This window comes from Guptibacillus hwajinpoensis, assembly GCF_020524165.1.
GTDB lineage: Bacteria > Bacillota > Bacilli > Bacillales > Guptibacillaceae > Guptibacillus > Guptibacillus hwajinpoensis_D.
On record NZ_JAIVKU010000007.1, the window covers coordinates 1 to 57,039 of the forward strand.

Consider the following 57,039-nt stretch of genomic DNA (forward strand, 5'->3'; position numbering starts at 1 on the left):
TCGTCCTGAGCCAGGATCAAACTCTCCGATAGAAAGCTTAATCTAGCTTTTAAAACAATGTTTGTTTCCGTAGAAACAACTACTTACATGGCGTTTCGTTCAGTTTTCAAAGAGCAATTCGTTTCTTTCAATGTCGTTTTCAGCGACTTTATTAATGTACCACATTAACTCGTTCGGCGTCAACAACTTTTTAAAAGTTTTTTTCGTTAGCGTCGCAATCTCTCGCGGCGACAAGTAATAATATACCACGGAGAAAAAATAGGGTCAACCCTTTTCTTGATATTTTTTCTCCGCTTATAACATTCATTCGATTGCACTGTATTCTCTAATAAAGATACCAGACCCTTTTGTCTCGCTTCTATGCACTTCAACTAGACCTTTTTCAATCATATATTCTAGCAGTGCACCAAGATCTATTCCGTATTCTTTAAGCTGCTCTTCTTCCATTAGTTCCTGATAAGTCCAAGCCTTACGATGCTCGTTCATAACCTTTCGGATATGAACAGTTGCGTTTTTTGATTTTGATGATAATGAAAAGTCATTTGCAAGGAGAAGTAATTCCAGTCGTTTATCAAGTGGGTCTTCCCCAGATAAAAGTTCAGTATAAAGCTTGAAGATTTCAGGTTCTATATGTTTCACCTGATTCCAAACTGTAATCTCTGGATGAAACCCATGCTCAATTACAGATAAACGAGCAAGGTGATGCAAAGCATGAAGAATAAAATTATAGGCATCCATGTATTGCCTGGATGCAAACAACTCTTTTCCTTCTGTATAACGACGAATTAATCTTGCAAACTCTACCCCGATTTTACGAGTACGCTCTTCATAAGGAAAGTCTCTAATCCTTTCTTTTAAACCAGCTATGTACTCGTTACGATCAAAAATAATTTTTCCGTTAACAAGCCATGCCACAAGACGGCGATGGCTACCAGAAATTAACCAATCATTAACTTGCTCTTCAGAAACGACGTGCATCGCTGCTTTCTTTCCTTCAAAATCATAATGCTTCACGAACCATGGTTTCTCATTATTTTGCACGATGATCAGTAATACAACATCAAAATTATCTGTAAGCGGATGAAAAGGCTTTGTTTTTTCAATAACTAGCACACCGAGCGTTCCTGGGTGACTTGCTCTCTCTTGATAAATCGGCCTTAAAAGATTCTCCATTATTCGATCCTCCAGAAGTACTTATACTTTTGTTTCATTAATCAACCATATTCTCTTTTCACTTATTCTCTTAAGTATTCAACAGTCCATATTATAAATCCTGTCGAAAAATAAGCAATCCCTCAATTTGAAGTTTCATTTTAGATCATTATTTATTTCTATAGATTGATGACACTGTGAAAGAAATATTGATTCAACCATTTGCCCGATAAGGAAAGTGCTTACACCTTTTGCTTATGCTATAATTGGATGCAGGAGGGACATGCAATGCAATTAAAGTATACTAATAAGATTAATAAAATTCGTACGTTCGCACTAAGTCTCGTATTTATTGGAATTGCGATTATGTATATAGGAATATTCTTCAAGACTTCCGTCTTGCTTATGACCATCTTTATGCTCATTGGATTTCTAGCAACAATCGCAAGTGCCGTTGTCTACTTTTGGATCGGCATGCTCTCGACAAGAGCGATACAGGTAGTCTGTCCAAATTGCGAAAAACCAACGAAAGTTCTCGGACGTGTAGATGCTTGTATGCATTGCAAACAGCCGTTAACAATGGACCCTAACTTGGACGGGAAAGAATTTGACGAAAAATACAATGTAAAAAGAGCTCAAAAAAGAACGCAATAAAAAAAGCTTCCGTCATATAAGTGGCGGAAGCTTTTTTAAATTAATGTTTGCTTTTTTGGCAATCTGGACACTTTCCGTAAATCTCCATTCTGTGATCGCCGACTCGGAAGCCTGTTACCTGTTCCGCAAGCGTTTCTACTTCGTCCAATCCCGGATAATGAAAGTCTACAATCTTACCACAATCATCACAAATAATATGGTAATGATCTGTAGTGACACAATCAAATCGGCTGGAAGCATCTCCGTACGTTAATTCTTTCACCAGTCCAATTTCCTTAAATACTCTTAGGTTATTATAAACGGTTGCTACACTCATATTAGGAAATTTTCCTTCAAGAGACTTATATATTTCATCTGCTGTAGGATGTGACATGGACTGGATTAAATGCTCCAGAATGGCATGACGCTGCGGGGTAATACGCACTCCTGAATTTTTCATTGCATCAATTGCTTCATGCAGTTTCTCTTCAGCCATTCGTCATGCACCTCGCTTTCAACAAGCATTCTTACTTTGTAATGTTTATAATTAGTGTACATGGTAAGCATGGGTTTTGTCAATAACAGCACGCCTAGAAAGGGATCGTTACTTCTGATCCTCGTGAAGAACAGACTCATTTTCTCCCATGTGATAGTTAATGAATCGAGCCGCAACAAATAAGAAATCAGAAAGACGATTTAAAAATGATAGAACAAGTGGATTCACTTCCTCAACCATTGTTGTAAGACGTTCAGCACGTCTCACAATCGTGCGGGCCACATGCAAACAAGCTCCCGCTGAGTACCCACCCGGTAAAATAAAGTTACGCAAAGGTTCAAGCTGCTGTTCCCAAGCGTCGATTTGCATTTCCATTTCATTAATATGCGCTTCCTCAATTGTCCATCCTACTTTTTTTCCTTTTGGAGTTGCAAGCTCTGCCCCAACATGGAAGAGCCGCGTTTGTATTTTATGAAAAATCGTTTGCCACTCTTCTTTGCCATCAAAGTGAGCTGCGCCAATATAGCTTAAGGCAAGTCCAATCTGAGAGTTCGCTTCATCACAGGTTCCATATGCCTCTACTCGAATATCGCTTTTAGATACCCTTTGGCCGTAAATGAGAGAGGTTTCCCCTTTATCACCTGTCTTCGTATAAATTTTCATTTTTAATACCCCCTATCTGGATCAATCACATTCTCAAATTCATTCGTTTTATTTTGATAGTGAACCAAATTATGCTCAAAAATTTCGATCGCTCTAGGCTGATAGTTGTCAGAGATCGCTGAGTGGTGCGGGGTCACCGTTACATTTTCCATCTCCCAAAATGGGTGAGAAGAATCCAATGGTTCTTTTTTAAATACATCCAACACAGCATGAGCCATTTTATTTTCATTTAATGCATCAATAAGATCCTGTTCCTTTACAGTATCTCCTCTACCAATATTAATAAATACGCCTGATTGTTTCATGGCCGAAAATTGTTCCTTTTTAAAATAATCTACTGTTTCGCTCGTACTAGGTAGTACACTAATCACATAATCACATTTCGGGAGCATGGATAGAAGGTCATCATTTTTATAAATTTCATCAAAGTGCTCTACTATATGTCCTGATCGATTCACCCCTAGCGTTTTTATCCGAAAGGCTTTCGCTACTCTTGCAATCTCACTGCCAATTGCACCGGTCCCAATAATTCCAATTGTGCTACCAGTGATTTCGCGTATTGGCGTTTTTTTCTTCCATACTTTCGAGGATTCGTTGGAAAGTACTTGTTTTGTCCCCCTTGCAACTTGAAGCATAACGGAGAGGGTATACTCTGCCATAGGAATCCGGTGAATTCCTCTCGCATTTGTAAGAAGGATACCTTTTTCTTTAATGGCTTGAAGCGGCATCCGTTCGAGCCCTGCTGAAAGAACCATAATCCATTTTAATTGGGAGGCTTTCTGAATATGAGCCTCGTTTAAATCTTCCCCATATGTAAGTAGAACTTCAGCTTCGGAAAGATACGGTTCCGCTTCTTCCATGGATGAAAAGAACTGAAATGTGAGCGCTGGATAGTTTTCTTTTAAGCGAGCTTTAATAGCTGTTCTTAGTTTACCAGTTGATAGTACCTTCATTTTTTCAACCCTTTCATGAGTTTCTTTACTATGATTAAAGTATAGCTGAATGAGCCGCTTCATTTAAGCAAAAGCCTTTTCAACAAAAAAAAAAAGAGCGCAAGAAGCGCTCTCAACTGAAGATATGATCTACTATACTCTATGTACAAAAATCTAATGAGTATAGCCAAATGCCCTGTAGACAAACGTTTAAGATAAGTTTTCTTTTATATAGCTTAAGGCAGACTCCACATGATCCTTCACACGGACTTTGCGCCACTCTTTGACAAGCTTTCCTTCTTTATCAATCACAAAAGTTGACCGTACAATGCCCATGTACTCTTTTCCAAAATTTTTCTTTAACTGCCATACATCATATGCCTCTGCAACAGAATGATCCTCATCTGCAAGTAGAAGAAACGGAAGATCATACTTATCAATGAATTTCTTATGTTTTTCGACAGGATCAGGACTTACTCCCAAAATGACCGTATCCAGTTCTTCAAATCCTTCAATGTGATCACGAAAATCACATGCCTCCGTCGTACATCCAGGTGTCATATCTTTAGGGTAGAAATAAAGCACGACATTTTTTCCTTTATAGTCGGAAAGGGATACAGTTTCTCCTGTACTTGCTTCTAATTTAAAATCAGGAGCTTTTTCGCCAATTTCAACACTCATTGTTACGCCTCCTTTAATCATCTTAAGTTAAGCGTAACGAAATTCAGTCAAACTTACAACTTCGTGCTTTCTCGATAATCGACAATTGTAGTGACGAAAAACGCAGCCGGCATTAAGTAGCCAATTAATGCTTCGATAATCGCAATCCATCTTCCTACTCCAATTGGCGTAAGATCTCCATAGCCAACAGACAGAAGTGTAACGGCACTGAAATATAGTACAGACTGCACCCTTGTAAGCGGGGTGAATGACATATCTGCAAGATCCACATGTCCTTCTTGAAGAACAGGGATATCAAGGATAATTAGACTTAAATACAAACTACCAAAAGCGGTGATCATCGTTAAATAAACAAGGAATAGAAGAAACATCTTATAAACAGAAAGAAGACTTCCAGGTACTCTCGTTCTTTTCATAAGAGCGACCATACTTCTCCCCACACTAATAAGGGCAAGAACAATGGCACAAGTAATCAATAAGAGCATTAGTAAACACCTCATAATAGTTTTATGAGGTGTTTGTTGAATTTAGGACGAACTATTTTGAAACAAGTGTTGTGTAGACCACCAGCCGCTCTTCGTGGGTCCCGGCATCTCGATTAAATGTCCCTGTACAAGTAATTAAATTAAGACCTGGTTTAGAGCTTGTTCCAAATACTTTCTCGAGAGGTGCTTTATTTCTAGGATAAGATTTAACAGCATACACTTCGAAATCATACGCCTTTCCATTTTCATCCGTAACCGTAACGATATCTCCACCTTCTAAATCTTCAAGGTGAAAGAATACCGATGGCCCAGTTTTGTTATCAACGTGACCAGCAAGAACAGCATTCCCGATTTCACCAGGTTTCGCTCCAGGCTGATACCATCCAACGTTACGATCATCTTTCGGTACGTCCATTTGCCCATTTGGTAATTGGCCAACATGTTCTACGTTAGCCTCTACATTTATTGCCGGGATGGACACTTGAGCAGGAGTAACCCCCTCCATCATCGGCCCATCTGATTCTTCACTCTCTGTGCGAGAAACTGCCCTTACCTCCGGTGCAGTAATCAGTTCAGTTTCTTTATTAGATAGTACTTCTTTCATTTCATCTGATTGGTGAGAAGAAGAGCAGCCTACCGCTGCTCCTATAAGTAACATACTCATTAAAAGCTTTTTAAACGGCATGACTGCTCCTCCTTCTACCTTAAGTTAAGCTGTTTGCTTCTTACGAAAATAGATGCCAGTTCCTGCTGCTAGAATGGCTCCACCTAGTAGAGCCCATGCAACTGTATGAGACTGATCAGCTGTACCACCCATACCCGTTTTTGGCATTTCTGAAGGCATATTTGTTGTATCAACCATTGGCCACGCTTCAAGAGTTGGTTCTCCATCTACAAGACCTATAGCATAAACGGAATATACATACCCTTCTTTCAATTCAACCCCGGGGATTTCTAGAACAACATCTTCAGAACCTGCTGGTCGAACTTCAAGATCGACTGTCATTGGATCAACTTCAGCGTAATCAGACGTTGATTTAAATGCTACATCTGAGAATAAAACATCCCCATCTTTAACTGCTACATCTACATTAGGAGCATCTGGAGAAGCATGTACCACTCTTACTTTTGCTTTTCCTTCAGATGCTTCCGTTTCATCGCTTAAAGCCCAAAGAGAGATGCTATCTAGTTTACCGACAGCTGCAGCAGAGTATTTCATTCCTTCTTCCAGTGTTACTGACTGACTGATAACTGGCTCCCCTTCACCATTCTCACCCGCTGGGAATACTTCAATATCGTGGTCGCCTGCTGGACGTGCCATATAATCTGTCGCTTGCTTATATTCAGCACCCTCTACAACCGCTTCACCATCTACATAGACATCAACAGCAGGTGCATCTGGAGAAGCATGAATCACTCGTACCATGGCTTCGTGATTATCCGCAAAAGCCGTCCCACCAATTATTCCGAACATCATTACCATCGCAACCGCAGCTGCCATAAACTTCCTAAGCATTCCATCCACTCCCCTAGTTTAATTTTTGTTATACTTTTGTATAACCTTTGTTCATTCATTAATACGACAAAATCCTTGTTATTGGATCACTTTTTCAACACTTACATTGTTTTTATTTCGAATTCAAGGGAATAGAGCAACTAGAAAAGCTCGGAGGAGGAACAGACTAATGAGTAAAGGCAATTATGCGATTGCTTACTGGGATAGTGAAAACGAAGAGCATTTTAAAGTCTTTTGTATTGAAAACCATCAAACGCTTTTACGAATCGCCCGTCGCATAGTCAATGATCAGCAAATTGCCGAAGAAATCGTTCAGGATGTTTATTTAGAGGTGTGGAACAAGCGAACGCAGTTCCAGCCTGATAAAGGGAAACTTTCTTCATGGGTAAGCCAGATTACACGAAACCGAGCCATTGATCGGATAAAAAAAGAACAGCGTCGTTTTAAAGAAACGGTTGTAGAAGACCGTCATTTAGTCGATAGAAACTATTATCTGCAAGAAGACTTCGGAACGAAAGAAATGGTTTATAGAGCCTTGGATTCATTAAAAACAGAACAACAAGAAATCCTAAAACTTATCTACATCGATGGGTATAGTCAGGCAGAAGTAGCTTCTAAGAAAAACATCCCGCTTGGTACTGTAAAAAGCCGCACAAGACTGGGTATAAAAAAGTTAAAAGAAACAGTCGATACCTCCCTTTTAGAAATGGTCTAGCCAAAAACAAAAGTCCAGAGGGAATCCCTCTGGACTTTTAATTACCGGCACCTCGATACTTTGTGACACCAATATTCCACATAAAGATCGCAAATCCAAAAAAGACAGCACCCATCACTGGGGTAAGAAAAGCATAACCGTACCATTCTTCACGACCTAAGAAATAAGCAGATGGATAAACACCAACAAAAGCAAAAGGTAAGATCCACGTTAATACAAAGCGAATCACTTTATTGTAAATATCAACCGGGTATCTTCCATAGTTTCCGATGTTGTACATCATTGGCATAATACTCGTTCTGCTATCAGACCAGAAACTAATACTAGCTAGCAGAATAAAGATTCCTGCGTAGACAAACGCTCCGCCCAGAACCATGAAAAGAAAAACAATTGGATCATACCATGATAGGCCTAGGTCAAGACGGCTTCCAGCATAAATCATCACAGCGATACCAGTTAGTACCCCAAATAACGATTCAAGCTCCATTCGTTCTAAAATAATTTGAAACAAACTATGCACAGGTCTTGTTAGGATTCGATCCATTTCCCCCTTAACAATATACCTTTCATTGAAATCCCAAATATTAAAGAATGCACCAAAGATGGCAAATGGAACGAGGAAAAAGCCATAAATAAATATAATTTCATCTTTCGACCAGCCGCTAAGCATATTTGTATGACCGAATACAACCAATATAAAAATGAGATTCACTGCTTGGAACAGTAAATCAGACATAATCTCCATCAGCATATCAACACGATAGGTTAATCTTGTTTTCATATACTGTGCTACATATAGAAAGAAAATACTAGTATGCTTCATCTATTACCCTCCCTGTACAATCAAGCGTTTTTTGGCAATGACCCATAGCGCTTGAATTGGAAGAATCAAAATAACCGCCCAGACAAGCTGGAAAAGAATCGCTTCCCAAACCGCACTCCCAGTAAAACCTTCTGTAAAAATCATACTTGGGATATAGCTAATCGCTTGAAATGGAAGAAAGTCCATAACATTCTGCGCCCAACCTGGGTAGAAGCTAATTGGAAGTAATAACCCCGAGAACAAATCGATGACAACACGCTTTGCTCGGATCAGTCCATCGTTATTAAAGAAAAAGAAAGTCATAACACCTGTCAGCAAATTAATTTGCGTATTCACAATAAAACTTAGAATAATAGCAATCATAAAGAATACCCACGTAGAAAACGCCGCTGAAAATTCAATTGGAAAAACAAGGCTAACAATGACCATTCCAGGGATAGAGAAGAAACTTAAACGAAAAATCCCTTCACCAAGTCCTTGCATCGTTTTCATTAGTAAATAGTGATAAGGCCGAATAAATTCTACTGCCACCTTACCTTCTTTAATTTCCTGAGCGATTTCTCGATCAATGTTATTAAAGTAAAAAGCTCTTGCCATCCAGGCAACCGCAACATAGGTTGTCATCTGAATCACAGATAATCCTTCAATTTCTCCTTTTCCACCATAAATGGCATTCCACAAGAAGTAGTACGCTCCGATATTAATGCTATAAATTAAAATTCCGCTATAATAGTTCGTTCGATAGGCAAGCATCATTAAAAAACGAACTCGAATCATTTCGAGATATTTACCCATTGAGCATACCTTCTTCATAGATATTTCGAATAATCTCTTCCGTCGAAATTTCATGAATTTTAATATCCGTAATTCGATTTGCCGCCACAACTCGACCAATCACTTCAGAAATCACGTGCTCTTCGTTAATCACATTCGCAATCCATACGTTATCTCGGTCACCTTTTGTCCATTCTGCTTCGAGTTCTTTCAATAAAGGTTGGAGTTGTTCACCACTAACCTGTTCACCAAACTGAAATTCAATCTGCTTTCCTTCTCCCCAGTTAGAACGGAGCTTAGCAAGTTTCCCATCATAAATAATTTGTCCTTCATCAAGCATGACAACCCGATCACATAACGCTTCAATATCTGTAAGGTCATGGGTGGTAAGTAAGATTGTGGTCTTGTACTTCTCATTAATCTCCTTCAAGAAATTACGAATCTTTAACTTTACAAGTACATCAAGACCAATAGTTGGTTCATCAAGAAATAGAAGCTTTGGATTATGGAGAAGAGCCGCTGCTAATTCACAACGCATCCGTTGGCCAAGTGATAATTTTCTTACAGGCTTATCAAGAAGCGGTCCAATATCAAGCGATTCAATAACGTGATTCATATGTTCGTTATACACATCATCCGGTACGTTATAGACTTTCTTAAGCAAACGAAACGATTCCTGTACGGCAATATCCCACCACAATTGAGAACGTTGACCAAACACAACGCCAATGGAACGAACAAACTTTTCACGTTCTTTATGAGGGTCCATTCCATTCACCCGAACAGTCCCAGAAGTTGGAGTTAAAATGCCAGTTAGCATTTTAATGCTTGTTGACTTTCCAGCACCATTTTCTCCGATATACCCTACCATTTCCCCTTCGTTAACAGTAAACGATATATCTTTTACGGCAGAAATCACTTTATAATTACGCGTAAACAGATCTCGAAACGCTCCTTTTAATCCTGATCGGCTTGAATGAGATTTAAAATCCTTACGCAATGACTGCACATCAATAACCTTTTCCATTCGTTATCCTCCTTTTTACACACCAACTTAGTTTACAAGAGCCACTCCTATTAAACAATCATTGCGCTTAAGCGCAAGTGGGAATAGTGTTTTGTTCCGCTCTACTCATGCTACAATGGATAGTGATGAACAAGTAAGACTAGGAGGTTAACATGAATTTCACGAAATCAGAACAACACCATAAAGAATCACTTGATATTATGCTAGGTGGCGTAAACAGTCCATCTCGTTCCTACAAAGGGGTCGGTGGCGGTACGCCAGTTTTCATGGAAAAAGCGAAAGGCCCTTATTTCTGGGATGTGGATGGCAATAAGTACATAGACTACCTGGCCGCCTACGGACCAATTATTACTGGACATGCTCATCCACATATTACAAAAGCAATCACAAAAGCTGCAGAGAATGGCGTGTTATATGGCACTCCTACAATTTTAGAGAACCGCTTTGGAGCCATGCTTCAAGATGCCATTCCATCTCTTGAACGAGTTCGATTTGTAAACTCAGGAACAGAAGCTGTTATGACAACCATTCGTGTAGCAAGAGCTTATACGGGTCGCAACAAAATTGTGAAATTTGCTGGTTGCTATCACGGACACTCAGATCTTGTACTAGTGGCTGCTGGTTCTGGTCCTGCTACTCTTGGAAGTCCTGACTCAGCAGGCGTTCCAAAAAGCATCGCCAGAGAAGTAATCACAGTCCCGTTTAACGACATTGAAGCGTATAAAGAAGCTATGGATAAATGGGGAGATGAAGTAGCAGGTGTTCTCGTTGAGCCAATTGTTGGGAATTTCGGCATTGTTGAGCCAGAGGACGGCTTCCTAGCACAAGTGAACGAAATTACTCATCAACATGGAGCACTCGTTATCTATGATGAAGTGATCACTGCGTTCCGATTTATGTACGGCGGGGCTCAAAACTTACTTGGTGTAGAACCAGATATGACAGCATTAGGGAAAATCATTGGTGGTGGACTTCCAATTGGCGCATACGGCGGTAAACGCGAGATTATGGAACACGTTGCCCCTCTAGGACCTGCTTATCAAGCTGGTACAATGGCCGGAAATCCCGCTTCAATCTCAGCAGGCATTGCGTGTCTTGAAGTCCTTCAAGAAGAAGGGGTATACGATCACTTAGACAAACTTGGAGAACGACTTGAATTAGGCATCCTTCAACACGCAAAGGATGCGGGCATTCAGATTACAATCAACCGTCTTAAAGGGGCTCTTACTGTCTACTTTAATGATGAGAAAGTAATGAATTACAAACAGGCTGAAGATTCAGATGGTGAGAAATTTGCTCGCTTCTTTAAACTTATGCTGAATGAAGGGATCAACCTTGCACCTTCTAAATACGAGGCGTGGTTCCTTACAACAGAACACACAGAAAAAGATATTGATGAAACGCTTGAAGCCGTGAAACGCGTCTTCCAACTAATGGCTTAATGAAAAGAGACAGAGTGAAGCACCTTCATTCTGTCTTTTCTACTATCTTTGACATTATTTGAAATAAGGCTTGCTATCTTGAGCATTCCGATGTATAACTAGAACGTCTCATATGTTTAAAAGAGGAATTAGAGGATACTCTCTATACTAAAAGTACTCGACGAAAGGACTTATAATCGAATGAAGTTTGGTGCCCGTATTTTTAAAACAGGGCTTGCGATTACTCTCGCACTTTATATCGCAACATGGCTTGGACTCGAACCTCCGACCTTTGCCGGAGTAGCTGCATTGTTTGCCATTCAGCCGTCCATCTACAGATCTTATCAAACCATTATTGATCAATTCCAATCCAACATTATCGGAGCCCTACTTGCCGTCGTGCTCGTTCTGCTATTTGGAAATCAGCCAATCGTCATTGGCTTAGGCGCAATCATTATTATTGCAATCAATATCAAATTAAAAATAGAAAGTACGATTCCGCTTGCCATCGTCACCGTTATCTTAATCATGAATGCTCCTCAGGAGGAATTTATCACGTTTGCAACAAACCGATTCTTAGTTATTATGGTTGGTGTAGTGAGTTCTTTCTGTGTAAACTTAGTTTTCGTTCCACCAAGATATGAAACGAAATTATTCCATAAAATTGTAAGCAATACAGAATACATTTCACAGTGGATCAGGCTTGCTACTCGAAATGATGCCGAACACAAAGTATTAAAAGAGAACTTAATTAAATTAAAAGAAGATACCGTTAAAAGTGATCAGTACTTTCTTCTATTTAAAGAAGAGCGTACGTACTTCAAGCGAAGAGATTTTGTAAAAGCTCGAAAGCTCGTACTGTTCAGACAGATGATCGCTACAACAGAAAAGTCTCTCGCTATCCTTAAAATGCTAGACCAACTTGATGTTAAAATTCTCATTATGCCCGATGAAGTTAGAAAGATGATCCAGACTCACCTCGATGAGCTTACAAATTACCACGAACGGATCCATTTAAAATATATCGGGAAAGTGAGAAACCAGTCCCCTGAAGAAATGTTAAACACGGTTGGATCTGGGGAATCCACCTTAACCGAACGCTATGTTGACTTATACGAAAATGGCGAATGTAATCGCGAGCTTTGGATGACAATTTTCCCACTAATCGGGATGATTATTGATTACCACGATCAACTTGAACACCTTGACTTACTTGTCGATAGCTTCCATTCCTATCACCAGGAAGAGAATGAAGTCGACATTCAAGAGCTTCACGCCAAATAAAAAAATCAGCCGAATCGGCTGATTTTTTTTATTTCTTCATTTTAGGATCTAGCGCATCACGAAGACCGTCACCTAGTAGGTTAAATCCAAGAACCGTCAGCATAATTGCAAGTCCTGGGAAAAATACCGTCCACGGTGCCTGGATAATGTACGAACGAGAATCTGCTAGCATTTTCCCCCACTCAGGCTGAGGGGCTTGTGCACCGAGTCCAAGAAAGCTTAGAGCGGCAGCTTCTAGAATGGCGGTAGCAATTGCAAGTGTTCCTTGCACAATAATGGGTGCGAGAGAATTGGGAAGTACATGATGAAAAATAATTCTGGAATCTTTCATGCCAACCGCTCTTGCCGCCATCACATATTCTTCCTGTTTTACACTTAACACTCTAGAGCGAACAAGCCGCCCAAAGTTCGGAATATTGATAATGGCAATCGCAATCAGCGCATTTCTTAATGACGGTCCAAGTACGGCAACAACCGCAATTGCAAGAAGAATACTTGGAAAGGCAAGCATAATATCAAAGATACGTGAAATAATCGTATCCACTAACTTACCATAATATCCTGCCACCATACCGAGCAAACTCCCTATCGCAGCTGAACCAAGTACAGCAAAAAAACCAACCCATAAAGAAATGCGTGCCCCATAGATAATACGTGATAAAATATCCCGACCGAAATCATCGGTGCCAAACCAGTGACTTGCGGAAGGCGATTGGAGTCGCTCTCCTAATTTTTGCTCATTTATTCCTTCAGGGGCAATAACCCCTGCAAATATCGCTAATAGGATAAAAAAGAGCACAATCCCCATGCCGACCATTGCTAGTTTATTTCTCCTGAATCCTTTCCAGGCTTCACGCCATGGCGATAACACTTCTTCGTCTGGTTGTTTTTGAACGTTCACTTGTTTTTGCGGAGCAATTTCAGCCATTTTAGAAGCCCCCCTTAGTTGTATTTGATTCGAGGATCAATTGCAGCATAAAGCAGATCGACAATTAAATTAATAAAAACAAAGATAACTGCAACAATGAGAATACCGGATTGAATGACAGGGTAATCCCTGAAATTAATCGCATCGTAAATATAACGGCCGATTCCGGGCCATCCAAAGATAGTCTCGGTCAGAATGGCTCCCCCAAGAAGTAATCCCATTTGCAGACCAATAACGGTTAGTACCGGAATAAAGGCATTCTTTAAAGAATGTTTATAAACAACCCAAAACATTTTTGTTCCTTTTGCACGTGCTGTACGAACAAAATCTGAACGCATTACTTCAAGCATACTCGAGCGTGTCATCCTAGCAATAATCGCCATTGGAATCGTACCCAGTGCAATACCTGGTAAAATCAGGTGCTTAATGACTTCAACAAATTGATCCATTCTCCCTTGAATGAGAGTATCAATAAGGTAGAGATGAGTAATCGCATCAACTGGATTTCTTACATTTTCACGGCCAGTTGATGGAAGCCAACCGAGTTCAAGTGAGAAAGCCCACTGTTCCATCAACCCAAGCCAGAAAACAGGCATCGATACACCAATTAGTGCTAGTACCATAGCCGTGTAATCAAACCAAGAATTTTGGAACCAGGCACTAATAATCCCTGCGTTAACGCCAATAAAAATTGCAATAACCATCGCCACAAGCGACAGTTCAAGAGTTGCAGCAAGGTATGGCCAAATTTCTCCACTAATATCTGAACTTGTTCGAAGGGAAGTACCTAAATCACCTGTAAACAAGTTTTTAATATAATCGATATATTGTAGATACCACGGTTGATCGAGACCAAGCTGTCTGGTTAAACTCTTGATCGCCTCTTCTGTTGCCTGTTGTCCTAAAATGACCTGAGCTGGGTCACCAGGAATCGCTCGAATCATAAAAAACACGATTAGGGTCATCCCAAATAACACTGGGATGAGCATCAGCAGTCGTCTAACTGTATATGCAAGCATCTACTCACCTCTTCCATCTGTAAAAATCATGTCGTCATAATATGTATGTAACGTTATGAAGAATAAAAGGGGAGTGCATCACTCCCCTTCTTTTTCCTATTGAAGCGTTACTTTTGTAAGCTTGTCGGAACCAGTTGGATGCGGTGAGAATCCTTTGATTGTGCTCGAGCCACCAAGTGCTGGCTTAGAGTGTACAAGAGGAATCCAAGGTGCATCTTCATGGATAATTTCTTGTGCTTCTTTATAAAGCTTATTACGCTCTTCTTCATCTGGAGTTGACTGTGCTTCGATTAGAAGATCATGAAGTTCCTGATTCTCATAGTACGTATAGTTGTTGCTTCCAATGTTATCTTGATCAAGAAGTACGTATAGGAAGTTATCAGCGTCACCGTTATCGCCAGTCCAACCTAGTAAGAAGCTATCTGCTTCACCATTACGCGCTTTTTCAAGATAAGTTGCCCACTCGTATGATTTGATTTCAGCATCCACGCCAATTTCAGCGAAGCTTTTCTGAAGAACTTCTGCTACTTTTTGGCCATCTGGCATATATGGACGTGGAACAGGCATAGCCCAAAGCTCCATTTCAAACCCATCTTCATAGCCAGCTTCCTTTAGAAGTTCCTTTGCCTTATCAAGATCATACTCATAAGGTTCGATGTCATCATTATAGCCGCCAATTACTGGAGGCATCGGATTTTTCGCTGGTTCAGCTTGTCCAGCATAGAAAGAATCAATTAGCGCTTGCTTGTCTACTGCGTGGTTTAGCGCTTGACGGACAAGCTTGTTGTTTAGCGGCTCACGGTTTGATGTAAGACCAAGATAGCCAACGTTCATAGACGGACGGAAGAATGTTTGAAGATCAGCATTGTCCTCTACTTGTTGTACATCAGAAGGATTCAGACCATCCATCAAATCGATTTCACCAGCCATGAGTGCATTCAAACGTGCAGAGTTATCCGGAATCGCTCGGAAGATTACGCTATCAAGCTTTGGATACCCATCCATCCAGTACTCTTCGTTTTTATTTAAAACGATTTTGTCATTTCGGTTCCACTGATCAAATACAAACGGACCAGTACCTACAGGATTTTCACCAAACTTATCGCCTTGCTTTTCAAGAGCATCAGGACTAGCAATCGCAAATGGGGACATTGCGATGTTTTTCAAGAATGGTGCTTGTGGACGCTTCAGCTTAAATTCAACCGTGTAATCGTCTTTCGCCGTTACACTTTCAATAACGTGACCTTCATCACCTTTAAATCCACCAAACATGGATTTATAGTAATAGAAAGCTTCTTCATTCCCATTCATCCAACGTTCGAAGTTGTAAACAACGGCATCTGCGTTAAAGTCTGTACCGTCGTGGAACTTCACACCTTCACGAAGTGTGAACGTATATGTCTTACCATCGTCAGAAACTTCCCAATCTGTTGCAAGAGCTTCCTGAACATCGGTGTTATCATCACCGTAGTCAAGCAACGTATCAAAAATATTCTTTGTTACTTTAAAAGATTCCCCGTCTGTAACAGATGCTGGATCCAGTGATACAGAGTCACCGCCGCGACCAAAGATCAATGTTCCACCTGCCTCTTCTCCCCCGTCTCCGGAGTCTCCCCCACCATTGCCACTCGATTCGTTCGATCCACCGCAACCGGCTAGACCAATAGAAAGTAGCAAAACAAACAGTAATGAAAAAATGGTTTTCTTCATGTTCTTCCCCCTTAGTCATGTTTGTGATTTATACAAGGTCTTCTTCATACAGATGACACGCTGTATGGTGTCCGGGTTCTATTTCCCTGAATTCAGGAACAACGGAGCTACATACGTCCATTGCCTTAGGACATCTAGTGTGAAAAGGACACCCTGATGGCGGATTCGATGGACTTGGTACATCTCCCGTAAGGATAATTCTGTCTTTCCCATATTCAGGGTCTGGAACCGGCACCGCTGAAAGAAGAGCCTGTGTATACGGATGTTTTGAATCCAAATAAAGCTTTTCACTATCTGCCATCTCAACGATGCGTCCCAAGTACATCACTCCGACGCGATCGCTAATATGACGGACAACCCCTAGATCATGGGCAATAAACAAATATGTTAGTCCAAGCTCTTTTTGGAGATCTTCTAACAGATTTAGTACTTGAGCCTGGATCGATACATCAAGGGCTGAAACCGGTTCGTCTGCAATAATTAATTTTGGATTAACAGCAAGTGCCCGTGCAATTCCTATTCTCTGGCGCTGCCCACCGCTGAATTGGTGCGGATACCGCTTTGCATGGTATGCGCTAAGGCCAACAATCTCTAGAAGTTCTCGAACTCGCTTCTTCCGCTCTGCTTTATTACCTAGCTGATGAACGATAAGAGGTTCTTCAATAATTTTTTCTACTGTATGCCTCGGATTAAGCGAAGCGAAGGGATCTTGAAAGACCATTTGAATATCTTTCCTTAAATGACGGAGATCCTTTTTATTTAATGTCGTCATTTCTTTCCCATCAAACAGAACTTCACCTTCACTTGGCTCAAGAAGTCTCATCAACATCCGACCTGTAGTGGATTTTCCACATCCACTTTCCCCAACTAATCCAAATGTTTCTCCTTTATGTAAGGTAAAGGTTACACCGTCTACAGCTTTTACTGTTCCTACCTGTTGTTTCAGCACGCCTCCCTGAATAGGGAAGTGCTTCTTTAGCTGTTTTACTTCGAGTAGTGCTTCTTGCAAAATAGGCGCCCCCTTTAGCTTTTCACTCTCTCTAATACAGCTGCTTTCTTTGCATCTTCATGGAGCCAGCACCTGGCCTGTTGCGCCGGTCCGGCATCTAGCAATGTCGGATTTTCTTCATAGCATTTATCAAAAGCGAAATTACAACGCGGTGCAAAGTGACAACCCTTCTGAATAGAACCTGGTTTAGGTACATTTCCAGGTATTGAATACAGCCTGTCTTTTCGAACTCGAACATCAGGTACTGATTCAATTAAACCAATCGTATATGGATGCTTTGGATGCTGAAAAATATCCTGTGTTTTCCCTTGCTCTACAATTTTCCCTGAATACATCACAGCAATGCGATCACAGATCTCTGCTACGACCCCTAGATCATGCGTAATCATAATAATGGAGGTGTTCGTTTCTTTATTCAACTTCTTCATCAGTTCAAGGATCTGAGCTTGAATCGTCACATCTAGAGCGGTGGTTGGCTCATCTGCAATGAGTACTTCTGGTTCACACGCCATCGCCATTGCGATCATGACGCGCTGACGCATCCCTCCTGATAATTGATGAGGGTATTCATTCATTAGCTCTTCAGCTCTCGGTAGTCCGACTAATTTAAGGATTGATACAGCATGCTCCCAGGCTTTTTTCTTGTTCCACTTCTTATGTATTCGTATACCTTCGATCAACTGATTTCCTATGCGAAATACTGGATTCAGCGAGGTCATCGGTTCCTGGAAAATCATACCTATTTCATTCCCTCTGATTTTCCTCATTTCTTTCTCTGACTTAGAAATCAGATTTTCACCTTTATATGTAATTTCACCACCAACTACCTTACCAGGGGCCTGAATGAGCTGCATAATCGATAAGGAGGTCACACTTTTTCCAGATCCAGATTCCCCAACAATGCCAAGGACCTCTCCCTTGTTAACATAAAAATCAACGGAATCGACGGCCGGAATTTCTCCATCATCTGTAAAAAAGTGAGTTTCTAACCCGCTAACTTTTAATACTGGTTGTTCCACACCCTCACCCCTTTCTATGAATTCTGAATTTTTTAAGTTAACTAAAATCTGTTTATCATTATTACATTATTTCAGACAATTGGCAATGTATATTGAGGTAATTTTCTGTCTTTCTTTGTCACTTTTACGCGATAATGTGCATAATCAAACAAAAAAAGCATCTAAATCAGATGCTTTTTGATGAATCTTTATAAATTTTGTACCTGGAATAAGTTATGGTATGACCCTTTTTGTTTCATCAATTCTTGGTGATTACCACTCTCAGAAATTTGACCATTCTCTACCACCACAATTCGATCGGCATGTGTTACTGTTGCAAGACGGTGTGCAACGATAAATGTTGTTCGATCTTTAGCAAGAACTTCAAGTGCCTCCTGGATGAGATGTTCACTCTCAAGGTCAAGAGCTGATGTCGCTTCATCCAAAATAAGGATAGGTGGATTTTTAAGAAAAACGCGCGCTATCGCTATCCGTTGCTTCTGTCCACCAGATAATTTCACACCGCGCTCACCAACAGCGGTATCGTACCCTTCTGGAAGACTCATGATAAACTCATGCGCATTTGCTGCCTTAGCAGCACGTATGACGTCTTCTTCATCAGCATTTGGATTGCCCATCATAATATTCATTCGCACAGATTCACTAAATAGAATATTATCTTGTAATACCATTCCAATGTTATCCCGAAGACTTCTTGCTTCGTAATCGCGAATATCCGTACCATCAATGAGAATACTTCCACCTGTTACATCGTAGAAACGAGGAATCAAACTAACGAGAGAAGATTTACCTCCTCCACTCATTCCAACAAGGGCAATGGTTTCACCTGCACTTACATCAAGATCAATTCCTTTTAAAACCGGAAGATCATTTTCATTGTATTTAAAGGAAACATCTTCAAAGCGAATGTTGCCGCGAACATTACTTAACTTCCTCGCATCTTCTCTATCCACAATGTCATACTTCTCATCTATAAATTCAAATACTCGGTCCATCGAAGCAATGGATTGCGTTAGAGTTGTTGAAGAATTGACTAATCGTCTAAGCGGACTATAAAGGCGGTCCATATAAGTGACAAAGGCAACCATTTCACCAATTTGCAGTCCCCCTGAGATGACAAGATACGCTGAGAAGGCAATGACAATAAGAGGAGCTACATCGGTAATCGTATTAACCACCGCAAAGGTTTTCGCATTCCAACGTGTATGATCAAGTGCTCTTTCTAAGAAATTCGTATTTCGTTTGTTAAACTGTTCTTGTTCGTAATCCTCAAGCGCAAAACTTCGAATGACAGACATTCCTTGAACACGCTCATGTAAATGGCCCTGTACTTCAGCGAGAGCCTGCGATCGATCTTTCGTTAAGTCGCGCAAACGCTTATAGAAAAACTTAACGGAAAGACCATACAAAGGAAGTAGAACAATCGCCGCTAGCGTCAGCCAGATGTTCATAAACGAAAGAATTCCAATAATAATTAATATCGTAATAAGATCGAGCCAAACATTCATCATTCCAGTAATCACGAATGTTTTTGTTTGCTCAACGTCATTGATAACCCTTGAAATGACTTCTCCAGCTTTATTGTTCGAGTAAAATTTTAAACTTAACTGTTGAATGTGGGAAAATAACTTATCCCGAATATCATAGAGGATTTTGCTACCAATCCACTGTGCGTAATATTGACGGAAATATTCGACAGGTGGTCTAACCACCACGAAAAGAAAGAACGCTCCCCCCATTAGCCAAAGGAGCTGTTCGTACTTATCCCCGGCAGGCATTTCTGCACCAATGATATCATCGATTACGTATTTAAGGATTAAAGGTAAAAGAAGAGGAATTCCAAACTTTACTATTCCAATTCCAATTGTTATCCCTATTTGCTTTTTATATGGCCTAACAAAAGTCATATATCTTTTTATACTACCCAGATGGCATCATCCTTTAGCAATTCACGTGCTTTTTAATATCATGCAAAAACCTGTTGAAAAACATTCAACAGGTTTTTCTTACCTATATTGTAGAAACTGTTCATACCATTGATCCACAAAACCTGGAGCAAATGGTCCTTTACGCTGATGAATCCAGTTCATCAGTTCTTTAACATTTTGTTGTATAATGCGGTCAATAGCTTCGGGATAATTCATTTCTTCGCGGTGTGCTTCATACTCATCTTCATCAAGAAGTTTAAACGTCATATCAGGGTAGATTTTAATATCCAGATCATAATCAATATATTTTAACGCTTCTTCGTCGTACGTAAATGGGGTACCTAAATTACAGTAGTAATAAAGTCCATCCGTTCGAATCATTCCAATGACATTGAACCAGTGATTCGCACTAAAATAGCAAATCGCAGGTTCACGCGTACGCCATTGTCTTCCATCAGCTTCTGTCACGAGAATGCGATCGTTTCCCCCGATGATCTCTTTTGAGGTACCCTTAAGCACGATGCTTTCTTCCCAAGTACGATGTAGCGTACCGCGATGTTTATAGCTTTGAATTTGAATTCTCGTCCCGGTCGTTGGGAAACTCATCTCCTTCTCCTTTCCTAAGAAATTCCGGAAAACGATGAATGCCTCTTGCATATAGGCAGACTCACAGTATCCTTTCTTTCTTACCGTTCAATACATGGCTATCATCAAAAATCTTACATCTCATCTATATTCTTCTCCATTATAACGCTTAACAAAATAAAATTAAAATAAAAGCGCCACTCAAATTGAATGGCACCCCATTTGATATTAATAAATTGGTGTATTTTCAAAGGTTGAGATGACATTTGCAATGAGTCGTTCAAACTCTTCTTCTAAAAGCAACAACCGTTCTTTTTTCTCCAACACAATGGTTTTCATGACTTCATCCATTTCAGATAGCTTTACCTCTAACTTCTGTATTTCTTCCCTCGTATAAATCATTTGATCAGCAAGCCTGAGCTGTTGTTGAATAAGCTCATCAAACTCTGTCATTTAACCTCTCCTTTCACATTGAAGGTATAAAGTGTAATGAACGAATGATCTTCAGCAAACAAATTCCATATACATCGAGAAATACCTTTGGAAAGTTCTGTAGAGAAGTAGGTGTTTTTGTCAAAAGCGATATATTACGCCACCTCTTGCTAATTTACAGGCAGGATGCATTCAGCTTTTTCGTTTTTCGGTGAATTTACAAGTGTTGAGACTTCATAGGCATTCATTTCAGCTGAAGGAAATGAATGCATACAATTTTTTAATTTGTTTAAATCATTTATAGAAGAGTCAAGCCAGATTGCTTCCGCTTCTCTCGTTAAAATAACAGGCATTCGATTATGTATTTCTTTCATTAATTCATTGGCTTCAGTCGTTAGAATTGTACACGTATATATCGTACTATTGCTATCATTCCATTTTTCCCATAATCCTGCCATTGCAAACGGTTCACCATTTCTAACTTGAATACGCATTGGGATTTTCCTATTTTTCGTTCGTTTCCATTCGTAGAAACCGTCAGATAAGATCAGGCACCTCCGTTTTTCAAGTGCATGTTTAAAACTCGCTTTTTGATCAGCTGTTTCACTTCTTGCATTAATTAATTTATTTGAAATGGAGGGATCTTTGGCCCAAAAAGGAATTAACCCCCAGCGTAATGTACCTAATCGATTAACTTGATCTGCTCGAATAACGGCTGCAATCTGTTGCGTTGGCGCGATATTAAACCTTGGCACATATTCTTCAATACTCGTTTGCTCAATTTGAAATCGTTCAAGTAAAACGTCAAGTTCTGTTGTTAAAGAAAATCGTCCGCACATATGAAGCCCCCTTTTCCAATAGTATGTGTTTCTATACTTTTCGCCCGAATCCCTATCATCTTTAAATGAATTTAATAAAAAAACAGGGCTGATTTAGTCAGCCCTGTCTGGGAAGTTCGATTATTGTTGCTGCTGGTTTTTAGCAGATGCTTGCTGCTTGTTTTGAGCAGACTTCGCATTACGAGCTTTTACTTCTTGAGCATCCGTTTCACTTGCAAATTCAGCACCGTATTGTTGCTGACCTGCTTGTCCTGCAGATGCTTGCTGCTTGTTTTGAGCAGACTTCGCATTGCGAGCTTTTACTTCTTGAGCATTCGTTTCACTTGCAAATTCAGCACCGTATTGTTGCTGACCTGCTTTACCAGCAGAAGCTTGTTGATTCTGCTGTTTTACGTGTTGAATACTTGTACCAGCTTGAGTTTGTCCTGGTTTCTTTGCCATGGCTTATCACCTCCCACAAACAATAGAATATCCAGATCAACTATTCTTATGTATCCTATTTCAAAAATAAAAAAATACTTCCGAGAAAAACAGCCCTCATACTACTCCACTTCCTGTAACAAAATAAAGGAAAAAGGAGGGCTAACAATGGATCATCGAGATATGACTGAGCTATCCATGATGGCAAAAAAGGAGTGGGCTGATAAAGAGCTTTCTTTTTTTCACCACAGCTTGCAACAAGTTGCGCCTTATTTAAACAGTGAGGGCCTTGCCATTCACCGAGAAATAATGAAAGAAATCGAAGAGCGAGGCGGTTTGTCTGCCTTTATGCCAGATTAACCTTCACAGACAAAAGCCCTCTGGAATTTCCAGAGGGCTTTTGTCTGATACAAATTAAAAATTTGATTTTGATTGACCGCCATCAACATTAATGGTTGCGCCAACAATCCAGGATGCTTTGTCAGAAGCAAGGAAAACGACAGCATTCGCCACTTCCTCAGGTGTACCAAATCTCCCTCCTGGAATTTCTTTTTCTACAAACTCTTCAATTTTCTCCGGGTTATCCTCTAACCGCTTTTGCCAATTTCCTGATGGGTGAAGAATGGCACCTGGAGCAATTCCGTTTACACGTACCCCGTCCTTAATTAATTCATCGCCCATCGCTTTTGTGAAGCTAATCATAGCCGCTTTTGAGTTATTATAAGTTGGCTTGCCTCCAGATTCACGCCCGAAGATAGAGGAGATATTAATAATTGCCCCGTTGCCCTGCTCCTTCATTTTTTCAGCTGATAGCTGACTAAGGTGAACAGCTGAATAGAAATTAAGATCCATTGCCTTATGAAACTCAGTGAGATCCGTTTCCATAATAGCTCCTCCATTGCTTCCTCCTGCGTTGTTTACGAGGATATCAATTGAACCAAATTCCATGATAAAGGAATCCATTAGCTGAACACGTTTTCTTTCATCTGTTACATCTGCTTCGAATAAAGCAAGGTTTGGACCAATTTCTTCTTTTGCAATCTCAAGAGCCTCGCGATCTCTTCCACAAATCCCAACCTTTGCTCCCTCTTCATAAAAGGTCTTAGCAATTGATTTGCCAATCCCTTTTGAGCCACCTGTAATTAAAACGCGTTTATTCTCTAAATTTAATTTCACTACTATCCCTCACTTTCTAGAATCAATTGTGTAATTTTTTGATGAGCAACTGGAAATGCGAATTTCTGCAATTCGTTTTTATCTACCATTTTAAATTGCTTAGACGCCATTTCTCCTTGATAAGATCCTTCATAAACGGTTAACTGCCACTTAAGATGGCTGAAAATATGATTAAAAGAAGCTAACTCTTTCTCAATTTCAACATCGATTTCATATTCATCTCGCAGATGCTTTTTAATCTGATCTTCTTTTAAGCCGCCTTCACTTAATTCGACATTAGGAAATTCCCATAAGCTTGCTAGAAGCCCTGTTTCCGGTCGCTGCCTTATAAGAAACTTCCCTGAATAATCTTTCAGTGCAATAACTGCTATCGGGACTGGACGTGGGGCCTTTTTCTTTGATTTAATCGGTAATTCTTCTTGTGATCCTTCCGCAAATGCCCGACAATGCTCCTGTACTGGACATAAGAGACAAGAAGGAGAGCGCGGAGTACATACAATCGCACCTAACTCCATCATTCCTTGATTAAATGATGATGGATCATCGTTTGAAATAATTCGGCGGGTTACTTCTTCAAATGTCTTTCGAGCTGAAGGTTTTGCAATATCTTCCCATATCCCAATAATCCTTGATAATACTCGCATCACATTCCCATCTACGGCTGGCTCAGGGATGCCATAAGCAATACTTAAGATGGCACCTGCGGTATATGGCCCTACACCTTTCAAATCTGAAATTTTCTTTGGATGATTTGGTACGATTCCTTTATAGGACTCTGCGACTTCACGAACAGCGCTCTGTAGATTTCGCGCTCTTGAGTAGTACCCAAGACCTTCCCACGCTTTTAAAACATCTGCTTCTTCGGCTTCTGCTAGTGCTTCTACTGTAGGAAAAAGGCGCATAAATCGCTCGAAATAAGGGATCACTGTATCGACCCTTGTTTGCTGAAGCATAATCTCAGAAACCCAAACACGGTATGGGTCCTTATTCTCACGCCACGGAAGGGTTCGCTGTTCTTTTTTAAACCAGGAAATGAGGTCTTTCTGGAATTTTTGTTCATCGAATAAATGTAAAAGGTCTGTCACTTTCTCTGTCATGCATCAACTCTCCGATATGATATAGTAAATGGTGTTAAAGTATTATTAAAATTCAGTTATAAACTTCCTCCATCTTCATCTATCACATATAATAACTCATCATACCTTTTCATTCATCTTTTAACTTTTCACTTTTCTTTTAATTGGGTATAACTAAAGAGAGAACGCTAAATTTTATGCGATTTAAGGTTGTTAGCTTAATCGATCTGCTTCATAAGGAGGATCTTACCCTATGGATACTGGGACACATGTGGTCATGGGACTGGGGATTGGAGCTCTTGCAACATTAGATCCAGCGATTGCACAGGACCCCATTACCGCTCAAAGCGTTCTAATTGGAGCGCTGATCGGATCGCAGGCCCCGGACTTTGATACTGTATTAAAATTAAAAAACAACGCTGTCTATATACGCCATCACAGAGGGATCACTCACTCAATTCCTGCGGTCCTTCTATGGCCAATTATTATTAGTAGCGGTATTATGCTCTTCTATCCAGAAACAAACTGGCTTCATCTATGGTTATGGACATTTTTAGCCGTCTTTATCCATGTGTTTGTGGACATTTTCAACGCTTACGGAACGCAAGCCATTCGACCATTCTCGAATCGATGGGTCGCCCTCGGGGTGATAAATATTTTTGATCCATTTATTTTCCTCAGTCATATTGCAGGACTTATTCTGTGGTACGTTGGTGCGAACCCTGGATTTACCTTTTTAACGATATATGGCGTTCTCATTCTCTATTACCTATGGAGGATTTCAGAACAAAGAAAAGTGATTCGTGCTGTGAAAGAACGAATTCCTGATGCCGTGGAAGTGATTGTCTCTCCTACGATTCGCTGGAGCAGATGGCACATTGCGATTAAATCAGAAACGCAGTTCTATGTGGCTCGTGCTGAAGGAACGACGATACACGTTCAAGATGAATTTGAACGAGTTCCCGTTCCGAAAACACCTGTACTCGAGTCGGCTAAGGAAGACCCAAACTTAAGTGCTTTCCTTTCTTTTTCGCCCGTATACCGATGGGAAATTGAAGAAAAAGAAGTAGGGTACGAAGTGCGATTTATCGATCTACGCTATCGTAATAAAGGTCACTATCCCTTTGTTGCCGTTGTACAGATGGAAGATCAGCTTGAAATCACAAGTTCCTATACAGGATGGGTCTACAGTGAAGACACGCTTAGAAAGAAACTAGATCCTGCTGTGGATTAATCTCTTGCATATACGAAAACCGGCTGGACTAACGTCCAGCCGGTTTTCTAATTTCTAATTAATGTTTTATACTTCTATCGTCTCCAAAATAGCCTTTATATTTCGGATTATTCATCATAAAATCATGTAAAACCGGTCCATAATAGTCAATCCACTGTTTCACGATTTTTTCTGTTACATCATGACCTTTATACTCTCTTCCGGCCTTTGCTCTAGATGATTCAAAATCTTCCCATAGTAACTCCACCATCGTTCTTGCCTGTCCGTAAGAGAGATGGTCATTTTTCTCAAGAAGGTTGTGAGTGAGCCTTTGAAATAGATCTTCCATGAGGCATGCTCCTTTCATGTTGTACTTTCAACGTAGAAATTAATAAACCACACATAACATAACGTCCTGGTTCGCATACTAATTGTGTGCCTGCTTCACAACACGATATTGGAAAGGGGCGCACAAAGATGAGAAACAAAAAAACCGGTTTTCCAGATATGAAATTTTCTGGAGAACCACGCGCAAAAGAAGAATATGCATCGAAACGAGCTGACGGGTCGATTAACACTCATCCAAAGGAGCGCATGAGCGCGTCTAATCGTACAGGCAACCGTCAGGGATAATTTTCTCATATAGGAGGCAGCAGCTATGGGTAAAAATAACCGAAATCGGCTTCACCTGAAATATGAGGATCCATTCCAGTCTCCAACTGCAAACCCAAAACACGCGCACAATCAGGTAAATGGACAATCAAAGCAAACGTATAACGATATCGTTCTTCAAGTGCAAACGCGAAAACGATCTTAGAAATGGCAAGAGAGCAGCATTACTGCTGCTCTTTTTCAATGAGCATCGAGATGGGAAATGCCTCCATTTCCTTGTTTCCCTCACGATATCCCCAGGCAAACGTTCCATTCATATAGTCGATTGTAAATGTTGAACCTGGGTCGCCATCTATTTCATACTTCTCCCCTGGAGCAAAGTTCTCAGGATTCAATAAATAAGATTTTGCAAGAGCAATTCTGCGTTCGTGAACAGCAAATTCATTCACCATTCCCATCTGCTCAGCTCGACGTGCTTTTTCACTAAGAAGTGCTATTTCACTTCGTAATTCCTGATCACTCATTTCACTGAAACGCTTTTCCATGCTTAACCTCCACTACTCTATTCTTCCCCCAAGTATAGTTTATTTTCTGATTCCTGACAAAAATATGCTACGCTTACACTAAGGAGTGATTTACTATGAAAACCATCTTAATTACGGGGGCTGGGTCTGGCCTAGGCGCTGAACTTGCAAAACGCTGGGCAAAAGAGGGACACCGTATGGTAATAGTAGGAAGAACAAAAGAAAAACTTACCTCTGTTTGTCAGCATATCGAGAAAGAAAACGCGACATGCCTGAGCTACCAATGCGACATTACGAACCCTGATGATCTAGCACAGTTGACAAAGAAACTGAAAGAAGACGACCTTAACATTGATCTTCTTGTAAATAATGCCGGAATAGGAACATTCGGTTCGTTAGAAGAATTGACCATTTCAGATATTCATCATGTTATAGATACAAATGTGAAAGGGACGATTTTCACGACCCAAGCTTTTCTGCCGATATTAAAAGAAAGGAATGGTCGCATTATGAATATCATCTCAACGGCAGGCTTGAAAGGAAAGAAACATGAAACGGTTTATGTGGCCTCGAAATACGCTGTGAGAGGATTTACAGAGAGCCTGTGGAAAGAACTTGAAGGCACTGGTGTAAACGCTACGGCCGTCTATATGGGTGGAATGGATACCCCTTTCTGGTCTCATTCGAACCATATATCTGATCCCACTAGATTAAAATCAGCTTCAGAGAAAGCAAGACAAATCATTGAGGAAGATAAGGGGCAGAAAGAAATTTTTATTGATCGTTAAATTCATCAAGGTACTTATTAATTAGTGGAAATGGGAATCCTTTACGATACAAAAACTGCTTCATTTTATGATCAAATTCTCTACGTTCTAGCTTACTGTAGCGACGTTCGGCTTTTTGAGCTTGCATAACGAGGGCTTCCCATTCTTCGTTATCGCCTTTTTCTAAATTGATTTGCTCCATTGCTTCTTGAATAATATCTCGGTCGAATCCTTTTGCTCTGAGCTCCTGATTCACCTTCTGTTTTTGCTCCGATGCTGAAGACCTCTTAAGCTTTGAAGCTTTCTTTTCAGCTAATTTTTTAGCAATCTCAAGCTGCTGTTCATAAGAATATTCTTCCAGTGATTGATCAATCATAGGTTTCGTCACCCCTTTTTGTTTAAGTTCTTGTGCAAGTACAAACGGCCCTTTTCCACCCGCATTTATTTTAGTTCTTACAAACGCAATTGCGAAATCAAGATCATTTACATACCCATAGCGTTTAAGTTTTTCAATAATCTTCGGAAAAGCTTCTTCAGGTACTTCTTTTTTTAGAAGGTAATCTTTTACTTCTTTTTCTGAGCGCATCCGATACGATAGATAATTCAAAGCATAATTCATGCCTTTTTTTACCTGGTCTTCAAACTGAATACCTTCAAGCATGTCATCACTTAATTCAATACCTTTGCGGATTCCAAAGCTTATTAAGACATCCTGATCAACTCCGAATCCGAACTCTTCACCCGATCCTTTATCGATAAATATAGAAAAACGCTCATTATTATTTTTCTGAGTCGTAATCCGTGTAACCTTCACGATGCACTCACCTCCAGATCTATTGTAGCACTTTCTTAAATTAGCTATGAAGTTAGAGCATTTGATTAAAGGAATATGATTACGGGTAAAGAAGTATTAAAGAAGTACATCGCGCACGCTTAGGAGGAAAATAATATGAACATTGCGATCACTGGGGGAACAGGCTTTGTCGGAAGTGCTCTTACCGAGTCATTTGTTAACGATGGGCATTCTGTTTATATCCTAACACGTAATCCTGCAAACAAACCTGTAAAAAAAGGCGTTACATATGTGAAATGGTTGCAGGAGGACGCCGAGCCTGAAAAAGAACTACCAAACATTCATGCTTTCGTTAACTTAGCGGGGGAATCAATCAATAGCGGACGGTGGACGGAAGAACGGAAACAGCGAATCCTCGATAGCCGCATCTCTTCAACGAGAGAGATCATCTCCATCATTGAAAAACTTGACCACAAGCCTCGCGTTCTTGTAAACGCTTCGGCAATTGGCTATTATGGTTCCTCTCTTGATCAATCATTTACTGAAAATGATACGGAGCCTGGTTCTGACTTTCTTGCTGACGTTTCACGTAAATGGGAAGATGAAGCAATGAAAGCTCAGAATCATGGTGTAAGAACGGTTCTTGCACGCTTCGGTGTTATTCTTGGTGAAGAGGGCGCACTACCATTAATGGTACTCCCCTACAAATTTTTTATGGGCGGTAAACTCGGTGATGGACGTCAGTGGTATTCCTGGGTTCATATCATGGATGTTGTTGGAATGATCAGATTCGCAGTTGACCATGAATCTGTACAAGGTCCTTTAAACGTTACAGCACCCGAACCAAAAAGAATGAATGAGTTTGGTAAAACAGTCGGAGAAGTTCTTAATCGACCACACTGGATGCCTGTTCCAGAAGCGCCGGTTCAAGCAGCGCTTGGAGAAAAGAGTGGAATTGTTCTAAAAGGTCAATGCGTTCTGCCTCAAAAAGCGAAAGAACTTGGCTACCCTTTCCGTTACATTAAATTAAAAGACGCCCTCGAGAACCTGCTGGTTTAAATCAGCAGGTTTTTTTCTAACTCCCTTATCGATTCTAAATGTCATTAAGAACGATTAAAACAATTCTTCTCTGTCCACACTCGATTGTATAGCAACCTTTCTCGATAATGGCTATAATATATAAAAAACCTATAGCAGCCAATTCGATCACTAAAACAATAATAGATAATAGGTGAATAAGATGACAATATTGATTAAGCAGGCACGCGTCTATCCCGTTTCCTCGTCGATGCTGCCATGTGCAGACGTTTTAGTAAAAGATGGTCTTATCCACCAAGTTTCCCCTTGTATATCTGAAGAACCTGAAATGACAGTTATTGATGGGAAAGGGTATCATCTGCTTCCTGGATTTATTGATGCTCATACCCATCTAGGTCTTTATGATGAAGGAACAGGATGGGCTGGAAATGATGCAAATGAAACGGTAGAAGCACTGACACCACACGTGAGAGCACTTGATGGTGTAAATCCGCTTGATGTGGGTTTTAAAGATGCCATCGCTTTTGGTGTCACCGCCGTTCAGGTGATGCCCGGTAGCGCGAATATTATTGGAGGCATAACAACCGTTTTGAAAACAAATGGAAAAAATGTAGAGAAAATGATTGTAAGGGAAACGGCTGGTCTAAAAATCGCTCTCGGTGAGAACCCAAAGCGTGTGCACAGTCACTCAAACAATGACTCCATCACAAGAATGGGGATTATGGGTTTACTTCGTGAAGCATTCTACGATGCTGGTCGCTCAAATCAAAAAGAGCATCCACGTATTGCCCCTATTATGGCAGCACTGAATCGAGAAATCCCTGTAAGAATACATGCTCATCGTGCAGATGACATTTTAACAGCCGTTCGCTTTGCCAGGGAATTCAATCTCGATCTGAGAATTGAGCATTGTACAGAAGGACATCTGATTGCCGATGAACTTAGCGGACAAAACCTAAAAGTAACCGTTGGCCCATCAATGACAAGGCGCTCTAAAATTGAACTTAAAAATAAAACATGGGCTACTTACGGAATCTTAAATAGTCACGGGATTGAAGTGTCGATTACAACAGATCATCCGTACGTTCCAATCCAATACTTAAACATTTGTGCAGCACTTGCGGTTAGAGAAGGATTAAGTGAAGAAAAAGCCATTGAAGGGATTACGCTTAATCCTGCAAAGAGTCTTGGCGTTGACCATCGAATTGGTAGCATTGAAGTAGGAAAAGATGCCGATTTAGTGCTCTGGTCGAACCATCCTTTTCAATACGATGCTCGCCCTCTTTTAACCATGATTAATGGGGAAATTATTCGTTAAACTGGCATGATTTTTCTATCACATGACTGCTTAAAAAAAGTTTACAATCTGTAGAAAAAATACGCAAAAAACTAGTATCTTTTTTTGAATAAATCGAGTATGATACTTTTGTAATTACAATAAAATGAACTAACAACTTCATATTTGAAAATGGGAAGGCAATTGGTGCGCCACCAGCAATGACTGGTCCTAGTGGGTTCGATTCCCACCCCGAATAATAATTCAACATACTATTATTCGAGGGTGGGGATTCGTCTGCCCTCGACAGGAGGGAAACTCATGATTAAACATCGTGACCTGTCGGAATGTCATATGCTATTTGATTTGATGGTTGACCCAGCTGTCTTCCCATTCGTGCGTCATAAAGCAAGTTCATACGAGGAATATTTATTCTTAACAAAACAACTAATCGAAGCAGAAGAACAAGGAGAATTAATCTCCCGTACCATTCTTGATGAATGGGGTAATCCAATCGGTACAATCAATCTATACGACATAGAACAAGAAACTGGTTTTCTCGGCACCTGGATTGGCACTCCTTATCACGGCAAAGGGTATAATCAAATGGCAAAAGAAGCTTTTTTTAACGAATTGTTTTTTGATAAGCATATCAAAACAATTTTCATGAGAATTAATAAGGACAACATCCGCTCGCAAAAAGCGGCAGAAAAAATCCCATATGTTGAAAAAGCCGATGACAAATGGCCTGAAGTTTATCAAAAAATCAACACTGGTGAAAAGTCCTATCATTTATATGAGATCGAACGTGACAATTACCATCTTCATGTGATGCGTGAAGGTTTAGAAACTGTTGAGGTTCAAATGGAAGCATAGGTTCCTTTTAAAGGGACTTATGCTTTACTTCATTCCTTTATCCACATGTGCATAGAACTTTTTTGGATGGCAATGCTAGTAGCATCTTAAAGAAGAGAGGGATTTTTGTGGATAAACGTAAAGGTAGAGAAAACAAAGAATCAAAAATGACGTTAACCAAAACACAGGATGTACTTTTTGGACGGGAATTCAAACGTGCTGATCGAGCTGGTCATAAATAAGCATGAATAATTAAGCGACAAAAAGCCATGCTAATGAGTGGAGAGATCTTCTCCAAACCATTTACGGGAGCTGATTAAGATGGCAAAACGTCCAAATTATTCAGAAGGTAAACAGAAGCGTCAGGCTAAAAACCCAATTCCATCAGCACAAAACGAAGATGTCGAATTCGCTAGTGAATTCGATGCAGCTGATGCGAAAGCAGCAGAAAGAGCAAAAGCAGCTGACCAGCGTAATAAGAAAAACAAATAACTTAAAAAGGGACCAATATGGTCCCTTTTTAAGTTCAGAAAAGAAATTTAATTCAGAAGTTAACAACATATTATCCACAAGTTGTGAATATTGTGGACAAAGTTGTCCAACCCTCTTCATAGCATGGTTAAGTTATAAACACCTTAACCTGTTGATAAGATAGTTGGTTTCTGTGGATAATGTTGATAAAATTGTTAGTAACGCATATAACCTCTAATTATCATGTGTATAAGTCTGTGGAAATTGTTGATGACTAGTATTGCAATCTAGTCGATGCAAAGCTATATCTCGTTCCCCAGCTACGAAAGCACTATTTCTTTTTCTTGAAAACAGAAACAACTTCTACATGCGCTGTTTGCGGGAACATATCAACTGGCTGCAAATGCTTTAGCTCATACCCTTTTTTCATTAAGTAATGAGCATCTTTTGCCAATGTGGATGGATTACACGAGACGTAAACGATGCGATCAGGTTTTGCTTTCACCATCGTAGTTAGCAGGGTATCATCACAGCCTGTTCTGGGAGGATCCACTACGATCACGTTCGGCTTAAACCCTTCTTTAATCCACTTAGGCACAATCTCTTCTGCTTTCCCTACATCATATGTCATTTTTGACTCATAACCGTGTGTCTGAGCATTTTTTCTGGCATCATCAATTGACTCTTTAATAACATCCATTCCTCTTACTTCTTTAGCCTCTTCAGCAAGCCATAAACCAATCGTACCTACCCCACAGTAAGCATCAATAATATTCTCATTCCCAGTAAGCTCTGCAGCTTTTTTCACTTCATCATATAGTTTGACCGTTTGAAGTGGGTTAAGCTGGAAGAAAGCACGAGCTGATAGTTCGAAGTTTAAATCGCCCAATGACTCTTGAATCACTTCTTCGCCTTCTAATACAAGGGTTTTTTCTCCAAATATGAGAGAAGTACGTTTTCCATTTACGTTCTGGATAACCGATTTCACTTCAGGCAATCGTTTCTTAATTTCTTTGATCAGTAATTCTCTTCTAGGAATTGCTTCTTCTGAAGTCACCAGCACAAGCTGAATTTGGCCCGTTTCAAATCCCACTCTCGTCACGATTGTCCGAACAAGGCCCTTTCGCTTCTTTTCATGATAAATAGAAATGTTTAAATCTTCTAGGATCTTCACAACCTGACGCGTAACGCGGTTTGTTTCTGGGTGTTGAACGAGACAGTTTGTCAATTCAACAAGTTCATGAGAGCCTGCTCCGTATAAACCAGCAATGACCTTACCCTTTTGCTTTCTAACCTGAAGCTGGCTTTTATTTCGATAGTTCCATGGATCTTCCATCCCAATAACGGGTTTTATAGTCAAATCCTTCTCACCTAATTTGGCATGCCGCTCGAACGATTGAATGACGATATCACGCTTTTCACGTAGCTGAGCCTGATAGTTCATATGTTGAAGCTGACAGCCCCCACATTCTTCATAAACAGGACAAGGAGGAGTGACGCGATCCTTCGATTTTTTACGAAGACGCTTTACTTTAGCTTCTGCTCTGTTCGGAAAAACTTTTGTCACTTCTGCTGTAATTTCTTCCCCAGGAAGCGCCCCTGGAACAAAGACAACTGTTCTCTTAAAAAATCCAACCCCTTCTCCGTTAATACCTAACCGTTTTATTGTTAAAGGAATCGTTTGACCGTTCGCAAGTCCCGTTCCTTTCACATTTTTGTTCTCCAAAAAAATCTCTCCTTCTATTTAACCGCTCAAGCTTTCCCATAAATACATGGAAATATAGCTTGAATACGGTGACCAATTCTCTTTGTAAGCCATCACTTCTTCTTTAGTTGGCTTCGTTGGTAGCTGATACCACTTCAAGATGGCATTTTGAATTCCTACATCACCTGCTGGCAAAATATCCTTTCTCCTTAACCCAAAGAGAAGCACACATTCAACCGTCCACGGACCAACCCCTCTGACCGGGAGCAACTCTTCATACACTTCTTGATTTGTATATGTATAAAGTTTTTCTAAATCGAGATCACTCGACACTATTTTTTGAGCAATTCCAATCACGTATTCGGCTTTTCGCTTACTGAATTGTAGCTCTCTCAATTCTTCCACATTCAACTTGCTTACAACTTCAGCTTGAGGATAAAACCATACGTTTTCCACCTTCGTCCCATATTTTGTCACAAAGCGATACGTTAATGTATAAGCAAATTTCATATTAAGCTGCTGATGAATAATATTCTTTAATAAAGCACTATAAACATCAGGTTCACCAATAAGAGGCATGCCAATATATTTCTCGACTAATGAGGAAATGTTTGTTTTCCTAAACGTTGAGTAAATGCTAGACGGATCCATCTGAAAGTCAAACATTTCACGAATTCGAGTAACAGCTTCTGCTTTGTTCTTTATGTCTTTGCCGCGTATCTCAAAACATGGTTGTTCATCCGTTCCTATGAATTGAACAGAATACACACCCTTTTCATTTTGCATCCTTAATGGTACTTTCAAAATTTTGTTATCATCATCAACGTACTGAAGCGGATCCATGCTCAACCTTCGGAAAAGTCGATCCACGTTGTACGGTTTATGAGGAAAAACTTTCTCAACCCACACAGTACCGCCTCCTTCGTCATGTCCTGTATATTATCGCAAATCCGACACTTGATTACTAGTTACACCTCTAGAAGTATGTCATCAAACCACACACAAAAGACCGCCATCTCTGGCAGTCTTTCTTAAGGCATGATCGGCAGTTTTTCCTTCAAGACAAGATCGTCAAGGCTTTTAAATGTATAGCCCTCTTTCTTTAGATCTTGGATAACCTTCTCAAGCGCTTCTGCATTATCTTTTGAAACGGTATGCAGAAGCATGATGGCTCCAGGATGAACCTGCCTCATAATGGAGTCATACGCATACTGACTACCCTTTTGCTTATTCGTTTCCCAATCTTTATAAGCGAGTGACCAGAAGATGTTATGGTAACCTTCTTCATGAGAAATTGCGAGTGACCGCTCACTAAAAACGCCACGCGGCGGTCGTAAATATTGCATTGTTTGATCACCGGTTAAGCGCGTATATTCCTCTTTAACCTTTCGTAATTCAGTTCTAATTTTCTCATCTGAAATGGCAGTCATATCCGGATGACTCCAGGAGTGATTTCCAACAATATGCCCCTCGTTTACCATTCGCTTCACAAGATCGGGTTGATCTTTTAAATAATGTCCCGTCACAAAAAATGTAGCAGGCACCTTTTCTGTTTTTAAAACATCTAAGATCTCATCAGTATAGCCGTTTTCATATCCATTATCAAAAGTCATATAAAGTTCTTTTTGATTAGAATCACCAATAAAGTAACTGTCATATGGCTTCAGTAATTCTTGAAATTCAGGCTCTGTCGTAGCGGGTGAATGGTTTTTACTCCGTTTGAAATACCAATCATGCGATTGATTGTCCATCGCATATGCTCCAGTCATCGTTCCAAAAATTAGTGCGAGCGTTAATACAATTATTTTCATCTGATCCCTCCTTCTTTGTCCTCGTATTTAGTGTGTGACGTTTAACCTGTTTTCTCTCTTCATTCTTATGGATCGCTCTTAGGAAATTATCTCCATCCATCATCCTCTCAAAAAATAACCAGCATTTCTGCTGGTTATTGACGTGTATTGAATTCAAAAGTTAAATAGTCTTGAACCGGGATCCACGCCCCGATTCCCTGTTGCGTTACATTCCGTACTTCCAATTTCATTTTGCTTCCTTTTAAGACAAGATAAACTTCGCCATAGGTTACTTTTCCTTTTTCATTAACAGCGGGGACATAGCTCGTTAGGGTCCCATAATTCTTTGCCCCAACGTTATACACATTGCCTTTTTTCGTATCTTTCCCAATCATTGTTTGAAAAGAGAGAGAGAGCTTTGTTTTCTCTGAAGCCTTCATCATCATCATTTTCTTTACATCTTCACTATCAGGAATAGAAGCAGTTAAACCACCGTTTACTTTCTTCTCTTCTTCTTGACGATAAGTCATTTGAACGGGACCACTTCCACCTCGATTATCCACTCGATTTACATTCGCCTGCTTATATTGCCAATTAACATTTGTTTCAGCTGAATCATAATTCAACGCCCACTTACCTAGGTAGATACTCGCACGATAGCCTATTGCAAGCTTAGATGGTGAAATCGTAGAATCATTTAAGATCTGAATTAACTCAGGGTTCTCAATCCGAACATCAGCGGAACCTGTCAACTCTTTCGTTAATTCACTCGGCTGTAAAGTCGGTAAGTCTTGGGCCGGATTTGGATAAGTGTTTTCCTTTGAAATATTGACCGTAGAATCAGGAACTTGTAGCGCTTGATTGTTTCCCGCTTTCTTCCCCTCGGCAGCTAGCGTATTTAGTGGCGAGATAACGGTTAAGAGCAGGATGATTAAGGCTAATTTCTTCATTTTTATTCTCCTTTGTTCGCAACTGTTCATACAGGATAATTCAGACTCTTATTTGTATTTTTTCTAGAAACCTGTCTTTTATCCAACAAAGTGTGATATTTAAATTCGATTCCTACATAAAAAAATGAACGCTTAAGCGTTCATTTTCTCAAAAGTAGGATAGAAAAACTGTACAAGCGGGCCAATTCCAAAGGTAATGGCCAATGTTCCAATTCCAATTGGTCCTCCTAAAATAACAGCTACAAGAAGGGCAAGGAGTTCTCCAATTGTTTTTGAAGTTCGAATGCTTAATCCTGTTTTATGATGAATAGCAAGCATTAGCCCATCAATCGGAATAACAGCAAACTTCGCTTGAAGATAGATTGCGATTCCAAGTCCAATGAGAACCATCCCAATTGCAAAAACAGCATAAGCTAGGAAAACATCTGTAATCGTCCAGTTTGCAAACAAAGTTATTAACCAAAAATCAATAAATAAACCTGTTACAATGATTGTAATAAGAGCAAAGAAATCGGGCCAAGCTTTCATTAGTATCGCATTAACGATAATTAAGATAACCCCAACAATAATGACCCAACTACCAACTGTAAAGCCGATTGTTTCCGATAATCCTACGTTAAGGGCATCCCATGCTCCTGCACCTATATCTGATTTAATCGTTAAAGTTATTCCAGCCGTCAATACGAATAAGCCAATCACATAGAACAAAAAGCGCTTCATTTTCAAATCTGGCATCCTCTCTATAACTACATAGACTCCATTGTCCATTGTAACGCAGAAATCAGTAATAGGACGACCCTTTCCTTTAGCAATTATGCATTATTTTTCTTTTGTATCTTCTCGGTGTCAGGATTTTGTTCCTCTTCAAATAATTCAATTTCACGCCACTTGCCATAACGATAATAAGCAATAGCAAATAAACTTGAGATAATAAAGCTAACACCTATTCCATATGCAATTCCTTCTGCTCCTAGCCATCTTGAAAAAAGGTACGTCAGCGGTACACGAAGAATCCAGAACGAAATAATATTAAGGACAAGCACTTGAACCATCGCCCCTGCGGCTTTTACGACGCCGTTTAACACAAAGTTAATACCAAGAAACGGATAGAAAAAGGCAACCGTTTTTAAGTAACTTTTTCCAAAAGCAATGGTCGCTGGATCGTCAATAAAAAGACGAATCATTGATTCAGCAGCGAAAAAAATAATCGCGCTTATTGTGAAAGAGACAGAAAGAATTAAGATAATCCCATTTTTGGAAATTGAAGAAACTCTCCACCATTTCCCAGAGCCAATATTCTGTCCAGCCATACTGTTTACTGCTGCTCCAAGAGTAAACGCCGGTAACATGATGATACGATCAAGCCTTTGTGCTGCTCCAAATCCTGCGACAACTTGCGTACCAAAGCTCGCTACAATCCCCATAATCGCTGTTACTCCCGCAGACACGGTCATCATTTGCAACCCTGCAGGGATCCCAAGTTTGGAAATCCGCTTAATTTCTTTCCAGTCGGGTAGATGAGGAATTGTAAACGGAATTTTAGATTTCCATATCGAATAAATGACGCCATATAAAAAGGCTGAACCTTGAGATAGGATTGTCGCATAAGCTGCTCCTTCAATTCCCCAGTTAAAATAAGAAATAAACAATGGGTCCAAAGCGGTATTCAAAATAACAGCAAACAACACAAAGCGAATCGGTGTTTTACTATCCCCAAGCGCTCGTAAAACCGTTCCAATAAAGTTATAACCAAACAAAAAAAGAATACCAAGGAAATTAATTCGCAAATACGCTTTCGTACTTTCGAAAATTTCATCTGGTGTTCCTAAAAATTTCAGGATAGGGTCCGTGAATAGAAAACCGATTATTCCAAATACGATTGATAGAATCGTTAAAGCAACCACAAATGCGTTAAGCGATTCGACCAGACCACTTTTATCAGAAGCTCCCTTTCTCTGAGACAAAACGGTTAGCGTAGCACTATTGACGCCAATAATAAATGAAAGCACAGTAAAGATTACTGGTGCTGCAATTGAAATCGCTCCAAGCGCATTGGCACCAAGTAAGTTCCCTACCCAGATGCTATCAATGAACTGATAAGACGTTTGCAATAAGTTCGTTAAGAAGATAGGTAACGAAAAAAAGACCATTTGCTTTGCAATATTACCTTGAGTAAAATCATATGTTTTGTTCATTTAATTACCTTCTTACCTGTCAATTTAAAATCTCACTATGGTATACCCCTAGTATTGGTTTGAAAAACGATGGAATGCGCTGAAATCTTTTGTAGGAAATAATGGCATATTCAGGCGTTTTAGAATTTGAAAATAGAGGAAGATTAAGATTAGAGTTAAATTCGAAAGGAGAATTTGTAATGGCAATGTCTCAAACAGAAATAAAAAATAAAGTTTTAAGTATTTTCGACTCTCACTATGTAGGTACGTTAAGCACAGTGAAGGATAACAAACCTCATTCACGTTTTATGACTTTCTTTCATGATGAGCTAACATTAATGACACCAACAAGTAAGGAAACACACAAAGTGGAAGATATTGAACAGAATAAAAATGTTCATGTTCTACTTGGTTATGATGGCGAAGGATGGCATGATCGTTTCGTAGAAGTACAGGGTCAGGTTACAATCGATGACTCCAAAGAAACAAAGGAAAAACTATGGGGAGATCAACTTAAGCAATGGTTTGATTCACCTGAAGATCCTAACTACATCGTTCTTACAATCAAACCCGATACGATTCGCCTCATGAACGAAGGAGAAAACACTCCCGAGACACTAGAACTATAGGTCATATACAAAAAAAACGAAAGAAGGGATACGGCCGTATCCCTTCTTTCGTTTTTTATTGGGCTACAATATCAAAGGATTCTTCTAAGTCTATGCTGCCAATAACGGATTGGGCCATAGAACAGTGTTTCTTGGTTAATTCAAGCGCTCTTTCTACTTTCTGTTCATCTAGGTCACCGAATAACGTAAAGTGGAGGTGAATTTTTTCTACACGATTGGCTTCTTCTTGATTACGTGTCACATCGGCTTTTATTTTAATATCGTCATATTTCATTCGCTTTTTATCAAGAATCTGTCGAAGCACACCACCACTACAAACTGCTACAGACGAAACAAGCAGCTGGTAAGGGCGAAAGCCGAACTGTTCATCTCCAGATATGTGAAGTGTTCCATATTCAAAATCAGCAGTAAAACCTGTTTCTTCTTTTTTCATGTTAAATTCCAACATGCTCACTCCTCGTAAGTAGACGTTGCTCTTATTTTAAATCAGGAAGGAGAAAATTGCGAACGGTAGCCCTTTTCTTCCCATTCTATTATAATGGCACTGATAAGAATTCCCTTTTTTGGCCAGATGGAGTGTGAACAATTTGTTTGAATCAAAACGCTATCGTTTCCTTGTTCTTATTTCGATTGTCTTTATTTCAGGCTATTCTCAAGGAATGTTACTCCCATTATTATCCATACTTTTAGAGAAAGCAGGGGTTTCGTCAAGTATGAATGGATTAAATGCTTCTGCTCTCTATATTGGTATATTGTTTGCCTCTCCATTTATCGAGAAGCCCGTTCGAAAATACGGATACAAACCGGCCATTGCCGTCGGACTTTTCCTCGTAATGGTTTCCATTACGTTGATTCCAATCTGGCAGGCATTCTGGTTCTGGTTTATCTTAAGGGTAATTGTAGGAATTGGGGATAACCTTCTTCATTTTGCAACTCAGCTCTGGATTACAACAACAACGCCTAAAGAAAAGCGGGGACGGAACATTGCCATTTATGGATCTGCTTTTGGACTTGGCTTTGCCGCTGGACCACTCTCCACAATTCTTGTTGAGTATTCCTTGTTTCTTCCGTTCTTACTAGCTTCCGGAATCGCTTGTGTTACCTGGCTGTTGCTCTCAAAAATTAAAAATGAGTTTCCGGATCCCTTAGCGCATGGTTCTGAGCGGGTGCTCTCAAAATATGCTCACGTTTTAAAAATCGGTTGGGTCGCCCTTTTACCTTCTTTTGGTTACGGCTTCCTCGAAGCATCTCTTCATGGGAATTTTCCTGTTTATGCGCTTCGAGCAGGTCTAGACGTCAAAGCAGTTTCGATTCTGCTTCCTGCGTTTGTCGTAGGCAGTCTTATTTTTCAAATGCCACTTGGAATCATGAGTGATAAGTTTGGACGTAAAAACATCCTACTTATTAGTATTTTGATTGGATCGGTTTGTTTTTCAGGTGCCATCTTTACCACTTCCATCCCGTTACTTTTTACTCTATTTTTCCTAGCAGGTATGATGGTTGGATCGCTTTTTTCCTTAAGTATCACCTACTTAGCAGACCTCCTCCCAAATAGCCTTCTACCGACAGGAAACATTCTAGCTGGCATTTTCTTTGGAATTGGCAGTATACTCGGTCCCTATCTTGGCGGCGTCTTTATTGATTGGTTTGCGAAAGGAAGTATTTTTTATGCGATTAGCGGTATGTTGCTAACCTTATTCATAGCAACCGCTGTTCATAAAAATCCTGAACCAATTAGAGAATATTCTACTTCATGAGTAAAGAAACGTTTTATAGCCATTTTAATACTATATAGAATGAACCCTTTTCATTGACTTATGATGGATATGTACTATAATAATAACTGTGATTATCTGATAATGATTATAATTAATTCCGATTAAAGGAGTCGATACTAAATGAAACTACGTGAAGAAATGCCCGAATTAGAAGGCGCGAAAGAATGGTTTAACGGAGAAGTTAAGAAAAGTGATCTTGTTGGCAATAAACCACTTACTCTTATTCATTTCTGGTCAATTAGCTGTGGCTTATGTAAAGAAGCCATGCCAATGGTAAATGAATTTAGGGACGAGTATAGTGAGGACATGAACGTCGTTGCTGTTCACATGCCGCGTTCTGAAAAGGATCTAGATCTTGATGAAATCAAAAAGGTTGCAGATGAGCATGATATTAGCCAACCAATCTTCGTCGATAGCGATCACAAACTAACAGATGCGTTTGATAATCAGTATGTTCCTGCCTACTACGTATTTGATTCAGAAGGTAAGCTACGCCATTTCCAGGCAGGTGGAGAAGGACGTAAAATGCTTACGAAACGCATTACAAAACTTCTTGATAAAGCAAAAAAAGAAGATTAAAGTAAGATAGAGGCAGCTTTTCGCTGCCTCTTTTATTTTCTCTTTTTTATTTTTTGGTAAGTGACGAGGACGATTCGAAATGCGCCATAGCCTACCATTGCTCCAAGGGCATTTAATAGAATATCATCTATATCAAAAATGCGGTGAGCGACAAAGTACTGAAGTAATTCAATCACAGTACTTGTCGAAAAACCAATAAGTCCAATGATAAGTACTGATCTACCCTTTCTACTCACACATGGCATCAAAAACCCAAGTGGCATAAACAATAAAATATTTCCAATAATATTCTTTAAGATTAGCCAATAACTCCCGCTTTCCCACATGAGCTTAATACTATCAAATAGGACAAGGTTAACCGACTTCCCATACGGATAGTAATTGTAAATAAACAATGTCGCATAAAAAAGCGCAAGTAAGTAGACACCTAACGCGAAGGATCCACCTCTCCTCACCCACTTTTGCGTTGACACACCTTCATTCTGAGTCTGCATAATCTCTGTCTCTCCCTATTCTTCAGATGCCTTATGGGCTGTCTATATGCTATAGTATTCTATACAAAATATGATCATGTAACAAAATTGAGGTGAAAGAATGTCAAGCTCCAAAGAAAATGTCTTATTGCAACTTTCTTCAGACCTGAACAACTATAACATTCCTTATTTTTATATAAATGAAACAGCTCTTTGGCTTCAAGGTGCAGTAGAAGCACCTCATTGTATAGCCGTTTCGGTTCAATGGGACGCATTTGAGTCCGTCATTCATGAATTCAATCAAACATACGAAACGGCAATCCCAGAACACAATTCCGAAATGTCTTATGCTGTCTATTCTATTGCTGATACATCCGTTCGTATAGAATGTACATATAATACAGTCATTCGAACAAACCCTTATTTAGTCAACGTTGCTCTAAGAGAACAGAAAGTTCCTTGCCTTTCTCTATACTACTATCAACAAATTCCAGAATGGCGAGCGACTATTGACGATCATCTTTATAACGTTCAGCAAAGGGTAACAGAGCAAAATAAAAAATCATGGAATCAACAAACCTATGAGGCTTTATTAAATCGATTCGGTACTCCAGAAGAAGCAGCAACAAAGCTTATAGACAATCCTTCTTCGCGGATTAAATCATTGTTGCCATATCTCCCTTCCTTGCATGGAAAGAAAGTAGCCAACCTCATGGGTTCACATGGTATGAAAGCAACAGCAATGAGTCTTCTGGGTGCCAATGTAACAGTGATTGATTTTTCGTATGAAAATGAACGGTACGCTAAGGAAATAGCCAGCCATTGTGGCATTGATCTCACCTATATTGTAGCGGATATCTTAAAGATGGATCATGATCACGATGGAGAATTTGATGTCATCGTAATGGAGCTAGGAATATTACATTATTTCCTTGATCTTCACCCATTGTTTAGAGTAGTATCTCGCCTCCTAAAAAACGGCGGCACCTTTGTACTTCAGGACTTTCATCCGATTTCTACAAAGCTTATTACATCTAAAGGAAAGAAGCACAAAGTAGATGGTAATTATTTTGATCCTACCATTCACAAAACTGTGGTTGCTTTTGAAAAGCACCTCACGAATGATAAGGAAGACAGCGTGGTTCTGCAGCGAAAGTGGACACTTGGGGAGATTTTAACAAGTATAGCTGATGAGGAGCTCATTATTAAACAAGTAACCGAGGAACCAAATATCAAACTTCATGATCGAGGCATTCCGAAAGTCTTTACTGTCAAAGCAACCAAAACAAGCTGAATAAACAAAAGCACCCAAATGGGTGCTTTTATGGTTAAGATACAAGCGACTCAATGACTTCGTCGTCTCGTTTATCGGCATAATTTTTTCCGACGACGATTGACTGCTTGTTCATTAGTTCATTTAACTCATTAGCCTCTTCTTTTTCACCAGCTACATAAATTTTTTCCCACTGGCGATTTTTTGCTTTTTTATCAAGCTTTGCCGCCATTGATTTATACCAGCGTTCACGATTTGCTTTTATCCGATCTTCATAAAGCTCCCGCTGTGCAGTACTCCCATTTCCAGAAATATTCTCATTTCCCGTTGTTCCCTCATAAATTCTCCAGTTGTCTTCATCTGGATCCCAGGCGTACTCTTCACTTTTTGTTAAGAAACCAAGCTCTGTTTCTAGAATACGTACATAATCATGGTGAACGAGAATAATTCCTGTGTTCGGATAGTCACTTTTTAGCTTTTCTAATGCTTCAAGCTGTGGCTCTTCTTCCCAGTATAAATTCGTTTCAACTGGTACCTGCGTACGCTCCACAAGCCATATTTGATCATCGGAAGAAGCAATAATGATAAGTCCACGTTTCAAATCATTCTCAATGCGATCAAGTTCTTCTTGAATTTTCCCTTTTACTTTCTCATATTTTTCTAGCTCTTCTTTATTATCGCTTTGTTTTAAGTAATCTTCAAAGTTTCGAAAGCCATTTTTTAACTGGATTTTCCATTCGCCGTTTTGTCGGTCGGCATCACGACGGTCCGTATTTAAATACAAAGTCAACACTTTATCTGGCTTTTGAACATGGGCATGTTTTAAATTTTCTAGCTTTTCTTTTAATAACATGGGTATCCTCCTCGTCATTTTTTTATGATTTCTTTGTTACCATTTCAATTCCCTCACTTTTCCCATTTTCAAACGTAAAATCAATCTGCCTATTTGTGAGTTTTAATATAGTCAAAAAGCGAAGTATATGATAGAATAAAATCATTAAAACATAATAATTATTCTAATCTGTTGAAATTCATTCTCAATAACCATTTTAAATGACTTATTTGCAGGCATTTATATTGCTGTGACCTTACCATTGGTCACAGCATTACACGTTTATAAGGGGAATGATGATGACTATTATTCTCAATTAGCAAAAGGAGGAATGATAATGGAACAAGTAAATTTACGTTCAGATACCTATCCCTCACATACTTCTTTTTTGTGGAATGCGATAAAAAAACACGGTGAGCTTGGAGCTGCCTTGTTAAGTGGAATCATGATTGCATTTACTTGGATCACAGAAGGCACCTATTCTCCTACTATTGAAGCAATGCTTTATATCACAGCATTTGTTATTGGTGGCTTCGCCAAAGCGAAAGAGGGAATCGAGGACTCTATTGCTGAAAAAGATGTGAATGTTGAGCTTCTTATGATTATTGCAGCTATTGGGGCAGGAAGTATAGGGTACTGGACAGAGGGTGCTATTCTAATCTTTATTTTCGCACTCAGCGGAGCGCTCGAAACATACACACTCAATAAAAGTGAACATGAGCTTCAGTCTCTTATGGAAATACAGCCAGAAACGGCAACGATACTTTCTAACGGAGAGGAACACATCGTCAGAGCATCATCGCTTTCAATTGATGATGTTATCTTAATTAAGCCAGGAGAGAGAGTACCTGCTGATGGCGTCATTATTAAAGGTCAAACCTCTCTTGATCAATCGGCTATTACAGGCGAGTCGATTCCTGTTATTAAACGAATTGACGAAGAGGTATTTGCTGGAACGTTAAATATATCGGGACATTTAACGATTAAGATGACCAAACGTAGCGAAGACACCGTTTTTCAAAAAATCATTGCACTTGTTCAAGAAGCACAAGAACAAAAGGCACCATCACAGCTTTTTATTGAAAAGTTAGAAGGTTGGTACGTTAAGATTGTTTTAGCAGTTGGCGCACTTCTGATGGTCCTTCCTCACTTTATATTCAGCTGGACATGGGATGAAACGATTTATCGCGCCATGGTCTTTCTCGTTGTAGCTTCTCCATGTGCTTTAGTTGCTTCGATTATGCCAGCCACACTCTCTGCTATTTCCGCTGGGGCACGAAACGGTATTCTCTTTAAGGGTGGCGTGCATCTTGAACAGCTTGGTTCAATGAAAGCAGTCGCGCTTGATAAGACAGGAACACTAACAGAGGGTTCTCCCGTTGTAACTGATGTTGATATTCGTTCAGATATTAGTGAAAAGACGTTTATGAACATCGTCGCGTCAATCGAACGACAATCAACACATCCACTTGCGAAAGCCATTGTTGATCACGCTGACGACGTGACTTTTCTAGAACCGGAAGATATGATGGACCATTCTGGCTGGGGTGTAGAAGCTACAATTGATGGAGTTAAATGGAAAGTGGGTAAATTAGCGTTCTTTTCTGAAGAGGATGGGTTTGATTTATTCCAAGAAAACTATCGTCAACTGCAATTAAGTGGAAAAACCATCGTACTTGCTGCAGACAACCACGGAATTGCTGGAATGATTGCTCTAAAAGATAAAGTTCGAAGTGAATCAGCAATGATGGTGAAAGCACTGAAAAAGCGAGGAATTGAACCAATTATGTTGACTGGAGACAGTGAACAGACGGCAAGAGCCATTGCTGAAGAAGTTGGTATCCGTACTTATTACGCCAATTGTCTTCCAGAAGATAAAGTAACCCGAATGAAAGAATTAAAAAAGAAATATCAAACGGTTGGCATGATTGGAGATGGCATCAACGATGCACCAGCACTTGCCGTTTCTGATGTTGGAATTGCAATGGGTCAAGGCACCGATGTCGCACTTGAAACAGCAGATGTCGTTCTTATGAAGAATGATTTAGGCAAACTGACAAGAGCTGTAACGCTTTCAAATCGGTTAAACAAAATCGTAAAGCAAAATGTTATATTCTCTATTTCCGTTATTCTTATTCTGATTGCTTCAAACTTTTTTCAGTTCTTAACTCTTCCTTTAGGGGTTCTTGGCCATGAAGGAAGTACGATCTTAGTCATACTAAACGGACTGCGTTTATTAAAATAAAAAAAGCCCGATAGCTGCCGTCGCTATTGGGCTTTTTTTCTAAAATAATTTGAAGTAGCATTTACTTCACCACCAATAATAATGACAAGACCAGTAAGGTAAAACCAGAGCATTAGTGCGATTACGCCTCCTAGGCTTCCATACGTTGCTGAGTAGTTACTAAAATTATTGATATAATAGGAAAAAGCTAGGGAAACAAGCTGCCATAATACGGAAGCAAAAATGGACCCAACGAGCACGTCTTTATAATTTAATCGTTTATTTGGGGCGTAGTAATAAATAAACATAAACACCACAATCATAATGGAAAGACTTAAAATCCAACGAATGATCCCAAACATGAAGCTTAGCGACTCAGGCAATTCAAAGAATGTAACGAAAAAGCGCCACAGCGTTTCACCGAAGACTGGTAAAACTAATGCAACGACAATAACAAAAATCATCGCTAATGACAAAAGAACGGATAACCCTCTTGCCAGTAAAAAATGCCGGCTTTCTTGCACGTTATAAGCACGGTTAAGGGATTTGATAATAGCATTAATCGCATTGGAAGCAGACCAAATTGTCGCAATAACCCCGAATGATAGGAGTCCTTTACGCGCACCATCTTCCAGAATAATATTTTCTTGTATTGTGACAAATGATTCTGACGGAGCATATTGCGCGATTAACTCAAGAATTTGGTCCTGCGAGAAATCAAAATGAGTCAGGAGGGTAATCGCGAATATAAGAAAAGGAAACAGCGATAACAAGAAATAATAAGCAAGTTGTGCTGATAAATCAGTCACCTGATGTTCTTTTATTCTTGAAAAAAGCTGCTTTGAAAATTGCCCTAGCGATGCGTCCACTCTTTACCCTCCTGCGGCTCGATTAATGTGTCATTGTATCGCCGTTGTTACTAGTTAGCTCTTCACCAGCTTCAACTACTCTCGAGCCTATTTCTTTAAGATCATGTTGCGTTTCTTTCACAAGATTAAATGCTTCCACTGAACTTTCTTTCAGTCCGTTAAACTTCTCTGACAAAGTTGAAATATCATCCTGTACTTCCTTCATAAGCTCGCTAGCATCATCCACGGTTTGCTTCCATTTATCCGTATAGTAAGAAGGATTATTTTTTACATCTCGTAAAATACTCCCTGCTTTTTTTGACCCATTCTGAATGGATTCCCTTGTTCCTCGATCTAGAAGTGAAATAAGGGCACCTGCCAGTCCACCAATAAGGACTGCCTTAAACAGTTTATTTTGACTACCGCCTGAATATGTCTGACTCATTTTAATTCCTCCTCGTTAGATTAAGATGACATTTATTTCCCTTAATCGATCACTCCGAAACCAACGCAGCTAAAACGTATACTTTTGCAGTATGCGATCCACTGCGCTTCCATAGCTTTCCCCAAATAAGATCAGATGAACAAGTAAATAATATAATTGATAGATGGGAATTCGATCCGTGAACTCCTTCTCTAACGGTAAGTCAGCTTGATATTGCTCATAGAATTCCTTCGAGTACCCGCCAAACAGATATGTAAAAGCAATATCGATCTCTCGATCTCCATAATAAACGGCCGGATCGATGAGATAAGGGTCTCCTTTATCGCTCATGAGCCAATTACCTCCCCAAAGATCACCATGCAAGAGGGAAAAATCAGGATTATGCCCAATGATTGTATCAAGACGTTCTCGCAGAACGGTTAAGCGATGGTCACGTTCGACAGAAAGTTTTCTTTTAGTTCGAGCCAGCTCCTGCAATGTTCCAAGTCGCTGATCTCTAAAAAAAGACACCCAGTCAGTCGATGGATCATTCTTTTGATTTAATTCGCCAATATAATTATCTTGTTCTAAACCGGCAGACTGAACTTTTTTCCGATGCATCCCAGCAACTAAGCTACCGAGTGCTCGATCCCCCTCCTTACTTGAGGGTATAGATCGAATCCAATCCATGAGGAAGACCATTCCATTTTCCCCTTTTGGAAGCAGCAAGAGTGGTTTAGGAACTGATATTTCATGACTTGAAAGCAGTTCCAAACCTTCTTTCTCAGCACGGAAAAAATCTTCTGGTGCTGATGGATTACTTTTAGCAAAGTACTCTCGCTCTTTTGTTTGAACATAGAAAGCTTCATTTATTGATCCACCTGATACGCGTTCTACCTTCACGATCGTGGTGAAGTCACCGCTTTTTTTAATTGCTTCCTCGATGTTTTTCATATACCTTCTTCATTTCTTATATGTTCTAATAACTTTTCACAACCAACGTCTACCATTTCATAAACTTCTTTAAAGTTACCATCAAAATAAGGATCTGGAACGTCTTCTATTTCACTTTCACTCACATAATCCATTAACCTAGACAGTGAGGTGGTCGGTTTGACTCCTGCCATTTCGTGAAGTTCTCCAAGATTACCAGCGTCCATCGCCACGACATAATGATAGTGCATCAGATCAGATTCCTTTACTTGCCGGGCTTTCATACCTTCTGTTGAGATATTTTGTTTCGAAAGAATGTCCGCTGTACCTTCGTGTGGAGGCTCACCAACGTGCCAGTCGCCCGTACCTGCTGAGTCAATTTCAATTTGATTAGCTAATCCAGCTTTCGCTACTTTCGACCGGAGAACAGCTTCTGCCATAGGTGAACGGCAAATGTTCCCCAGACATACGAATAGAACTCGGATCATGATTATCCCTCCATCGTTTTAATGTAAACAGTACGGTTCCGTGGACCATCAAATTCACAGAAATAAATTCCCTGCCAAGTGCCAAGAATCAAATCTCCTTCTTCAATGATGAGCATTTGGGAAGCTCCAACTGTACTTGTCTTCAGGTGAGAAGCAGAATTCCCTTCAGCGTGGCGGTACTTAGGATGCTCCCATGGATAGACTTCATCCAACCTCATTAGCATATCGTGTTTTACATCAGGATCCGCATTTTCATTGATGGTAATCCCAGCAGTTGTATGAGCAGAATAAACCATCACACCCCCCTGCTTGATGTTCGCTTCGTGAATGGCGCTTCTTATCTCCCTCGTAATATCAATCATTTCATCTCGCTGACTTGTTTTCACAGAAATTCGTTTAAGCATAGTATCCCTCCTCGTATCACTCTTTTACTTCTACCCTTCATCGCGCCATTTCATTCGATTCTTAACCTGATTAACCACGTGGAACATCAATTCCTAAAGGAAGCCCCGGTTTAATAATCATCTCTTTCGTAGAGATAAAGATAAGGAATGTCGAGAAATAAGTAATAAGATTCATTTATAGGATAAGAATACGTACGTATGAGTTCATTTGTTTCGATATCGCTATAGAGATCAGAAAGGATTCCTACCTGTTCATGTTTCATCCTTACAATGTTTTCAAGAAAATACGGACGCCAACTCCAATTATCCCCTTCATACTCAGGTTGAACCTCCCAATTCCCATCGCCATTTCGATAATAGTTCGCTGAAACTTGATGACCATCTTCATCGCAAATATATCCTCTAAAACACGCATTTCCAAGAGAATGAGCGGCTTCGGCCACAATCGTATTCCAATCATTTTGCTTATATCGCTTGATTTGTTGCTGTAAATGACGGTTGAAATTTTGCGAAAGTTCGTAAAGTGAAAGAAGACGCTTTCTTTCATGAGCAATAAAATGTTGAAATTCTTTTGTTAGAAGTTCTCTGTAGTGATTCACATCAAGAAATTCTGCCGTAGGCTTACCAAGATAGTAGCCCTGGTAATACCTTCCTCCATTCTCCCAGGCATATTTTAATTGGCCAATTCCTTCAATTCCTTCAAACAATAAAGTGGAGCCTATCTTTCTTCCTAGCATTGACAAAGCATAGAGAACTTCACGATACTCAGGAGGCATTCCTTTATCTTTTAAGTTGACTAATCCTACCTTGATAATGTTCGGGTTCAGAAGTGCGATTTTTTCAATATTGCTCATTGAGTTCCCGGCATGACTGACGGCAACCTGAACGCCGATGCTTTTGTAGTAGGTAAGAATATGCTGCAACTTCTGTAGCTCATCATCTCCAATATCATAATCCGAGACTTCAATCACAATTTGGTCATACGCAATGCCTTTATTAAAATATTCTTCCAGAGAATGCGTCAACGTTTCACCATGGTCAAACAGTAAGTGTCTAGCGCTAGCATTAAAAAACAGGCACTGACTCGTCCCGCGCTCTAAAAAAATATCAATGGCACAATCCCGAATATGTGAATCGATTTCCAATATGTACTCTTCAGGTATTGATTGATCGCGGAAGAAAAAGCCGAGGCTCTTTATTCCTTCTTCAGTTTTAATTCTCCCAAGAACTTCATATCCAATAATTTGCTGCTTATCAGCGCTAACAATCGGCTGGAAGTAAGGGATGATCTCTTCTTTTTTTCCCATTACATCAAGTGCATCCATAACTAGCCCCTCCCATTCGATCACAATAAATGATTTTATTATACCATGTATTTTAGACTCCCCTTCATCCCGAAAGCTCTTTTGTTCATTTTTCAGAAAAATCTTCTAATCACTCTCATCATAAAAGTGATGAATAGGTTTTTTATTGGATTTTCTACAAGAGCGTTTTATACTAGAAGTACCATTCAATGTAAAAGGTGATGATGAAATTGAGGAAGACGATGTTATGGAGCTGTTTTTCATGAAAGTGAACAAAGAACAATTTAAGCGGATGAAAAAAAATGAATTTGTGAGAACGGCAATCGAATACGTGGATACTGGAGTTGTCATCACAGATCCGGAGCTTCCAGACAATCCAATTGTGTATGCGAATGAAGGCTTTGAGAAGTTAACTGGGTATTCACCGGAAGATATACTTGGTTTTAATTGCCGGTTTTTGCAGGGAGAAGATACTAACCAAGAGACAATCGCTGAGTTACGAGAGGCGATTAATAAAAAGAACAAAGTTAAAATTGAAATTAAAAACTATAAAAAAAACGGCCAATATTTTTGGAACGAACTTCAAATCTATCCTGTGCACATTGAGAGTGAGAATCAAACATACTTTGTCGGCGTGCAACAGGATATAACAAAAAGAAAAGAAGCGGAAGAACGGTCGGATCACTATCTCGATGAAGTCAAACGATTATCCACTCCGATTGTACCGATTGATCGAAATATTTCCATTGTCCCGCTCGTCGGACAAATTGATGAAGAACGAATTGAGCTCCTGTTGCATCATGTAAGTTCTCATATTCAAAAAAGTGGAGATGAGTTCCTTATCCTCGATCTATCCGGGGTTAGTCATTTCACTTCAGAACTTCATAAAGGAGTATACCAGCTACATCAACTCATTAAATTAATGGGTGCTGAATTGCGCATAACAGGCGTACGTCCTGATTTTGTACTAGAAGGGATTCAAGCGGATTTTTCTTTATCATCTGTAAAAAGCTTCCCATCTGTTAAACATGCCTTAAGAAACATAGATGATTCAAGTTCGATCGACTGAGAATATCTATGATTAATAAGCTTTCGATACTAATTTCGAAAGCTTATTTTATTATGAAGTCCAACGCTAAATGTTCCTATTTCTAAAAAGAGGTGTTGTCATTGGATAGATATTTTTCATGGTTTACCGAGAGTTCATTTACTCTTTTTTCTTATTCACATCTTATGGCACTCTCCCTAGTGGGAATTTGTATAATTGGAATGTTTCTTTCTCGAAAAATCCTAAGAAACAAACTTCCCAACTTCGTTATTCGACTAATGATTGCTTGTCTCTTACTTCTATCAGAGATAAGTTTTCATGCCTGGTTTGCCTACTACAAGGAGTGGAGCATCACAACCACTTTGCCACTACAGCTTAGTAGTATATCCCTTTTTCTAGCGATTGCACTCGTTCTAACAAAGAATAAAACGCTACTTCCGATCACTTATTTTGCTGGTTCCGCTAGTGCCTTACTTGCTATGATTACTCCGGATCTAGGTCCATATGATTTTCCGCATTTTCGATTTTTTCATTTTTTTGTGGCGCATGGCGGAATTGTTCTTGCTACCTGGTTTATGATCACCGTCGAAAAAGTTTTTCCCTCTTATCGTTCATTATGGATATCGTTTGCAGGATTAAACATTTACGTTCTTTTGCTATTCCCGCTTAACCTTACACTCGGCTCAAACTATATGTTCTTAATGAAAGAACCAGCTAGTCAAACGCTCATCTCTTATCTTGGTCCCTGGCCATTCTACTTACTTTCACTTGAAGTGATTACAATTGTTGTTTTTCACCTTCTCTACCTCCCTTTCCATTTTCTACTCCGACGTTTTCACCATTCCCCTCCGTTTAATAACAGAGAAATTAGGAAAAGAACGTTATAAGACTCTACGGAAAGGATGACTTATAATGAAACGATATCAGTTTATTGTGAAAGGAAGAGTGCAGGGTGTTGGATTTCGAGCTTTCACACAGCAAAAAGCAGCTCAGCTCGGGCTAACGGGGTACGTGATGAACCAGATGGATAACTCTGTGGAAATTGAGGCGCAAGGAGAGGAAAACACACTTACAAAGTTCCAATCTGCCTTACAAAAAGGTAGCCCCTTTTCAACTGTTGATGAAGTTCTGGCGCAAGAGAAACAAGTTCATGATCACGAGCGATCCTTTTCCATTCGATATTAATAGGCATTCTAACCTCTTTCCACTATAATAAAAGAAAACGTTAGTTGAATTTCGGAGGTAATGAGTTGGTAGAAACAACTTTTTTTTCACATAATGAAACAGCTAGGGCGCTTAACAGTTTAGGAGACAATATATTCGTATGCGATTTAGACTTCAGAGTCGTTTGGTATAATGACCAGGCGGAAATTTTGTTAAACTCCCTCATCTCTTATTTGCCTATTCATCAACCATTAGATCTGATTGGAAAGAACATTGATGAATTTCATCAAAACCCTTCACACCAAAGAAACATTTTGCATCATCGTCTTCCATATGAAAGTACCATCACTTTATTCGACCGCTTTGCTGCAAGTATTGTGATATCCGAATACAAAGATGATGCAGGAGTTAAGGTAGGATATCTGCTTGTCTGGCGCGATGTTACGGAAAAACAAAAAGAGCTTCAGGAAAATAAAAAGCTTGTCCATGAATTGTCTACTGTTATTATTCCAACGGTCATCGATAACTCCATCCTTATCCCCCTTATCGGCACCATGAATGAAGAGCGAACCCAAAGACTCGTTCAAAGTACATTGAACTACTGTGTAACGAACAATACCGACTATGTATTACTGGATTTCTCGGGATTATCCGAACTCGATAATAGCTCAGCACAAGTCCTCTGTGAAACCATGACCAAATCTCTTACTTTGATGGGAGTTTTCGTCGTTTATGTCGGAATGACAAAGCAAGTCGTGCAGTGGCTAATGAACCTTGACTTAGATCCTACCATCCCTACTTTTGCAACATTTCGTCAGGGAATTAACCATGTTGTCAATCTTGAAGGTTACTCGCTCGTTTATGAGAAATCGCAAAAAAGAAGCTGAACGATTCAGCTTCTTTTTTACTTCTTTATCCGAATTTGTTGTTATCTTTTTTTACTGGAAAATTGTTGAAAGACCGTATTTGTGTTTACCTTGAAAAGTGATTTTCCTGCTATAGCATTCAACACTCGTTTATTTCTTTCGACAGAAAGTGCAAGGTTTGTTGCGCCTGTCCCATGAGAATGATCCAGATTCGTTAATGAAAAAATGTGGTTTTTTCGTCCATCTTTAAAAACGAGTTGTTGATCTCGTTCCACCTTGAATCGCTTTTCATCTTCCCATTCAATGTCGTCTTCAATTCGTTTAAACCATTCAGGAAAATGAGGCTTATATCCAGTTGCAAGAACAAGTTTTTCGGTATTCACCTGGAACTCATGATCCTCTTGCCACTGCCTGCAATTTAACTCATAATATTCGTCGATCTTCTTCACGCCGTTTACTTCTGTTAAAGGTTGGATCATGATGTCTAGCGGTTGCTCAGAAGAACGATGATAAAGAAGATGATAAATGTTTTTTAATGTAGACGGATCGATTCCCTTTCGCAGTGTACCAAGAGTTGAAAGAGCGTCTTTACGTTCGTCAAACGAAAGACCATGAAAGTAACTAACGTAATCAGGAGAGAATACTTCCTGACCTAATTTCGCTGATTCTAGCTGAAAGAAACCAGCCGATCGCGTCAACCAATTTATCCGGTAGCCATATCGCTCCTGATCGTGAAGAAGATCATAAAATACTTCTGCAGCACTTTGTCCCGAACCTACAACAGTAACAGATCTTGATTTTTTTAACTCTTTTTCATGGAAGAGGTAATGATTCGTATGAAGGACGTCTTCTACCGGGTATGATTCAAAACCTTCCGGGATATTGGGCACGCTACCCGTACCAAGTACAACGTGATTCGCTTGAATGACATCTGATCGCCTCGTTTTCACATCTTCAATCGTAACGTTATAGCATTCTTTTTCTTTAGCATAGTTTACATCGATTACTTTTTTACCGAAAAAACAATTTGATAATTTAGAAGCTACCCAGCGCGTATAGGCATTATATTCTTTTCTCGGTATATCTAATTTATTGAAAAAATAAAATTGGTAAAGGCGATCATGCTCATGTAAATAATTAATAAATGTATATGGACTTTTAGGATCTGCAATTGTGACGAGGTCAGCGAGAAACGGAACTTGAAGATCCGCTCCATCAATCAACATGCCTGGATGCCAATTAAATTCTTCTTTCTGATCAAAATAAACGGCGTCTACTTCTGAATCATCTGCTAGGGCTGCCATCCCTAAGTTAAATGGACCTATCCCAATCCCTACTAAATCATATCGTTTTGTTGTATCCACTATTTCCACGTCCTTTAATCTACATTACAGATTCATTTGTTTTATCGGTCAACTTGGATGTTCGCCTTTCTTGTTTTACCCTATTTCTTACACTTTTAAATCTTAAATGACATATTCATTTTCCCCATAATATCTTTTCTCCCTGCTATAATGGTAATAACTAACAGGAGAGGATTTTCATAATGGCAAACTCCGTATTCGAATTCTACCTGACCGAGGTAGATCAACCTTTTTCTGGCTGGGACTTTTCTTATATTACAGACACTGAACGAGTAAGCGCTTCTCCGCTTCCGTGGTCTTACACTTCTTCTGTCATCAAACGATTTCGAACAAGTGAAAGCGTTCTAGATATGGGGACGGGTGGCGGAGAGTTTCTTGAAGCTCTTAAACCATTTCCAAAGAAACTATCAGCTACAGAAGGCTATCCACCTAATCTCCCAATTGCAAAAGCCCGGCTCGAACCTCAGGGAATTACCGTTAAAGGATTTGAAGATGACCATAACCTTCCATTTTTAAATGAAGAGTTCCAATTGGTGATGAATAAACACGATTCTTACTCAGCAACGGAAGTTTACCGCATGCTGAACACAACTGGCTCGTTTATCACCCAGCAGGTAGGTGGCGAGGATATGAAAGAACTTAATCGGGTTCTAGATGCTCCTTTGAAGTCTGAATTTGACCATTGGAACTTAGATTATGCAGTTCAGGAACTTGAAGCTGCAGGCTTTCATATTCTTGAAGCATATGAAGATTTCCCATTAACAAGATTTTATGACATTGGGGCGATTATTTATTATTTAAAAGCGATTCCATGGCAGATTCCTGATTTTTCAACGGTCCGTTATCACTCCGCTCTCTATCGCCTTCACGAACAAATTGAGAAAAATGGTTTTGTTGATTTTCCATCTCACCGGTTTCTTATTCATGCTACAAAACCCGATCACAAAGATGAATAACAGCTACAAAGAAGGAGCGCGCAGGAATCCTGCGCGCTCTTAGTCAGCACTAACCGCCTTTGAGGCACTTATAGCTGAGAAGCTAATCGTAATGGCACATAGGAGAGCGATCACTAAGAATCCCCTAACCAGTGGCCAGGCTTCCCACCCATCAATAAATACCGAGCGCATTGCTTCAAATAAGTAGGTCGTTGGATTGATCGTTGCAGCTACTTTTAGCCACCCTGCTTCAATCAGTTCATAAGGGACAAACGTGGTGCTGAGAAAAATAAGTGGAAAGAAGACAAATGTTCCGGCTTGTGCAGACTGAGCATTTTTTGTTCTAAGAGCTACACCTACTGAATATCCTGCGAACGCAAGTCCCCATCCAAGCGTTAATAATAAAACCACAATAACTCCCCCAAATCCAGCTGCTACTTCCAGGCCTAGAAAATAAGCGACAACTAAAATTAAACCCGTTTGAATAAGTAGCTGTAGCATGCCTGCAATGATTGGTCCGAGAACAATCGCAAGCCTTGATGAAGGCGTAAGAAGAAGACGT

General features: G+C 39.7%; 67 protein-coding genes (1 of these 67 only partly in view). 24 read left to right on the plus strand and 43 right to left on the minus strand.

Translation table 11 applies throughout. The features are described from left to right. Positions 1-303 precede the first annotated feature (303 nt). The gene (locus LC090_RS19240) at positions 304-1,173 is read right to left on the minus strand and encodes a nucleotidyltransferase-like protein (protein ID WP_226659699.1); all 870 of its coding nucleotides are present in this window, start codon (positions 1,171-1,173) and stop codon (positions 304-306) included. Between the two features lie 267 nt (positions 1,174-1,440). On the opposite strand from LC090_RS19240, the gene LC090_RS19245 reads away from it, so the two are divergent. Next, complete coding sequence (locus tag LC090_RS19245; protein ID WP_224598799.1) at positions 1,441-1,806, plus strand: YgzB family protein; 366 nt, start codon at positions 1,441-1,443, stop codon at positions 1,804-1,806. 40 nt (positions 1,807-1,846) lie between these two features. Here LC090_RS19245 and perR read toward each other — a convergent pair whose 3' ends face one another. The 7 genes from perR to LC090_RS19280 all read right to left on the minus strand — a co-directional run bounded on the left by perR (position 1,847) and on the right by LC090_RS19280 (position 6,558). Continuing rightward, positions 1,847-2,281 (minus strand): peroxide-responsive transcriptional repressor PerR, encoded by a 435-nt coding sequence (perR, locus tag LC090_RS19250; protein WP_098446337.1) that lies wholly within the window; start codon positions 2,279-2,281, stop codon positions 1,847-1,849. Positions 2,282-2,389: 108 nt separating this feature from the next. Further along, positions 2,390-2,944, minus strand: coding sequence for a cob(I)yrinic acid a,c-diamide adenosyltransferase (locus LC090_RS19255; protein WP_226659700.1), 555 nt, complete (start codon positions 2,942-2,944; stop codon positions 2,390-2,392). 2 nt (positions 2,945-2,946) lie between these two features. Next, positions 2,947-3,897 (minus strand): D-2-hydroxyacid dehydrogenase, encoded by a 951-nt coding sequence (locus LC090_RS19260; RefSeq protein ID WP_226659702.1) that lies wholly within the window; start codon positions 3,895-3,897, stop codon positions 2,947-2,949. 189 nt (positions 3,898-4,086) lie between these two features. Then, positions 4,087-4,557 (minus strand): thioredoxin-dependent thiol peroxidase, encoded by a 471-nt coding sequence (bcp, locus tag LC090_RS19265; protein ID WP_226659704.1) that lies wholly within the window; start codon positions 4,555-4,557, stop codon positions 4,087-4,089. Positions 4,558-4,610: 53 nt separating this feature from the next. Continuing rightward, the gene (locus tag LC090_RS19270) at positions 4,611-5,042 is read right to left on the minus strand and encodes an ion channel (protein WP_226659705.1); all 432 of its coding nucleotides are present in this window, start codon (positions 5,040-5,042) and stop codon (positions 4,611-4,613) included. A gap of 52 nt (positions 5,043-5,094) precedes the next feature. Then, positions 5,095-5,727, minus strand: a complete 633-nt coding sequence (locus LC090_RS19275) for a class F sortase (RefSeq protein ID WP_226659706.1) — start codon at positions 5,725-5,727, stop codon at positions 5,095-5,097. A 24-nt stretch (positions 5,728-5,751) separates the two neighbouring features. Beyond that, complete coding sequence (locus tag LC090_RS19280; RefSeq protein WP_226659707.1) at positions 5,752-6,558, minus strand: DUF4397 domain-containing protein; 807 nt, start codon at positions 6,556-6,558, stop codon at positions 5,752-5,754. A gap of 169 nt (positions 6,559-6,727) precedes the next feature. Here LC090_RS19280 and LC090_RS19285 point away from each other — a divergent pair, with 169 nt between their 5' ends. Next, a complete protein-coding gene (locus LC090_RS19285; protein WP_226659708.1) occupies positions 6,728-7,273 on the plus strand; it encodes an RNA polymerase sigma factor in 546 nt (181 codons plus the stop codon). 37 nt (positions 7,274-7,310) lie between these two features. Here LC090_RS19285 and LC090_RS19290 read toward each other — a convergent pair whose 3' ends face one another. Genes LC090_RS19290 through LC090_RS19300 form a run of 3 tightly spaced genes read right to left on the minus strand, consistent with a single transcriptional unit; the run spans position 7,311 to position 9,897 of the window. Next, positions 7,311-8,096 (minus strand): ABC transporter permease, encoded by a 786-nt coding sequence (locus LC090_RS19290; RefSeq protein ID WP_226659709.1) that lies wholly within the window; start codon positions 8,094-8,096, stop codon positions 7,311-7,313. 3 nt (positions 8,097-8,099) lie between these two features. Next, a complete protein-coding gene (locus tag LC090_RS19295; RefSeq protein WP_226659711.1) occupies positions 8,100-8,891 on the minus strand; it encodes an ABC transporter permease in 792 nt (263 codons plus the stop codon). After that, complete coding sequence (locus LC090_RS19300) at positions 8,884-9,897, minus strand: ABC transporter ATP-binding protein (RefSeq protein ID WP_098446325.1); 1,014 nt, start codon at positions 9,895-9,897, stop codon at positions 8,884-8,886. The genes LC090_RS19295 and LC090_RS19300 overlap by 8 nt, the downstream gene beginning before the upstream one ends. Positions 9,898-10,049: 152 nt before the next feature. Here LC090_RS19300 and LC090_RS19305 point away from each other — a divergent pair, with 152 nt between their 5' ends. Both LC090_RS19305 and LC090_RS19310 read left to right on the plus strand, forming a co-directional pair. Further along, complete coding sequence (locus LC090_RS19305) at positions 10,050-11,339, plus strand: glutamate-1-semialdehyde 2,1-aminomutase (RefSeq protein ID WP_226659712.1); 1,290 nt, start codon at positions 10,050-10,052, stop codon at positions 11,337-11,339. Positions 11,340-11,519: 180 nt separating this feature from the next. Further along, the gene (locus LC090_RS19310; protein ID WP_226659713.1) at positions 11,520-12,602 is read left to right on the plus strand and encodes an aromatic acid exporter family protein; all 1,083 of its coding nucleotides are present in this window, start codon (positions 11,520-11,522) and stop codon (positions 12,600-12,602) included. 28 nt (positions 12,603-12,630) lie between these two features. Here LC090_RS19310 and nikC read toward each other — a convergent pair whose 3' ends face one another. The 10 genes from nikC to LC090_RS19360 all read right to left on the minus strand — a co-directional run bounded on the left by nikC (position 12,631) and on the right by LC090_RS19360 (position 22,512). After that, the gene (gene nikC, locus LC090_RS19315; protein ID WP_224598878.1) at positions 12,631-13,530 is read right to left on the minus strand and encodes a nickel transporter permease; all 900 of its coding nucleotides are present in this window, start codon (positions 13,528-13,530) and stop codon (positions 12,631-12,633) included. A 14-nt stretch (positions 13,531-13,544) separates the two neighbouring features. Further along, complete coding sequence (locus LC090_RS19320) at positions 13,545-14,549, minus strand: ABC transporter permease (RefSeq protein ID WP_226659715.1); 1,005 nt, start codon at positions 14,547-14,549, stop codon at positions 13,545-13,547. 96 nt (positions 14,550-14,645) lie between these two features. Beyond that, complete coding sequence (locus tag LC090_RS19325; protein ID WP_226659718.1) at positions 14,646-16,259, minus strand: ABC transporter substrate-binding protein; 1,614 nt, start codon at positions 16,257-16,259, stop codon at positions 14,646-14,648. 28 nt (positions 16,260-16,287) lie between these two features. Next, positions 16,288-17,268: an ABC transporter ATP-binding protein gene (locus tag LC090_RS19330; RefSeq protein WP_160920689.1), complete on the minus strand. Its 981-nt coding sequence runs from the start codon at positions 17,266-17,268 to the stop codon at positions 16,288-16,290. 14 nt (positions 17,269-17,282) lie between these two features. Further along, entirely contained in the window at positions 17,283-18,287 is a 1,005-nt protein-coding gene (locus LC090_RS19335) for an ABC transporter ATP-binding protein (RefSeq protein WP_226659719.1), read from the minus strand. A gap of 188 nt (positions 18,288-18,475) precedes the next feature. Then, positions 18,476-20,194: an ABC transporter ATP-binding protein gene (locus LC090_RS19340; protein ID WP_226659721.1), complete on the minus strand. Its 1,719-nt coding sequence runs from the start codon at positions 20,192-20,194 to the stop codon at positions 18,476-18,478. 99 nt (positions 20,195-20,293) lie between these two features. Continuing rightward, positions 20,294-20,821, minus strand: coding sequence for a nucleoside tri-diphosphate phosphatase (gene ntdP / locus LC090_RS19345; RefSeq protein WP_048313631.1), 528 nt, complete (start codon positions 20,819-20,821; stop codon positions 20,294-20,296). 207 nt (positions 20,822-21,028) lie between these two features. After that, complete coding sequence (locus tag LC090_RS19350) at positions 21,029-21,253, minus strand: hypothetical protein (protein WP_226659722.1); 225 nt, start codon at positions 21,251-21,253, stop codon at positions 21,029-21,031. Between the two features lie 149 nt (positions 21,254-21,402). After that, complete coding sequence (locus tag LC090_RS19355) at positions 21,403-22,071, minus strand: SOS response-associated peptidase (RefSeq protein ID WP_226659723.1); 669 nt, start codon at positions 22,069-22,071, stop codon at positions 21,403-21,405. Positions 22,072-22,191: 120 nt separating this feature from the next. Beyond that, entirely contained in the window at positions 22,192-22,512 is a 321-nt protein-coding gene (locus LC090_RS19360; RefSeq protein WP_226659724.1) for a gamma-type small acid-soluble spore protein, read from the minus strand. A gap of 147 nt (positions 22,513-22,659) precedes the next feature. On the opposite strand from LC090_RS19360, the gene LC090_RS19365 reads away from it, so the two are divergent. Continuing rightward, positions 22,660-22,851, plus strand: a complete 192-nt coding sequence (locus LC090_RS19365) for a hypothetical protein (protein ID WP_226659726.1) — start codon at positions 22,660-22,662, stop codon at positions 22,849-22,851. Between the two features lie 54 nt (positions 22,852-22,905). Here the strand turns inward: LC090_RS19365 and LC090_RS19370 are convergent, their stop codons facing one another. Together LC090_RS19370 and mutY are read right to left on the minus strand one after the other, a co-directional pair. Then, complete coding sequence (locus tag LC090_RS19370) at positions 22,906-23,667, minus strand: SDR family NAD(P)-dependent oxidoreductase (RefSeq protein ID WP_226659727.1); 762 nt, start codon at positions 23,665-23,667, stop codon at positions 22,906-22,908. 2 nt (positions 23,668-23,669) lie between these two features. Continuing rightward, complete coding sequence (mutY, locus tag LC090_RS19375) at positions 23,670-24,764, minus strand: A/G-specific adenine glycosylase (RefSeq protein ID WP_226659729.1); 1,095 nt, start codon at positions 24,762-24,764, stop codon at positions 23,670-23,672. A gap of 232 nt (positions 24,765-24,996) precedes the next feature. Here mutY and LC090_RS19380 point away from each other — a divergent pair, with 232 nt between their 5' ends. Beyond that, positions 24,997-25,977 (plus strand): metal-dependent hydrolase, encoded by a 981-nt coding sequence (locus tag LC090_RS19380; protein ID WP_226659731.1) that lies wholly within the window; start codon positions 24,997-24,999, stop codon positions 25,975-25,977. A gap of 58 nt (positions 25,978-26,035) precedes the next feature. Here LC090_RS19380 and LC090_RS19385 read toward each other — a convergent pair whose 3' ends face one another. Beyond that, positions 26,036-26,305 carry a YfhJ family protein gene (locus LC090_RS19385; protein ID WP_226659734.1) on the minus strand — a complete coding sequence of 90 codons (270 nt, stop codon included), beginning with the start codon at positions 26,303-26,305 and terminating at the stop codon, positions 26,036-26,038. A gap of 128 nt (positions 26,306-26,433) precedes the next feature. Here LC090_RS19385 and sspK point away from each other — a divergent pair, with 128 nt between their 5' ends. Both sspK and LC090_RS19395 read left to right on the plus strand, forming a co-directional pair. Continuing rightward, on the plus strand, positions 26,434-26,589 hold the full coding sequence (sspK, locus tag LC090_RS19390) for a small, acid-soluble spore protein K (protein WP_226659736.1): 156 nt from the start codon (positions 26,434-26,436) through the stop codon (positions 26,587-26,589). Between the two features lie 25 nt (positions 26,590-26,614). After that, positions 26,615-26,773, plus strand: coding sequence for a YpzG family protein (locus tag LC090_RS19395; protein ID WP_226659738.1), 159 nt, complete (start codon positions 26,615-26,617; stop codon positions 26,771-26,773). 19 nt (positions 26,774-26,792) lie between these two features. Here the strand turns inward: LC090_RS19395 and LC090_RS19400 are convergent, their stop codons facing one another. After that, positions 26,793-27,113: a YfhH family protein gene (locus tag LC090_RS19400; protein ID WP_226659740.1), complete on the minus strand. Its 321-nt coding sequence runs from the start codon at positions 27,111-27,113 to the stop codon at positions 26,793-26,795. A 95-nt stretch (positions 27,114-27,208) separates the two neighbouring features. Here LC090_RS19400 and LC090_RS19405 point away from each other — a divergent pair, with 95 nt between their 5' ends. Continuing rightward, entirely contained in the window at positions 27,209-27,880 is a 672-nt protein-coding gene (locus tag LC090_RS19405; protein ID WP_226659742.1) for an SDR family NAD(P)-dependent oxidoreductase, read from the plus strand. On the opposite strand, the gene recX is transcribed toward LC090_RS19405, so the two are convergent. Continuing rightward, positions 27,867-28,673, minus strand: a complete 807-nt coding sequence (gene recX, locus LC090_RS19410) for a recombination regulator RecX (RefSeq protein ID WP_226659744.1) — start codon at positions 28,671-28,673, stop codon at positions 27,867-27,869. The genes LC090_RS19405 and recX overlap by 14 nt on opposite strands. 135 nt (positions 28,674-28,808) lie before the next feature. On the opposite strand from recX, the gene LC090_RS19415 reads away from it, so the two are divergent. The 5 genes from LC090_RS19415 to LC090_RS19435 all read left to right on the plus strand — a co-directional run bounded on the left by LC090_RS19415 (position 28,809) and on the right by LC090_RS19435 (position 32,313). Continuing rightward, on the plus strand, positions 28,809-29,711 hold the full coding sequence (locus tag LC090_RS19415) for a TIGR01777 family oxidoreductase (RefSeq protein WP_226659746.1): 903 nt from the start codon (positions 28,809-28,811) through the stop codon (positions 29,709-29,711). A gap of 181 nt (positions 29,712-29,892) precedes the next feature. Then, positions 29,893-31,008 (plus strand): amidohydrolase, encoded by a 1,116-nt coding sequence (locus LC090_RS19420; RefSeq protein ID WP_226659748.1) that lies wholly within the window; start codon positions 29,893-29,895, stop codon positions 31,006-31,008. 279 nt (positions 31,009-31,287) lie between these two features. Further along, positions 31,288-31,842 carry a GNAT family N-acetyltransferase gene (locus LC090_RS19425; RefSeq protein ID WP_226659750.1) on the plus strand — a complete coding sequence of 185 codons (555 nt, stop codon included), beginning with the start codon at positions 31,288-31,290 and terminating at the stop codon, positions 31,840-31,842. Positions 31,843-31,949: 107 nt separating this feature from the next. Further along, positions 31,950-32,063 (plus strand): YfhE family protein, encoded by a 114-nt coding sequence (locus LC090_RS19430; RefSeq protein ID WP_226659751.1) that lies wholly within the window; start codon positions 31,950-31,952, stop codon positions 32,061-32,063. Positions 32,064-32,142: 79 nt separating this feature from the next. Continuing rightward, positions 32,143-32,313 carry a YfhD family protein gene (locus LC090_RS19435; protein WP_226659753.1) on the plus strand — a complete coding sequence of 57 codons (171 nt, stop codon included), beginning with the start codon at positions 32,143-32,145 and terminating at the stop codon, positions 32,311-32,313. 310 nt (positions 32,314-32,623) lie between these two features. Here the strand turns inward: LC090_RS19435 and rlmD are convergent, their stop codons facing one another. The 6 genes from rlmD to LC090_RS19465 all read right to left on the minus strand — a co-directional run bounded on the left by rlmD (position 32,624) and on the right by LC090_RS19465 (position 38,932). Continuing rightward, positions 32,624-34,018 carry a 23S rRNA (uracil(1939)-C(5))-methyltransferase RlmD gene (rlmD, locus tag LC090_RS19440; RefSeq protein WP_226659755.1) on the minus strand — a complete coding sequence of 465 codons (1,395 nt, stop codon included), beginning with the start codon at positions 34,016-34,018 and terminating at the stop codon, positions 32,624-32,626. Between the two features lie 18 nt (positions 34,019-34,036). Next, positions 34,037-34,906: a DNA-3-methyladenine glycosylase family protein gene (locus tag LC090_RS22220; RefSeq protein WP_226659757.1), complete on the minus strand. Its 870-nt coding sequence runs from the start codon at positions 34,904-34,906 to the stop codon at positions 34,037-34,039. 122 nt (positions 34,907-35,028) lie between these two features. Next, complete coding sequence (gene pdaA / locus LC090_RS19450; RefSeq protein WP_425590676.1) at positions 35,029-35,808, minus strand: delta-lactam-biosynthetic de-N-acetylase; 780 nt, start codon at positions 35,806-35,808, stop codon at positions 35,029-35,031. A gap of 134 nt (positions 35,809-35,942) precedes the next feature. After that, positions 35,943-36,737, minus strand: a complete 795-nt coding sequence (locus tag LC090_RS19455) for a YfkD famly protein (protein WP_226659758.1) — start codon at positions 36,735-36,737, stop codon at positions 35,943-35,945. 132 nt (positions 36,738-36,869) lie between these two features. Further along, positions 36,870-37,472, minus strand: coding sequence for a YczE/YyaS/YitT family protein (locus tag LC090_RS19460; RefSeq protein WP_226659759.1), 603 nt, complete (start codon positions 37,470-37,472; stop codon positions 36,870-36,872). A gap of 77 nt (positions 37,473-37,549) precedes the next feature. Further along, positions 37,550-38,932: an MATE family efflux transporter gene (locus tag LC090_RS19465; protein WP_226659761.1), complete on the minus strand. Its 1,383-nt coding sequence runs from the start codon at positions 38,930-38,932 to the stop codon at positions 37,550-37,552. A 185-nt stretch (positions 38,933-39,117) separates the two neighbouring features. Here LC090_RS19465 and LC090_RS19470 point away from each other — a divergent pair, with 185 nt between their 5' ends. Then, on the plus strand, positions 39,118-39,540 hold the full coding sequence (locus tag LC090_RS19470) for a pyridoxamine 5'-phosphate oxidase family protein (protein ID WP_226659964.1): 423 nt from the start codon (positions 39,118-39,120) through the stop codon (positions 39,538-39,540). A 55-nt stretch (positions 39,541-39,595) separates the two neighbouring features. Here LC090_RS19470 and LC090_RS19475 read toward each other — a convergent pair whose 3' ends face one another. Further along, entirely contained in the window at positions 39,596-39,985 is a 390-nt protein-coding gene (locus LC090_RS19475; RefSeq protein ID WP_226659965.1) for an OsmC family protein, read from the minus strand. Positions 39,986-40,127: 142 nt separating this feature from the next. Here LC090_RS19475 and LC090_RS19480 point away from each other — a divergent pair, with 142 nt between their 5' ends. Both LC090_RS19480 and LC090_RS19485 read left to right on the plus strand, forming a co-directional pair. Next, positions 40,128-41,297, plus strand: coding sequence for an MFS transporter (locus LC090_RS19480; protein WP_226659763.1), 1,170 nt, complete (start codon positions 40,128-40,130; stop codon positions 41,295-41,297). 141 nt (positions 41,298-41,438) lie between these two features. Beyond that, on the plus strand, positions 41,439-41,897 hold the full coding sequence (locus tag LC090_RS19485; RefSeq protein WP_224598958.1) for a TlpA disulfide reductase family protein: 459 nt from the start codon (positions 41,439-41,441) through the stop codon (positions 41,895-41,897). A gap of 32 nt (positions 41,898-41,929) precedes the next feature. On the opposite strand, the gene LC090_RS19490 is transcribed toward LC090_RS19485, so the two are convergent. Next, positions 41,930-42,391, minus strand: coding sequence for a VanZ family protein (locus LC090_RS19490; protein ID WP_226659764.1), 462 nt, complete (start codon positions 42,389-42,391; stop codon positions 41,930-41,932). A 100-nt stretch (positions 42,392-42,491) separates the two neighbouring features. On the opposite strand from LC090_RS19490, the gene LC090_RS19495 reads away from it, so the two are divergent. Next, the gene (locus LC090_RS19495) at positions 42,492-43,664 is read left to right on the plus strand and encodes a class I SAM-dependent methyltransferase (protein ID WP_226659766.1); all 1,173 of its coding nucleotides are present in this window, start codon (positions 42,492-42,494) and stop codon (positions 43,662-43,664) included. 34 nt (positions 43,665-43,698) lie between these two features. On the opposite strand, the gene LC090_RS19500 is transcribed toward LC090_RS19495, so the two are convergent. Next, a complete protein-coding gene (locus tag LC090_RS19500; RefSeq protein WP_226659768.1) occupies positions 43,699-44,496 on the minus strand; it encodes a VLRF1 family aeRF1-type release factor in 798 nt (265 codons plus the stop codon). Positions 44,497-44,806: 310 nt separating this feature from the next. Here LC090_RS19500 and LC090_RS19505 point away from each other — a divergent pair, with 310 nt between their 5' ends. Further along, a complete protein-coding gene (locus LC090_RS19505) occupies positions 44,807-46,720 on the plus strand; it encodes a heavy metal translocating P-type ATPase (RefSeq protein WP_226659770.1) in 1,914 nt (637 codons plus the stop codon). A 23-nt stretch (positions 46,721-46,743) separates the two neighbouring features. On the opposite strand, the gene LC090_RS19510 is transcribed toward LC090_RS19505, so the two are convergent. The 6 genes from LC090_RS19510 to LC090_RS19535 form a co-directional block, all read right to left on the minus strand. Then, positions 46,744-47,568 carry a YihY/virulence factor BrkB family protein gene (locus LC090_RS19510; RefSeq protein WP_226659772.1) on the minus strand — a complete coding sequence of 275 codons (825 nt, stop codon included), beginning with the start codon at positions 47,566-47,568 and terminating at the stop codon, positions 46,744-46,746. Between the two features lie 22 nt (positions 47,569-47,590). Next, positions 47,591-47,992, minus strand: a complete 402-nt coding sequence (locus LC090_RS19515) for a YtxH domain-containing protein (protein WP_226659773.1) — start codon at positions 47,990-47,992, stop codon at positions 47,591-47,593. A gap of 69 nt (positions 47,993-48,061) precedes the next feature. Beyond that, entirely contained in the window at positions 48,062-48,925 is an 864-nt protein-coding gene (locus LC090_RS19520) for a fructosamine kinase family protein (RefSeq protein ID WP_226659774.1), read from the minus strand. After that, positions 48,922-49,392, minus strand: a complete 471-nt coding sequence (locus LC090_RS19525; protein ID WP_226659776.1) for a low molecular weight protein-tyrosine-phosphatase — start codon at positions 49,390-49,392, stop codon at positions 48,922-48,924. The genes LC090_RS19520 and LC090_RS19525 overlap by 4 nt, the downstream gene beginning before the upstream one ends. A 2-nt stretch (positions 49,393-49,394) precedes the next feature. After that, a complete protein-coding gene (locus LC090_RS19530; RefSeq protein WP_226659778.1) occupies positions 49,395-49,796 on the minus strand; it encodes a secondary thiamine-phosphate synthase enzyme YjbQ in 402 nt (133 codons plus the stop codon). A 110-nt stretch (positions 49,797-49,906) separates the two neighbouring features. Further along, a complete protein-coding gene (locus LC090_RS19535; RefSeq protein ID WP_226659779.1) occupies positions 49,907-51,121 on the minus strand; it encodes an EAL domain-containing protein in 1,215 nt (404 codons plus the stop codon). 145 nt (positions 51,122-51,266) lie between these two features. On the opposite strand from LC090_RS19535, the gene LC090_RS19540 reads away from it, so the two are divergent. From LC090_RS19540 to LC090_RS19555, 4 genes are all read left to right on the plus strand, one after another. Further along, entirely contained in the window at positions 51,267-52,169 is a 903-nt protein-coding gene (locus LC090_RS19540; RefSeq protein WP_226659781.1) for a PAS domain-containing protein, read from the plus strand. Positions 52,170-52,270: 101 nt separating this feature from the next. Further along, complete coding sequence (locus tag LC090_RS19545; protein WP_226659783.1) at positions 52,271-53,035, plus strand: TIGR02206 family membrane protein; 765 nt, start codon at positions 52,271-52,273, stop codon at positions 53,033-53,035. 25 nt (positions 53,036-53,060) lie between these two features. Further along, positions 53,061-53,333, plus strand: coding sequence for an acylphosphatase (locus LC090_RS19550; RefSeq protein WP_226659784.1), 273 nt, complete (start codon positions 53,061-53,063; stop codon positions 53,331-53,333). A 65-nt stretch (positions 53,334-53,398) separates the two neighbouring features. Beyond that, positions 53,399-54,199, plus strand: coding sequence for an STAS domain-containing protein (locus LC090_RS19555; protein ID WP_226659787.1), 801 nt, complete (start codon positions 53,399-53,401; stop codon positions 54,197-54,199). A 41-nt stretch (positions 54,200-54,240) separates the two neighbouring features. On the opposite strand, the gene LC090_RS19560 is transcribed toward LC090_RS19555, so the two are convergent. Next, the gene (locus LC090_RS19560) at positions 54,241-55,542 is read right to left on the minus strand and encodes a lysine N(6)-hydroxylase/L-ornithine N(5)-oxygenase family protein (protein ID WP_226659789.1); all 1,302 of its coding nucleotides are present in this window, start codon (positions 55,540-55,542) and stop codon (positions 54,241-54,243) included. A gap of 179 nt (positions 55,543-55,721) precedes the next feature. Here LC090_RS19560 and LC090_RS19565 point away from each other — a divergent pair, with 179 nt between their 5' ends. Further along, complete coding sequence (locus LC090_RS19565) at positions 55,722-56,498, plus strand: class I SAM-dependent methyltransferase (protein WP_425590680.1); 777 nt, start codon at positions 55,722-55,724, stop codon at positions 56,496-56,498. A 39-nt stretch (positions 56,499-56,537) separates the two neighbouring features. Here LC090_RS19565 and LC090_RS19570 read toward each other — a convergent pair whose 3' ends face one another. Continuing rightward, positions 56,538-57,039: the 3' portion of an ABC transporter permease gene (locus tag LC090_RS19570; protein ID WP_226659793.1), read on the minus strand. It continues 290 nt past the right edge of the window; the window shows 502 of its 792 coding nt (coding positions 291-792); its start codon lies beyond the right edge, outside the window — the gene reads right to left on this strand; it ends in the stop codon at positions 56,538-56,540.

Bases quoted from the DNA above. Each gene is read 5' to 3' on its own strand.
- LC090_RS19465 (WP_226659761.1), bottom strand. From the start codon at position 38,932: ATGAACAAAACATATGATTTTACTCAAGGTAATATTGCAAAGCAAATG.
- LC090_RS19385 (WP_226659734.1), bottom strand. From the start codon at position 26,305: ATGGAAGATCTATTTCAAAGGCTCACTCACAACCTTCTTGAGAAAAAT.
- LC090_RS19455 (WP_226659758.1), bottom strand. From the start codon at position 36,737: ATGAAGAAATTAGCCTTAATCATCCTGCTCTTAACCGTTATCTCGCCA.
- LC090_RS19295 (WP_226659711.1), bottom strand. From the start codon at position 8,891: ATGGGTAAATATCTCGAAATGATTCGAGTTCGTTTTTTAATGATGCTT.
- LC090_RS19285 (WP_226659708.1), top strand. From the start codon at position 6,728: ATGAGTAAAGGCAATTATGCGATTGCTTACTGGGATAGTGAAAACGAA.
- LC090_RS19360 (WP_226659724.1), bottom strand. From the start codon at position 22,512: ATGGCAAAGAAACCAGGACAAACTCAAGCTGGTACAAGTATTCAACAC.
- LC090_RS19515 (WP_226659773.1), bottom strand. From the start codon at position 47,992: ATGAGTCAGACATATTCAGGCGGTAGTCAAAATAAACTGTTTAAGGCA.
- LC090_RS19290 (WP_226659709.1), bottom strand. From the start codon at position 8,096: ATGAAGCATACTAGTATTTTCTTTCTATATGTAGCACAGTATATGAAA.
- LC090_RS19355 (WP_226659723.1), bottom strand. From the start codon at position 22,071: ATGTGCGGACGATTTTCTTTAACAACAGAACTTGACGTTTTACTTGAA.
- LC090_RS19505 (WP_226659770.1), top strand. From the start codon at position 44,807: ATGATAATGGAACAAGTAAATTTACGTTCAGATACCTATCCCTCACAT.
- LC090_RS19460 (WP_226659759.1), bottom strand. From the start codon at position 37,472: ATGCCAGATTTGAAAATGAAGCGCTTTTTGTTCTATGTGATTGGCTTA.
- pdaA (WP_425590676.1), bottom strand. From the start codon at position 35,808: ATGAAAATAATTGTATTAACGCTCGCACTAATTTTTGGAACGATGACT.
- LC090_RS19425 (WP_226659750.1), top strand. From the start codon at position 31,288: ATGATTAAACATCGTGACCTGTCGGAATGTCATATGCTATTTGATTTG.
- LC090_RS19245 (WP_224598799.1), top strand. From the start codon at position 1,441: ATGCAATTAAAGTATACTAATAAGATTAATAAAATTCGTACGTTCGCA.
- sspK (WP_226659736.1), top strand. From the start codon at position 26,434: ATGAGAAACAAAAAAACCGGTTTTCCAGATATGAAATTTTCTGGAGAA.
- LC090_RS19495 (WP_226659766.1), top strand. From the start codon at position 42,492: ATGTCAAGCTCCAAAGAAAATGTCTTATTGCAACTTTCTTCAGACCTG.
- ntdP (WP_048313631.1), bottom strand. From the start codon at position 20,821: ATGAGTTTCCCAACGACCGGGACGAGAATTCAAATTCAAAGCTATAAA.
- LC090_RS19260 (WP_226659702.1), bottom strand. From the start codon at position 3,897: ATGAAGGTACTATCAACTGGTAAACTAAGAACAGCTATTAAAGCTCGC.
- LC090_RS19240 (WP_226659699.1), bottom strand. From the start codon at position 1,173: ATGGAGAATCTTTTAAGGCCGATTTATCAAGAGAGAGCAAGTCACCCA.
- LC090_RS19280 (WP_226659707.1), bottom strand. From the start codon at position 6,558: ATGCTTAGGAAGTTTATGGCAGCTGCGGTTGCGATGGTAATGATGTTC.
- LC090_RS19530 (WP_226659778.1), bottom strand. From the start codon at position 49,796: ATGCTTAAACGAATTTCTGTGAAAACAAGTCAGCGAGATGAAATGATT.
- LC090_RS19365 (WP_226659726.1), top strand. From the start codon at position 22,660: ATGGATCATCGAGATATGACTGAGCTATCCATGATGGCAAAAAAGGAG.
- LC090_RS19435 (WP_226659753.1), top strand. From the start codon at position 32,143: ATGGCAAAACGTCCAAATTATTCAGAAGGTAAACAGAAGCGTCAGGCT.
- LC090_RS19255 (WP_226659700.1), bottom strand. From the start codon at position 2,944: ATGAAAATTTATACGAAGACAGGTGATAAAGGGGAAACCTCTCTCATT.
- LC090_RS19320 (WP_226659715.1), bottom strand. From the start codon at position 14,549: ATGCTTGCATATACAGTTAGACGACTGCTGATGCTCATCCCAGTGTTA.
- LC090_RS19420 (WP_226659748.1), top strand. From the start codon at position 29,893: ATGACAATATTGATTAAGCAGGCACGCGTCTATCCCGTTTCCTCGTCG.
- LC090_RS19380 (WP_226659731.1), top strand. From the start codon at position 24,997: ATGGATACTGGGACACATGTGGTCATGGGACTGGGGATTGGAGCTCTT.
- LC090_RS19500 (WP_226659768.1), bottom strand. From the start codon at position 44,496: ATGTTATTAAAAGAAAAGCTAGAAAATTTAAAACATGCCCATGTTCAA.
- LC090_RS19340 (WP_226659721.1), bottom strand. From the start codon at position 20,194: ATGACTTTTGTTAGGCCATATAAAAAGCAAATAGGGATAACAATTGGA.
- LC090_RS19535 (WP_226659779.1), bottom strand. From the start codon at position 51,121: ATGGATGCACTTGATGTAATGGGAAAAAAAGAAGAGATCATCCCTTAC.
- LC090_RS19400 (WP_226659740.1), bottom strand. From the start codon at position 27,113: ATGGAAAAGCGTTTCAGTGAAATGAGTGATCAGGAATTACGAAGTGAA.
- nikC (WP_224598878.1), bottom strand. From the start codon at position 13,530: ATGGCTGAAATTGCTCCGCAAAAACAAGTGAACGTTCAAAAACAACCA.
- LC090_RS19270 (WP_226659705.1), bottom strand. From the start codon at position 5,042: ATGCTCTTATTGATTACTTGTGCCATTGTTCTTGCCCTTATTAGTGTG.
- LC090_RS19395 (WP_226659738.1), top strand. From the start codon at position 26,615: ATGGGTAAAAATAACCGAAATCGGCTTCACCTGAAATATGAGGATCCA.
- LC090_RS19470 (WP_226659964.1), top strand. From the start codon at position 39,118: ATGTCTCAAACAGAAATAAAAAATAAAGTTTTAAGTATTTTCGACTCT.
- LC090_RS19550 (WP_226659784.1), top strand. From the start codon at position 53,061: ATGAAACGATATCAGTTTATTGTGAAAGGAAGAGTGCAGGGTGTTGGA.
- LC090_RS19275 (WP_226659706.1), bottom strand. From the start codon at position 5,727: ATGCCGTTTAAAAAGCTTTTAATGAGTATGTTACTTATAGGAGCAGCG.
- LC090_RS19525 (WP_226659776.1), bottom strand. From the start codon at position 49,392: ATGATCCGAGTTCTATTCGTATGTCTGGGGAACATTTGCCGTTCACCT.
- LC090_RS19325 (WP_226659718.1), bottom strand. From the start codon at position 16,259: ATGAAGAAAACCATTTTTTCATTACTGTTTGTTTTGCTACTTTCTATT.
- LC090_RS19310 (WP_226659713.1), top strand. From the start codon at position 11,520: ATGAAGTTTGGTGCCCGTATTTTTAAAACAGGGCTTGCGATTACTCTC.
- LC090_RS19305 (WP_226659712.1), top strand. From the start codon at position 10,050: ATGAATTTCACGAAATCAGAACAACACCATAAAGAATCACTTGATATT.
- LC090_RS19350 (WP_226659722.1), bottom strand. From the start codon at position 21,253: ATGACAGAGTTTGATGAGCTTATTCAACAACAGCTCAGGCTTGCTGAT.
- LC090_RS19490 (WP_226659764.1), bottom strand. From the start codon at position 42,391: ATGCAGACTCAGAATGAAGGTGTGTCAACGCAAAAGTGGGTGAGGAGA.
- bcp (WP_226659704.1), bottom strand. From the start codon at position 4,557: ATGAGTGTTGAAATTGGCGAAAAAGCTCCTGATTTTAAATTAGAAGCA.
- LC090_RS19520 (WP_226659774.1), bottom strand. From the start codon at position 48,925: ATGAAAAACATCGAGGAAGCAATTAAAAAAAGCGGTGACTTCACCACG.
- LC090_RS19405 (WP_226659742.1), top strand. From the start codon at position 27,209: ATGAAAACCATCTTAATTACGGGGGCTGGGTCTGGCCTAGGCGCTGAA.
- LC090_RS19300 (WP_098446325.1), bottom strand. From the start codon at position 9,897: ATGGAAAAGGTTATTGATGTGCAGTCATTGCGTAAGGATTTTAAATCT.
- mutY (WP_226659729.1), bottom strand. From the start codon at position 24,764: ATGACAGAGAAAGTGACAGACCTTTTACATTTATTCGATGAACAAAAA.
- LC090_RS19485 (WP_224598958.1), top strand. From the start codon at position 41,439: ATGAAACTACGTGAAGAAATGCCCGAATTAGAAGGCGCGAAAGAATGG.
- LC090_RS19415 (WP_226659746.1), top strand. From the start codon at position 28,809: ATGAACATTGCGATCACTGGGGGAACAGGCTTTGTCGGAAGTGCTCTT.
- perR (WP_098446337.1), bottom strand. From the start codon at position 2,281: ATGGCTGAAGAGAAACTGCATGAAGCAATTGATGCAATGAAAAATTCA.